The organism is Nodosilinea sp. LEGE 07298 (assembly GCF_015207265.1).
Taxonomy (GTDB): domain Bacteria; phylum Cyanobacteriota; class Cyanobacteriia; order Phormidesmidales; family Phormidesmidaceae; genus Nodosilinea.
Map to the genome: position 1 here is coordinate 1 of NZ_JADEXE010000013.1, position 50,602 is coordinate 50,602.

At 54.7% G+C, this 50,602-nt stretch carries 61 protein-coding genes; 34 read left to right on the forward strand and 27 right to left on the reverse strand.

The window, feature by feature from the left end; all coding sequences use genetic code 11:
• The coding region (locus tag IQ273_RS03185; protein ID WP_194021732.1) for a threonine/serine dehydratase at positions 1-700 on the reverse strand (700 nt) is incomplete at its 3' end.
• A gap of 158 nt (positions 701-858) precedes the next feature.
• On the opposite strand from IQ273_RS03185, the gene IQ273_RS03190 reads away from it, so the two are divergent.
• Positions 859-2,034 (forward strand): extracellular solute-binding protein, encoded by a 1,176-nt coding sequence (locus tag IQ273_RS03190; protein ID WP_194021733.1) that lies wholly within the window; start codon positions 859-861, stop codon positions 2,032-2,034.
• Between the two features lie 78 nt (positions 2,035-2,112).
• Here the strand turns inward: IQ273_RS03190 and IQ273_RS03195 are convergent, their stop codons facing one another.
• The 3 genes from IQ273_RS03195 to IQ273_RS03205 form a co-directional block, all read right to left on the reverse strand.
• A complete protein-coding gene (locus IQ273_RS03195) occupies positions 2,113-2,988 on the reverse strand; it encodes a hypothetical protein (RefSeq protein WP_194021734.1) in 876 nt (291 codons plus the stop codon).
• Positions 2,989-3,010: 22 nt separating this feature from the next.
• Entirely contained in the window at positions 3,011-5,644 is a 2,634-nt protein-coding gene (locus IQ273_RS03200; protein ID WP_194021735.1) for a TIGR03960 family B12-binding radical SAM protein, read from the reverse strand.
• Between the two features lie 82 nt (positions 5,645-5,726).
• Positions 5,727-6,056: an STAS domain-containing protein gene (locus tag IQ273_RS03205; RefSeq protein ID WP_228052265.1), complete on the reverse strand. Its 330-nt coding sequence runs from the start codon at positions 6,054-6,056 to the stop codon at positions 5,727-5,729.
• A 315-nt stretch (positions 6,057-6,371) separates the two neighbouring features.
• Between IQ273_RS03205 and IQ273_RS03210 the strand changes: the two genes are divergently transcribed.
• Entirely contained in the window at positions 6,372-6,605 is a 234-nt protein-coding gene (locus IQ273_RS03210; protein WP_194021736.1) for a hypothetical protein, read from the forward strand.
• Positions 6,606-6,782: 177 nt separating this feature from the next.
• Here IQ273_RS03210 and IQ273_RS03215 read toward each other — a convergent pair whose 3' ends face one another.
• Entirely contained in the window at positions 6,783-7,172 is a 390-nt protein-coding gene (locus IQ273_RS03215; protein WP_194021737.1) for a hypothetical protein, read from the reverse strand.
• Between the two features lie 569 nt (positions 7,173-7,741).
• Here IQ273_RS03215 and clpS point away from each other — a divergent pair.
• Positions 7,742-8,029: an ATP-dependent Clp protease adapter ClpS gene (gene clpS, locus IQ273_RS03220; RefSeq protein ID WP_194021738.1), complete on the forward strand. Its 288-nt coding sequence runs from the start codon at positions 7,742-7,744 to the stop codon at positions 8,027-8,029.
• On the forward strand, positions 8,022-8,879 hold the full coding sequence (locus IQ273_RS03225) for a CPBP family intramembrane glutamic endopeptidase (protein ID WP_194021739.1): 858 nt from the start codon (positions 8,022-8,024) through the stop codon (positions 8,877-8,879). The genes clpS and IQ273_RS03225 overlap by 8 nt, the downstream gene beginning before the upstream one ends.
• On the opposite strand, the gene ppk1 is transcribed toward IQ273_RS03225, so the two are convergent.
• From ppk1 to IQ273_RS03240, 3 genes are all read right to left on the reverse strand, one after another.
• The gene (ppk1, locus tag IQ273_RS03230) at positions 8,820-11,036 is read right to left on the reverse strand and encodes a polyphosphate kinase 1 (protein WP_194021740.1); all 2,217 of its coding nucleotides are present in this window, start codon (positions 11,034-11,036) and stop codon (positions 8,820-8,822) included. The genes IQ273_RS03225 and ppk1 overlap by 60 nt on opposite strands.
• A 4-nt stretch (positions 11,037-11,040) precedes the next feature.
• Entirely contained in the window at positions 11,041-11,277 is a 237-nt protein-coding gene (locus tag IQ273_RS03235) for a hypothetical protein (RefSeq protein ID WP_194021741.1), read from the reverse strand.
• A 179-nt stretch (positions 11,278-11,456) separates the two neighbouring features.
• Complete coding sequence (locus IQ273_RS03240) at positions 11,457-13,130, reverse strand: mechanosensitive ion channel (RefSeq protein ID WP_194021742.1); 1,674 nt, start codon at positions 13,128-13,130, stop codon at positions 11,457-11,459.
• A gap of 236 nt (positions 13,131-13,366) precedes the next feature.
• On the opposite strand from IQ273_RS03240, the gene IQ273_RS03245 reads away from it, so the two are divergent.
• Positions 13,367-13,822 carry an SRPBCC family protein gene (locus IQ273_RS03245; protein ID WP_194021743.1) on the forward strand — a complete coding sequence of 152 codons (456 nt, stop codon included), beginning with the start codon at positions 13,367-13,369 and terminating at the stop codon, positions 13,820-13,822.
• Between the two features lie 172 nt (positions 13,823-13,994).
• Here IQ273_RS03245 and IQ273_RS03250 read toward each other — a convergent pair whose 3' ends face one another.
• Positions 13,995-14,444, reverse strand: a complete 450-nt coding sequence (locus IQ273_RS03250) for an RNA-binding protein (RefSeq protein WP_194021744.1) — start codon at positions 14,442-14,444, stop codon at positions 13,995-13,997.
• A 708-nt stretch (positions 14,445-15,152) separates the two neighbouring features.
• Entirely contained in the window at positions 15,153-17,651 is a 2,499-nt protein-coding gene (locus IQ273_RS03255; RefSeq protein ID WP_194021745.1) for a hypothetical protein, read from the reverse strand.
• A gap of 185 nt (positions 17,652-17,836) precedes the next feature.
• On the opposite strand from IQ273_RS03255, the gene IQ273_RS03260 reads away from it, so the two are divergent.
• Positions 17,837-18,583, forward strand: coding sequence for a sulfite exporter TauE/SafE family protein (locus IQ273_RS03260; protein WP_194021746.1), 747 nt, complete (start codon positions 17,837-17,839; stop codon positions 18,581-18,583).
• 63 nt (positions 18,584-18,646) lie between these two features.
• On the opposite strand, the gene IQ273_RS03265 is transcribed toward IQ273_RS03260, so the two are convergent.
• The 15 genes from IQ273_RS03265 to ndhN form a co-directional block, all read right to left on the reverse strand.
• Entirely contained in the window at positions 18,647-19,924 is a 1,278-nt protein-coding gene (locus IQ273_RS03265; protein WP_194021747.1) for a DNA repair exonuclease, read from the reverse strand.
• A 67-nt stretch (positions 19,925-19,991) separates the two neighbouring features.
• Complete coding sequence (prfA, locus tag IQ273_RS03270; RefSeq protein WP_194021748.1) at positions 19,992-21,095, reverse strand: peptide chain release factor 1; 1,104 nt, start codon at positions 21,093-21,095, stop codon at positions 19,992-19,994.
• A 60-nt stretch (positions 21,096-21,155) separates the two neighbouring features.
• Entirely contained in the window at positions 21,156-21,407 is a 252-nt protein-coding gene (gene rpmE, locus IQ273_RS03275; RefSeq protein WP_194021749.1) for a 50S ribosomal protein L31, read from the reverse strand.
• Positions 21,408-21,533: 126 nt separating this feature from the next.
• Complete coding sequence (gene rpsI, locus IQ273_RS03280) at positions 21,534-21,947, reverse strand: 30S ribosomal protein S9 (RefSeq protein WP_194021750.1); 414 nt, start codon at positions 21,945-21,947, stop codon at positions 21,534-21,536.
• Positions 21,947-22,405, reverse strand: a complete 459-nt coding sequence (gene rplM / locus IQ273_RS03285) for a 50S ribosomal protein L13 (protein ID WP_194021751.1) — start codon at positions 22,403-22,405, stop codon at positions 21,947-21,949. Before rplM ends, rpsI begins: the two co-directional genes overlap by 1 nt.
• Positions 22,406-22,476: 71 nt before the next feature.
• Positions 22,477-23,349, reverse strand: coding sequence for a tRNA pseudouridine(38-40) synthase TruA (gene truA / locus IQ273_RS03290; protein ID WP_194021752.1), 873 nt, complete (start codon positions 23,347-23,349; stop codon positions 22,477-22,479).
• Between the two features lie 69 nt (positions 23,350-23,418).
• Entirely contained in the window at positions 23,419-23,769 is a 351-nt protein-coding gene (rplQ, locus tag IQ273_RS03295) for a 50S ribosomal protein L17 (RefSeq protein WP_194021753.1), read from the reverse strand.
• A 77-nt stretch (positions 23,770-23,846) separates the two neighbouring features.
• Positions 23,847-24,794: a DNA-directed RNA polymerase subunit alpha gene (locus IQ273_RS03300; protein WP_194021754.1), complete on the reverse strand. Its 948-nt coding sequence runs from the start codon at positions 24,792-24,794 to the stop codon at positions 23,847-23,849.
• Positions 24,795-24,856: 62 nt separating this feature from the next.
• On the reverse strand, positions 24,857-25,249 hold the full coding sequence (gene rpsK / locus IQ273_RS03305; RefSeq protein ID WP_194021755.1) for a 30S ribosomal protein S11: 393 nt from the start codon (positions 25,247-25,249) through the stop codon (positions 24,857-24,859).
• Positions 25,250-25,426: 177 nt separating this feature from the next.
• Positions 25,427-25,810, reverse strand: coding sequence for a 30S ribosomal protein S13 (gene rpsM / locus IQ273_RS03310; RefSeq protein ID WP_194021756.1), 384 nt, complete (start codon positions 25,808-25,810; stop codon positions 25,427-25,429).
• 193 nt (positions 25,811-26,003) lie between these two features.
• Positions 26,004-26,117 carry a 50S ribosomal protein L36 gene (rpmJ, locus tag IQ273_RS03315; protein ID WP_071527191.1) on the reverse strand — a complete coding sequence of 38 codons (114 nt, stop codon included), beginning with the start codon at positions 26,115-26,117 and terminating at the stop codon, positions 26,004-26,006.
• A 168-nt stretch (positions 26,118-26,285) separates the two neighbouring features.
• Positions 26,286-26,687, reverse strand: coding sequence for a photosystem II protein Psb27 (gene psb27 / locus IQ273_RS03320; RefSeq protein ID WP_194021757.1), 402 nt, complete (start codon positions 26,685-26,687; stop codon positions 26,286-26,288).
• Positions 26,688-26,839: 152 nt separating this feature from the next.
• Positions 26,840-28,741 (reverse strand): R3H domain-containing nucleic acid-binding protein, encoded by a 1,902-nt coding sequence (locus IQ273_RS03325; protein WP_228052267.1) that lies wholly within the window; start codon positions 28,739-28,741, stop codon positions 26,840-26,842.
• Positions 28,734-30,056, reverse strand: coding sequence for a circadian clock protein LdpA (ldpA, locus tag IQ273_RS03330; protein WP_194021758.1), 1,323 nt, complete (start codon positions 30,054-30,056; stop codon positions 28,734-28,736). The genes IQ273_RS03325 and ldpA overlap by 8 nt, the downstream gene beginning before the upstream one ends.
• 101 nt (positions 30,057-30,157) lie before the next feature.
• Positions 30,158-30,625: an NAD(P)H-quinone oxidoreductase subunit N gene (gene ndhN / locus IQ273_RS03335; RefSeq protein WP_194021759.1), complete on the reverse strand. Its 468-nt coding sequence runs from the start codon at positions 30,623-30,625 to the stop codon at positions 30,158-30,160.
• Between the two features lie 473 nt (positions 30,626-31,098).
• Here ndhN and rplC point away from each other — a divergent pair, with 473 nt between their 5' ends.
• The 21 genes from rplC to infA all read left to right on the forward strand — a co-directional run bounded on the left by rplC (position 31,099) and on the right by infA (position 42,368).
• The gene (gene rplC, locus IQ273_RS03340) at positions 31,099-31,734 is read left to right on the forward strand and encodes a 50S ribosomal protein L3 (protein ID WP_194021760.1); all 636 of its coding nucleotides are present in this window, start codon (positions 31,099-31,101) and stop codon (positions 31,732-31,734) included.
• Positions 31,735-31,802: 68 nt separating this feature from the next.
• Complete coding sequence (gene rplD, locus IQ273_RS03345; protein WP_194021761.1) at positions 31,803-32,435, forward strand: 50S ribosomal protein L4; 633 nt, start codon at positions 31,803-31,805, stop codon at positions 32,433-32,435.
• Entirely contained in the window at positions 32,428-32,733 is a 306-nt protein-coding gene (locus IQ273_RS03350) for a 50S ribosomal protein L23 (RefSeq protein WP_194021762.1), read from the forward strand. The genes rplD and IQ273_RS03350 overlap by 8 nt, the downstream gene beginning before the upstream one ends.
• A gap of 63 nt (positions 32,734-32,796) precedes the next feature.
• Positions 32,797-33,660, forward strand: coding sequence for a 50S ribosomal protein L2 (gene rplB, locus IQ273_RS03355; RefSeq protein ID WP_194021763.1), 864 nt, complete (start codon positions 32,797-32,799; stop codon positions 33,658-33,660).
• Between the two features lie 65 nt (positions 33,661-33,725).
• Entirely contained in the window at positions 33,726-34,004 is a 279-nt protein-coding gene (gene rpsS, locus IQ273_RS03360; protein ID WP_194021764.1) for a 30S ribosomal protein S19, read from the forward strand.
• Positions 34,005-34,028: 24 nt separating this feature from the next.
• The gene (gene rplV, locus IQ273_RS03365) at positions 34,029-34,385 is read left to right on the forward strand and encodes a 50S ribosomal protein L22 (RefSeq protein WP_194021765.1); all 357 of its coding nucleotides are present in this window, start codon (positions 34,029-34,031) and stop codon (positions 34,383-34,385) included.
• A gap of 61 nt (positions 34,386-34,446) precedes the next feature.
• Positions 34,447-35,178, forward strand: coding sequence for a 30S ribosomal protein S3 (rpsC, locus tag IQ273_RS03370; protein ID WP_194021766.1), 732 nt, complete (start codon positions 34,447-34,449; stop codon positions 35,176-35,178).
• A 57-nt stretch (positions 35,179-35,235) separates the two neighbouring features.
• Positions 35,236-35,655, forward strand: a complete 420-nt coding sequence (gene rplP, locus IQ273_RS03375; protein WP_017297640.1) for a 50S ribosomal protein L16 — start codon at positions 35,236-35,238, stop codon at positions 35,653-35,655.
• 3 nt (positions 35,656-35,658) lie between these two features.
• On the forward strand, positions 35,659-35,931 hold the full coding sequence (gene rpmC, locus IQ273_RS03380; protein ID WP_194021767.1) for a 50S ribosomal protein L29: 273 nt from the start codon (positions 35,659-35,661) through the stop codon (positions 35,929-35,931).
• Between the two features lie 16 nt (positions 35,932-35,947).
• Complete coding sequence (gene rpsQ / locus IQ273_RS03385; protein WP_017297638.1) at positions 35,948-36,199, forward strand: 30S ribosomal protein S17; 252 nt, start codon at positions 35,948-35,950, stop codon at positions 36,197-36,199.
• A gap of 9 nt (positions 36,200-36,208) precedes the next feature.
• On the forward strand, positions 36,209-36,574 hold the full coding sequence (gene rplN, locus IQ273_RS03390; protein ID WP_017297637.1) for a 50S ribosomal protein L14: 366 nt from the start codon (positions 36,209-36,211) through the stop codon (positions 36,572-36,574).
• Positions 36,574-36,921, forward strand: a complete 348-nt coding sequence (rplX, locus tag IQ273_RS03395) for a 50S ribosomal protein L24 (RefSeq protein ID WP_228052270.1) — start codon at positions 36,574-36,576, stop codon at positions 36,919-36,921. Before rplN ends, rplX begins: the two co-directional genes overlap by 1 nt.
• Before the next feature lie 63 nt (positions 36,922-36,984).
• On the forward strand, positions 36,985-37,530 hold the full coding sequence (rplE, locus tag IQ273_RS03400; RefSeq protein ID WP_194021768.1) for a 50S ribosomal protein L5: 546 nt from the start codon (positions 36,985-36,987) through the stop codon (positions 37,528-37,530).
• Between the two features lie 26 nt (positions 37,531-37,556).
• Positions 37,557-37,958, forward strand: a complete 402-nt coding sequence (gene rpsH / locus IQ273_RS03405; protein ID WP_193965740.1) for a 30S ribosomal protein S8 — start codon at positions 37,557-37,559, stop codon at positions 37,956-37,958.
• A gap of 100 nt (positions 37,959-38,058) precedes the next feature.
• Positions 38,059-38,598: a 50S ribosomal protein L6 gene (gene rplF, locus IQ273_RS03410; RefSeq protein WP_194021769.1), complete on the forward strand. Its 540-nt coding sequence runs from the start codon at positions 38,059-38,061 to the stop codon at positions 38,596-38,598.
• Positions 38,599-38,601: 3 nt separating this feature from the next.
• Entirely contained in the window at positions 38,602-38,961 is a 360-nt protein-coding gene (gene rplR, locus IQ273_RS03415; RefSeq protein WP_194021770.1) for a 50S ribosomal protein L18, read from the forward strand.
• A 69-nt stretch (positions 38,962-39,030) separates the two neighbouring features.
• A complete protein-coding gene (gene rpsE, locus IQ273_RS03420; protein ID WP_194021771.1) occupies positions 39,031-39,552 on the forward strand; it encodes a 30S ribosomal protein S5 in 522 nt (173 codons plus the stop codon).
• A gap of 112 nt (positions 39,553-39,664) precedes the next feature.
• Positions 39,665-40,111, forward strand: a complete 447-nt coding sequence (rplO, locus tag IQ273_RS03425; RefSeq protein ID WP_194021772.1) for a 50S ribosomal protein L15 — start codon at positions 39,665-39,667, stop codon at positions 40,109-40,111.
• Between the two features lie 108 nt (positions 40,112-40,219).
• Complete coding sequence (gene secY, locus IQ273_RS03430) at positions 40,220-41,533, forward strand: preprotein translocase subunit SecY (protein WP_194021773.1); 1,314 nt, start codon at positions 40,220-40,222, stop codon at positions 41,531-41,533.
• Positions 41,533-42,087 carry an adenylate kinase gene (locus tag IQ273_RS03435; RefSeq protein WP_194021774.1) on the forward strand — a complete coding sequence of 185 codons (555 nt, stop codon included), beginning with the start codon at positions 41,533-41,535 and terminating at the stop codon, positions 42,085-42,087. The genes secY and IQ273_RS03435 overlap by 1 nt, the downstream gene beginning before the upstream one ends.
• A 56-nt stretch (positions 42,088-42,143) precedes the next feature.
• Positions 42,144-42,368, forward strand: a complete 225-nt coding sequence (infA, locus tag IQ273_RS03440; RefSeq protein ID WP_017297627.1) for a translation initiation factor IF-1 — start codon at positions 42,144-42,146, stop codon at positions 42,366-42,368.
• Between the two features lie 6 nt (positions 42,369-42,374).
• On the opposite strand, the gene IQ273_RS03445 is transcribed toward infA, so the two are convergent.
• Together IQ273_RS03445 and IQ273_RS03450 are read right to left on the reverse strand one after the other, a co-directional pair.
• Positions 42,375-43,382, reverse strand: a complete 1,008-nt coding sequence (locus IQ273_RS03445) for a DUF1611 domain-containing protein (RefSeq protein WP_194021775.1) — start codon at positions 43,380-43,382, stop codon at positions 42,375-42,377.
• Positions 43,383-43,415: 33 nt separating this feature from the next.
• The gene (locus IQ273_RS03450) at positions 43,416-44,453 is read right to left on the reverse strand and encodes a dipeptide epimerase (protein WP_194021776.1); all 1,038 of its coding nucleotides are present in this window, start codon (positions 44,451-44,453) and stop codon (positions 43,416-43,418) included.
• Between the two features lie 214 nt (positions 44,454-44,667).
• Here IQ273_RS03450 and IQ273_RS03455 point away from each other — a divergent pair, with 214 nt between their 5' ends.
• From IQ273_RS03455 to IQ273_RS03485, 7 genes are all read left to right on the forward strand, one after another.
• The gene (locus tag IQ273_RS03455) at positions 44,668-45,321 is read left to right on the forward strand and encodes a CHRD domain-containing protein (protein ID WP_194021777.1); all 654 of its coding nucleotides are present in this window, start codon (positions 44,668-44,670) and stop codon (positions 45,319-45,321) included.
• 160 nt (positions 45,322-45,481) lie between these two features.
• A complete protein-coding gene (locus IQ273_RS03460) occupies positions 45,482-46,063 on the forward strand; it encodes a sigma-70 family RNA polymerase sigma factor (protein WP_194021785.1) in 582 nt (193 codons plus the stop codon).
• Between the two features lie 4 nt (positions 46,064-46,067).
• Positions 46,068-46,862, forward strand: a complete 795-nt coding sequence (locus IQ273_RS03465; protein WP_194021778.1) for an anti-sigma factor — start codon at positions 46,068-46,070, stop codon at positions 46,860-46,862.
• Positions 46,863-46,946: 84 nt separating this feature from the next.
• Positions 46,947-48,386: an aminotransferase class V-fold PLP-dependent enzyme gene (locus IQ273_RS03470; RefSeq protein ID WP_194021779.1), complete on the forward strand. Its 1,440-nt coding sequence runs from the start codon at positions 46,947-46,949 to the stop codon at positions 48,384-48,386.
• 574 nt (positions 48,387-48,960) lie between these two features.
• Entirely contained in the window at positions 48,961-49,620 is a 660-nt protein-coding gene (locus tag IQ273_RS03475) for a DUF3386 domain-containing protein (protein ID WP_194021786.1), read from the forward strand.
• Positions 49,621-49,750: 130 nt separating this feature from the next.
• Positions 49,751-50,284: an RNA methyltransferase gene (locus IQ273_RS03480; protein WP_194021780.1), complete on the forward strand. Its 534-nt coding sequence runs from the start codon at positions 49,751-49,753 to the stop codon at positions 50,282-50,284.
• A 31-nt stretch (positions 50,285-50,315) separates the two neighbouring features.
• On the forward strand, positions 50,316-50,600 hold the full coding sequence (locus IQ273_RS03485) for a 2TM domain-containing protein (protein WP_194021781.1): 285 nt from the start codon (positions 50,316-50,318) through the stop codon (positions 50,598-50,600).
• The last annotated feature ends 2 nt before the right edge of the window (positions 50,601-50,602 follow it).

Consider the following 50,602-nt stretch of genomic DNA (forward strand, 5'->3'; position numbering starts at 1 on the left):
GGGTGGGGGTGGCCTCTAGCTCAACAATCTGACCGGCCTCAACGCTGCTTTTAAGCGTTGGTGCGCCCACAGGCTCAATGCCGACAATGCGAATCTCGGGCTTAAGCGCCTTCGCCGCCAGGCTGACGCCGCCAATTAAGCCGCCACCGCCGATCGCAACTAGCAGCGTATCGACCTGGGGTAGGTCGGCCAAAATCTCCAGGGCCAGGGTGCCCTGCCCAGCCATCACGCGCGGGTCGTTGAAGGGGTGAATGTAGGTCAGCCCCTGGGTATTAGCGACGGCCATGGCGGCGCGGTTGGCGTCATCCCAGTCGTTGCCCTCAAACACTACCTCTGCTCCCCACTGGCGTAACCGTTCCGCTTTGGCGGCGGGCACGTTGCGGCCCAGGTAAATGGTGGCGGGCACCTGGGCCAGCCAGCCAGCATAGGCCACAGCCAGCCCGTGGTTGCCTCCCGAAGCGGTGATAATCCCCTTTTGTAGTTCGTCGTTGGAGAGGCTTTTAAGGGTGTTCACGGCACCTCTAGCTTTGAAGGAGCCGGTTACCTGCAGGCAGTCGAGCTTGAGCCAAAGGTCGGGGCAGCCAGGGATGGGCTGCTTGAGGGCGATCGCGGGTACCAGAGGCGTATGCCGGATATAGGGCGCAATGCGATCGCGAGCTGCCTTAACATCATTTAGGGTGGGGGGCAGGGTAGGGGGCACAGAATTACGTTGATAGTTGGCTGGCTAAATAATCTGCTGGCTGTGGAGAAAAAAGTACACCAGCCGAGCCAGGCTGAGGCCAATAAACGACACCAAAATAATGGTTATAGAGACACTGACAATATCTCGAACAGCTTTCATGGACGTCCTAAAGCGCTATGGTTGATCAGTATTCTCCCCCGGAGAGGGAAGCTGAGGGGCAAATGCTCATGAATCGTCGCAGCTTTTTAGCGGGTGCAGGTGGGTTAACCCTCACAACGCTGCTAGCCGGGTGCCAGCGATCGTCAGGCTCTAGCCTCAGGTTAGCCATGCTGACCAATTCGGTACCGGCTCAGTTGCTCAGTGCCTTTCAGCAGCTGCCAGAGCGGGGCAGCAACATCGCCGTTAACCCTAAAGAATCGCTGGTAGAGCTGTATGGCTTGCTGCAGCAGTGGCACCGCCAAGCCGAGGATACGCTATCACAGGCCGACTGGGTAAGCCTGGCCGACTACTGGCTGGCCCCCGCCATTCGCCAGGAGCTTGTGCAGCCGCTGGAGGTATCAGCCCTCACCCACTGGGATGACTTGGCGGCGGTGTGGCCCGAGCTGGTGCGTCGCAATGCCGAAGGAATGCTCAGCCCCGACGGCAGCATTTGGGCCGTGCCCTACCGCTGGAGCCACCTGGTGGTGCTCTACGATCGCGATCGCCTACCCAGCCCCAGCGCTTCGCTTACCACCTGGGCCGACTTGCTGCGCCCCGAACTCAGGCGGCGGGTGGTGCTGCCCAACCATCCTCGCCTAGTGCTGGGTCTGGCTCAAAAGGCCTTGGGTGCTTCAGCCAACACCGAAGACCCAGCGACTGTAGAAGGCTTAGAACCCTTTCTGGCCGATTTGCAAAATCAGGTGCGCCTCTACGACTCTGACCACTACCTCGAAATGCTGCTGATTGGCGATGCCACCGCCGTTGTAGCCTGGTCAGATGATGTGCTACCCCTGCTGAAGCAGTATCGCCATTTGGCGGTGGCCGTACCACCCGAGGGCACGCTGCTCAGCGCCCAGCTTTGGGTTCGCCCCCAGGCGATCGCGCCCGCCGCTTCAGACCAAGCCATCTCTACCGCCCTCAACTGGCTCGACTTTTGCCTAGATACCGACTTTGCCCTACAGCTGGCCATCTTTGGGCAGGGCACCTCGATTCGGCTGTGGGAAACTGAGCGATCGCAGCTACCCGAGCCGCTGCAAACGCCGTCCACCATTGCCTTAGCCCCCAGTGTGGCCGACCAAAGCGAGTTTTTGCTGCCCCTCAGTACCGCCGCCGAAGATCGCTACAGCCGTTTGTGGCAAAGCCTGCGCAGTTGAGCGCCCCCTGGGTCTTTCGTAGGGGCAAACGGTCGTTTGCCCTCACCTAAATTCATGCCTCAGTGCAGCAACGCCGCGCTAGTTGGTACTCGACGATGACGTTACCCCAGCGCTTTGCAGACTAGCCTCAGCCGCTGCGGCCTGAGCCGCCTGCTGGCGACGCTCACTCTCGGCCAGCAAATTGCGCTGGAGCAGCACAATCAACCCTGCGTCCAGGTTAGCTGAGCAGGTTCGAACATTGTCTTCTGCGGCTAAGTCTTCTGCGGCTAGTGGTTCGGCCAAAGGGTCGCCAGGCTGGTTGATAAAGTCACAGGCGTAGAGGCCCATCATGCGGTAATTGCGAGAATTACCCTGGAAAAACCGCAGGTTGTAGCCAAAGTCGCGGGCGGCGGTACCAAACTGGTTGATGACGGCGTAGCGCTCGTTGTAGGTTAGCACCGACCAGATCTGAGCATTGACCATCACATCGACCACCGTCGTGCCCGAATCTTTCACCTGGTACGAAATCCACGAGTCGACCAGGCGACGACCGCCCAGGTGCGAGGTCAGCGAGTCGCGGTTCCACCAAAAGCTGGGCAGGGTCATGGTGTCGGCAGAGGCCCGGCGACTATCGCTCGATAGCGACTCATCCACAATGCGATCGGTAAAGCTATCGCCATTGGGCAGCGTGGCGGTCGGAAACACCAAAAGCTCACAGAAGGTTTGCTGAATCTGGGCCGATCGCTCAGGCCAGTAGGGCGTTAGCATCTCGCTGGGGCAGTCTGTCTGAGCCTCAGCCGGGCGCGGTGCGGTGATTAGCAGACCTGCGCCTGCGATCGCCAGCAAAACCCGTCGCCCCAACCAAACTCGCTGCCTCCAGCGAGCAGATTGAGTGCAACCCTGCTCCTGCTCTGGTGCCAGATCTTGGCCTGAGAACTGCGCCGCCGCTGGTGAATGGCCTGTTTCTCTGTCCATGATCCGCCCTCTCAGGGTTGCTCTAACTAAACATTAACCGGCTGCGATGCACGTGCTGTAGGCCTACGGTCTGGCCTGCCACCTGTTCTACTAGGGTGACGACTTGCTCCGGGCGCAGCAGGTTCCCGTCGTTGCGACAGTTACCGACAACCCTCAGCCAAACGCCGTATTCTCCCTGAACATATTCTAGCCCTGGCGGCAGAGGTTGATCGGCTGTCACCAAGGCCAGCTCGTGCAGACGCTCCCGCAGGTTTATGACCTGGGTTTTGCCCGACTTTGTTTTCTTCTCCCACAAACACTCTTCCAGGGCCATCACCGCCTCAACCCACTGTTGCCATGGGGCTGGAGCGTCATGCTCTGGAGTGAGCCGTAGGTAGTATTCGGCTCGGTCTAGGCGCTTGGTGGCCGAGGGTTCATCGAGGGGCACCTCCGCAATGTCGTACAGAGGAATTTCTGGCGGTAGCTGGGCGGCTAGCTGCTGCAAAAAGTCAGCGGGGGCGATCGCGCGGGTCAGTTCAAAATCGATCACTTCGCCGCTGCTGGTGGCCCCCAGGGGTAATGCATTGGCAGGCGACAGCCGAGGTCCGGGGTGAAAGCCGCCGGTAAAGGCAATGGGCAACCCGGCTCGCCGCAGGGCGCGATCGAACAGGCGCACCAGGTCTAGGTGGCCCAGCAGCGCCATAGATCCGAGCTTGCCTAGGGTGACCCGCAGGCGCTGCACCCGCTCAGATTTGGGCTGACCATGGCCCGCAAAGGCTGGAATGGGCAGCGGCGGCACCACAATGTTGTGGCCAAAGTCGGGGCCGCACACGCCGCAGTGGCTACAGCCCTCAAAGGAGCAATCGGGTACGGTGGCCGCTTCTAGAGCACGGTGCAGATCTTCCTTCAGCCAGGTTTTGTCGATCCCCGTATCGAGGTGATCCCAGGGCAGGGGGGCATCTAGGCTGCTAGCCCCCTCGGCGGTGTCCATTACGTTCCACTCGCCCTGGTCGACCTGGCGATATTTCAAGGTCAATCCGGCTTCGTCAATGGCCTGGGTCCAGGCTTTAAAGGCGGTTTCTAAGCTTTCCCACCAGCTATCCATACCGGCCCCCAGTTCCCAGGCGCGACGCACTACCGGGCCTAGGCGGCGATCGCCCCGCCCGACAAAGTCTTCCATCGCTGAAATCCGCACGTCGGTAAAGTTGACCTTGGCCCAGCGCATGGCCCTAAACTCCTCCCGCAGCAGCCGCTGCTTGCGCAAAAACTCCTCCGTCGATACCGAGTGCCACTGAAACGGCGTGTGGGGCTTGGGGGTGAAGTTGGAAATGGTGATATTAAAGGACAAAGGCCGCCGCCCCTGAACGGTGCAGGCCTGGCGCAGCCAGCGCACAGTTTCGGCAATGCCCAGTACGTCGACGTCGGTTTCGCCCGGCAGGCCAATCATGAAGTAGAGTTTGACCCGGCTCCAGCCCTGCTCATGGGCGGTCTTGATGCCGCGCAGCAGCTCTTCGTTGGTCAGACCCTTATTAATGATGTCGCGCATGCGCTGGGTGCCCGCCTCAGGGGCAAAGGTTAACCCGGTGAGGCGGGTGCCGCCGATGATATTGGCGATGTTTTCGTCAAAGCGATCGACCCGCTGGCTAGGCAGCGACAGCGAAATGTTTTCGTTTTTGAGCCGGTTTTTGACCTCTACCCCCACCGCTGGCAGGGCCAGATAGTCAGAACAGCTCAGCGACAGCAGCGAAAACTCGTCATAGCCGGTTTTGCGCATGCCTGTCTCGATCGCATCGACCACCGCTTCAGGCTCCACATCGCGGGCCGGACGGGTGAGCATGCCCGGCTGGCAAAAGCGGCAGCCTCTTGTACAGCCCCGGCGAATTTCGACCGTCAGGCGATCGTGAACGGTTTCGATGTAGGGTACCAGGCCCATGGCGTAGGCGGGGATCGGTGTGGCCACCCGTCGCAGCACCCGCGCGGGCACATCGGGCCGGTTGGGGTGAACCGAGCCGTCGGCAGCCATGGTGTAAAACTGGGGCACATACACCCCCGGCACCTGAGCCAGATCGAGCAGCAGGTCTTTGCGGCTGAGGCCAGCGGCTTTTCCCTCCTCAATCACCAGGGCAATTTCGGGCAGCAGTTCTTCACCATCGCCCAGGGCAACAAAGTCAAAAAAATCGGCGTAGGGTTCGGGGTTGGAGGTGGCGGTTTGACCACCGGCAAAAATGAGCGGCCAGGAGCCTGCTTCTACAGCAAAGCCCCCGGCCTGGTTGCGCTCCTCCCAGGTCAGCGGAATACCCGCCAGGGAGAGCATTTCAAGGATGTTGGTAGCCCCTAGCTCGTAGCTGAGGCTAAAGCCTAAGATATCGAAGTCAGTCAGCGATCGCTGCGACTCGACGGCAAACAGCGGTGTTTCGGTTTCCTTTAGCTTAGTGGCCAGGTCGGCAGCGGGCAGGTAGGCGCGATCGCACAGCTGTCTGGGCTGGGCATTTAAGATGCTGTAGAGAATGATGTGGCCTAGGTTAGATGCCCCAACTTCGTAGACCTCCGGGTAAGTTAGCACCCAGCGCACTGCAGCCTGATTCCAGGGCTTATGAACAGCACCTAGCTCATTGCCCAGGTAGCGACCTGGCCGAGAAATATCCGCTGTAACTAATGTATTAACTGATACAGACACAACCTAGTTGCCCCAACATTTGCAAGCATGATTTTCACTCACACTATAGCGGGCTGAGGGCAGACTCTGTCAGAGTCGCGGCTTAGGCTGCCGCAGGCAGAGCCTGGGGGAGCTCATCCACCATTTCAAAGGCGCGATCGAGCTGGGTAAGCTCAAACACGATGCGAATGGTGGGTGGCACTGAGCACAGGCACAGGCGCTTTTGTAGCTGCCGGGCGTGCTTAAGTGCCGAGACTAAAGAGATTAGCCCGGCGCTGTCGAGAGACTCTACCTGGCTCATGTCCACAAAAAGTCCGCTGGTTGAGTCAGACTGGATTTTTTGCATCAGAGATGCGTGGAAAACATGGGCATTGGAGGCATTGAGAGAGCCCTGAGCTTGAAAGATAGCCATTTCCTTAGTCATCGTATGCATACTAGGTACACTCCAGATTATGGATAATGTTAAAAACTATTAAAGCCGTCAAGCTACCTTATGAAGGTAATCGGAAACACTTTAACTGGGATACTTTTGTCGGTTTGTTGGCCGAAACTTGATATAGATTCAGACCTTGTTAATTAAATACCTACGTGAATCTACTGAACATATCTCCAACGATTGAATTATTTTGTGACTTGGATCACGAATCTTTGTGGTAGGTTTCACACCTTTTAGAAGGCAGGGTCACTGGCTGTTCCAGACCCAGGGGCGACAATAAGTAACAACTACATCGCGCTCAGGTAATGGTTCATGGCCCCCACGTTTTCCATTCGTCGACTGGTAGAGCAAGCCCTTCACAGTGGGCTACTGACTCCTGATATTGAGCAAGGCATCAACTCTGAACTATCTCGCCTTGGATATTTACCCATTGGCGATTCCGAAGCTCTCGAACTCCTGATGTATGAGATGGACGAAGGCCGCATTCGTCTGGTTCCAGGACTGGGTATCTACGGCGAGCCGATACAGCAGCCGGTATCTACCTAATTCAGCTAAATCCTGAAGCGTCAACGATACGAAGATTGGCCCAACTTCCAGCATTGTCAGGCTACCCCTGAGGTTTCTAGTGGGTATCTCGGGCATCTTTGTAAAAGCTTCATCAAATCCGTCCGGATTTTTACGGCTTCCTAGGCGCAGCGGTTTTGGCTCTAGTTCTGTCTGGCCCTAGTCTAGGGAGCTAGCTGTACTGTGGCGATCAGCCCACAGCGATCGCAAAAATTCACTGATACCTACAGATTCTGCGCGCGAATCTGGTGCTGAGCTAGGGGCTGCAGCCTTGGCAGACAGCGTTGCCAGTAGAGGAATAACATCGGTATCTAAGGCGGGCTGTAGCTGGTCTAGCGGCCAGAGCATGTCTGGCACAGTGGGCTTGTTGAAATCAGGGGCTGTGGTGTCAAGAGCTGTGCCCAAGGGGGTGATCTCAGCTTCGCTGGCCAGGGCTAGAGGTCTTATCCAGCCCCTACACTGAGGTGCTAGCACCTGAATCACCTCGGCGTAGAGGCGAGTTTGGCGGCACTCTAAAAATACGATTTGGCCTGCAACCAGGGATGTCATGGGTTGATAGTGGGCTGATGTAGTGCTTTGGGTCCAAGGGTCGCAGCGGTAGGTCAAGGCGATCGCTGTGGTGTTTGCTGATCTGTTATCTTCTGCTGTCTACTGATCTATGGTATCTATTGCAATAACCTGACAGCACTGGCGAGATTACCTGAAGTCGCCAGTCTTTGGGCGGGTATCTAGATGGGCGAAAGACGGGCAAACCGAAAATGCGGGAATTGACGGAGGTTACAGTGGCCTCACACCCAAATTTAGATTTAGCCGGTTCATCCCTAGGATTATGCCAAAGCCATCGTGAAGTTTTATGATGATGGAGGGGTAAGCCAAAAGAGAGCTGCTTTCAAAGTGCCTCTTCAGGCCGCCGCCTTAGGCCGCCCTAAAAGGGCATGACTGGTCCTAGGGCTGTTCTAGGTTAGGAACTAGTCTAGGGCTGGCTAACAAGAGTCTTACAGAAGAGATGGCCCAATGCGCTGCTTTTAGGGCTGTCGCCTGCAGGCGTGGTCTCTCTACTTGCCCTTGAACTAGGCCCCTTGAACTAGGCCCCTTGAATTAGGCAAAGAGGTGTTGCTGTGTCAGTTGAAACCATCGAGCGGACAACAACGTCCACGATTAAAAAACCTGCTCCCCGTTACCGGGTGCTGCTCCACAACGACGAATTCAACTCGATGGAATACGTAGTGGAATCGTTAATCAAGGTGGTACCCAGTCTGACCATGCCCCAGGCGGTCGATATTATGATGCAGGCCCATACCGCTGGAGTGGCCCTGGTGATTACCTGCGCCATGGAGCACGCCGAGTTTTATAGCGAAGGGCTGTGCAATCTCGGTCTAAGCAGCACCATCGAACCGGATGAATAAGCTGCCTTGGCCTAAGCTGGCTAAGTTTCCGCCCCTGGGACGGGTGCTGATTTTTTTGCTAATCGTGGTGGCTCTTTGGCTGCCCCTGGCGCTGCCGCTATACTGGCTAGCGGGGCAGGGCACCCTGCCTGGCGGCGACTTATTCCCGACCGCCTTGCTATACATTATTTTTTTGGTGGTGCTACCCCGTTGGGAGCGACAGGTCCGAGGTGAGACTCACCCCTGGACCCAGGTTGGGTTTGCCGGTCGTCGAGAACTAGCTCAAGGAATGGCGACGGGAGCCGCAATTGGGGCATTTAGCATTGCGGTGCTGGCGATGGTGCAGGTGCTTTTGGGCTGGGCCGATTTAGACCCTAGTGGGGTGAGAGGGCTAAACCTGCTTCAAGTTGGCTTGGTAGGGGCATTGGCGGCTACTGCCGTGGGCTGGTCAGAGGAAGTGCTGTTTCGCGGCTGGCTGCTGCGTGAGCTAGAGCAGGGCTGGTCACCTGCGGTGGCTTTGGGGGCAACCAGCCTGATTTTTGCGATCGCCCACTTCATTAAACCCCTCGACGCCATTTTGGCGCTGCTGCCTCAGTTTGTGGGGCTGCTGCTGCTGGGCCTAGTGTTAGGGTGGGCTCGACGAATTCCGGTTGGCCCTGGCAAAACTGGTTTGGGCCACCCGGTGGGGCTGCACGCCGGGCTGGTATGGGGCTACTACCTGCTAGAGGTGGGTAACCTGCTGCAGCCTACCGGCACTGTACCCGCCTGGGTTATCGGCTTAGACGGTAACCCCCTAGCCGGACTGCTGGGGCTAACGCTGCTTGCGGGACTTGGCGCTGCGATGTTTCACTGGAGCCGTCGGCGCAGCTAAGGCACTGCTGGCCTGGGCCATGAGCTGGACTTGGGTACTACGCGCTACCTCCCCATCCCCTGGGCGGCGTTGGTGATAGCTGCCATCGGCGGCCATATCCCAAGCTTGGCGGTTGTCTTCTAGGCAAAGGTTTAAAATAGCTTTGAGTTCTGCTCTCAGAGCGGGTTCGGCAATGGGTACCATGACCTCTACTCGGCGATCGAGGTTGCGGGGCATCAAGTCAGCACTGCCCAGCAGAAATGTTTCTTGGCCACCGTGTTGAAAATAAAGCACCCGAGAGTGTTCTAAAAACTGCCCTACGATACTTATGACTCGAATGTTATCGCTAACGCCCGGTATCCCTGGTCGCAGGCAGCAGATACCTCGGACAATTAAATCGATCGCAACCCCTGCCTGGGACGCTTGGTAGAGCAGCGTAATTAGAGCGGGATCGACCAACGAGTTCATTTTGGCAATAATGCGCCCGCCTTTTCCTTTTGTTTGAAAGGCCATCTCTTGCTTGATTAAGTCCACGAGCCGCTGGCGCAGGGTGAGCGGGGCCACCAGCAGCTGGCGGTAAACCTGCTGACGCGAGTAGCCAGTCAGGTAGTTAAACAAATCAGAAATATCGGCTCCAATGTCGTCCTGGGCGCTGAGCAGGCCTAGATCAGTGTAGAGTCGAGCGGTTTTGGGATTGTAGTTGCCGGTGCCTACGTGATAGTAGCGTCGAATCTGCTGGCCCTCACGACGCACCACTAGGGTTACCTTGCAGTGGGTTTTAAGCCCCACTAGTCCGTAGACCACATGCACTCCCGATTGCTCCAGCTTGCGGGCCCAGTTGATGTTGTTTTCTTCATCGAAACGGGCTTTGATTTCAACTAGAACAGTCACCTGCTTACCGTTTTCAGCCGCAGAAATCAGGGAGCTGACGATTGGCGAATCGCCCGAGGTTCGGTACAGCGTCATTTTAATTGCCAATACCTGGGGGTCGTGGGCCGCCTGAGTAATAAACCGCTGCACAGTAGCTGAAAAGGAATGATACGGATGGTGCACCAGCTGATCTTGCCGCCGCAGCAGCGAGAACAGATCTTCGGCGGTTTCTAGGGCCGTATCGTCAGCATCTACTCTAGGTGGACTGAGGTTTTCGATGGCCGGTGGGACTGTGGCTGTCCAAACAGGGGCTTTGAGGTCGGGCAGGGGCAGAGCCATAAAGGTCATTAGATCGCCCAGGCCAATCAATCCATCAATATCGTAGACGTCGGTTTCGGCCAGCGCGAGTTCTTCCATCAGCATGGCTCGCACCGGGCCGGGTGTATCTCGCTGAATCTCCATCCGTACCGCTGACCCGCCACGGCGGCGTTTGCGCAGCTCCTGCTCGATGGCCAGCATGAGGTCGTCGGCTTCGTCTTCTTCGACGGCTAGATCGGCGTTACGAGTAATTCGAAAGCCGTAGTGCTCCTGCACCACCATGCCAGGAAACAGCGTTGTCAGGTTGGCGGCAATTACCTGCTCTAGGGGCACTCCCAGCCATCGACAGGGACTATCCTTCAAATTTTCGGCTTCAGGATTGGGTATCGGAATAAACCGAGGGAGCACCCGGGGTACCTTGACCCGAGCAAAATGTGTTTGCTGGGTACGGGGGTCTTGTACCACCACCGCTAGATTCAGGCTGAGGTTGGAAATGTAGGGAAACGGGTGACCCGGATCGACGGCCAGAGGGGTCAGAACCGGAAAAATTTGCTCGTCGAAATAGTCACGGCAGTAAATCTGCTGAGCCTCTGTAAGGTCGGTGTGGTCAAGCAGCCAAATGCCCTGATCGGCCATTTGCTGCCTTAAATCATGGGTAAATGATTGGTGCTGCTCTTCGACCATAGGGCGCAGAGTGGCGCTAATAGCGCTGAGATGATCGCCGGGAGATAGTCCATCGGGCGATCGCTTGGTAACCTGAGCTTCAAGCTGCTGCTTGAGGGCCGCCACCCGCACCATAAAATACTCATCTAAGTTAGTGCTAAAAATAGCCAAAAACTTCAGCGCTTCGAGTAGTGGGGTGCGCTCGTCAAGGGCTTCATGGAGCACGCGCCGATTAAATTCAAGCCAGCTGATCTCGCGGCTGATGTAGTAATGGGGATCACTGAGATCGAGGGCGGCTTTACCGCTGTGACGTTCCGCCGTGGCCATAGCGTTAAGACTCCCCCGAAAATGACTCCTCGGCTCCAAATACAGCCTCCTCCTGCCCCTGCCACCATTCGCCTAAGTTCATTAGCGCCTGGTGGAGCGCGGCAAGCTCGGTGGCATAGGTTTCGGGGTCAAGCTGAGGCCGCTGCTCTTGCAGGAGCTGAAGCCGCCACTGAAGTAACAGCCAGGGTTTAGAAAGCCCGTCGGTAGCTTCGATATAGCCCGCCCAGTCCTTGCTGTCCATAGGTGCCTCTTTTGCTAGATTTCGGTGGCCCCTGCGGCTAGTCTGCGCCTAGCGTTGGCCATGACTAACGCCGAACATTGCCTTAAGAACCCTATTGTTAAGGCTGAGTTAACCATACTAACGCGAGTCAGGCCGGAGACACAGTCCCCGGCCTGACTTGAATGAGTTAAAGGTTACAGCTACCGGCGCTGCTTGAAAGAGACCAACCACTCCCGTAGCTCAGTAGCGGCGACCTCACGCCCGCCCAGCCCAAAGGCGATCGCGATCGCCACTGCGATCGCTCCCAGCAGTAGACCAAAGGCAAGGTTAACAATATCTGGGGCAACCCCCATCTGCTGCAAAGCCATCGCTCCAACAAAGATCAAAATGGCAATGCGAGCCGCCTGGGCCAGTACTTTGGCCTGCCCGGAACCCATTGAATTGACCAAACGAAAGGCCAGGTTGGCCAGGTACAGGCCGATGGCAAACACCACTATGCCACTTAGCACCCGCGCCCCAATGAGCAAAATGGCTTGCACAATGTTGGTCAGACCGGGGAAATTCAAAATTTCGGTAGCCGTTACCACGCCAAACAGCACGATCGCGACCAGGGTGAGAATGCCCACCAGTTCGGAGGGAGTTCTGCCTGGGGTCTGCACTGATGCGATCGGGCGGCCTTCAGCATCGAGGCCGGGCTGTACGGTTGTGGTTCCGGTGCCCAGGTTTAATTCTGGCAGTCCGAGAATGCCCATAATATTGTCAAAGCCTGCCCCTTGCAGCAAGCTGGTGACCAGGTCGGCCACAAAGCGCCCTACAAAGTAGGCTGCAGCGATGACTACCCCAGCCATAATGATCTGGGGAATGGCGGTCAACACCCGCTCTAGCATTAGGACGGCAGGGGCCGAAATGGCTTCAATATCGAGTTCGTTGAGGGCGGCCACTACCGCTGGTATCAGCACCAGCACGTAGGCTACGGTACCCGCCAGGCTCGATAGCGACATGCCTCCAGACGTTGTTGAGCCGGTGGTTCGAAGCCCCACACGATGGCCCAACTGGTCAGCCCCGGCGGCCAGCAGCAAGTTAGTCACCACTCCTCGCACAATGCGGGCAATGATCCAGCCAATGGCCAGCACAATCGCCGCTGTAATAATCCGCGGAATCGCCTGTAGGAAGGAATTAATTAACCCCTCCACCGGAGCTAGCAGACCCGGCAGCTGTAGGGCACCTAAAATCAGCGGAATGAACAGCAGCAAAATGAACCAGTACAGCACATTGCCGATGGTTTCGTTCAGAACGATCGGGCTGCTGCCTCGCTCTACACCGGTTTGTTCGGCTAGGCGATCGTCTAGGTTAAACCGCCCTAGGCCATTGACGACAAGCGATCGCACCAGGGTTGCCGTTAGCCAGGCCACGCCCAGCAACAGCAATGCTCCGCCGATACGGGGTAGGTAAAGGAAGATCTGGTCTAAAAAGTTGTTTAGCGGTGTCGATACCCCAGCCAGATTAAGGACATTTAATGCCGCTATGATGGCGAATAGGAAAATAATCCAGTACACCGCCGTCGAGACCCACTTCTCAACCTGTACCGGGCTGTCAGCCGGGCGACCCATGGCCCAGTTGGCCAAGCGATCGTCCAGACTGGTACTGCGCAGAAGTTTGCGTACGACCAGAGCCACCAGGGTTGCCAAGAGCCAGCCCAGCAGCAGCACCGCGATCGCCCCAAGCAAGCTGGGTAAGAACTGCCCCAATTGTGCAGAAGCTTCCTCCATAAAGCGACTAGGAGAAGTTACCGGATTCGCCAGGGGCAGAGTCGATTCCGGCTCAGCTCCAGGCTGTGACACCTGGAGCAACGTCAATGAGAAAAAATCAATCATGATCCTTGTAGTTGAGAGCGTGTTGAAAAGAGCATCGTGCGTGGGGGCAGCTTGCGCGATCTCGACAATGGGCTATTAACTACAGGAAACAAACCGCCCCCGCAACCCTAGTTGAGTAAGCCGGCCACCGCATCGGTCTAGAGGCATAAGACTGCCAAGGTTCGGTACGATAGCTGTCGCCAGGGAAATGTTCCCAATACCGCCGCCCGGGCTGATTCTCTCAGGAGACCGTCAGGATGTCTACCCGTCAAGTGTTCGAACATAGTATTTCTGTCCGTGCTAGCGTCACTGACGTCGAGCAATGCCTGACTTCGCTCGATCTGATGCACCGCTGGCTCAACCCTGCCCTGCGCTGTAAACCCATCGGAGACTGGAGTACCGATGTGGGTGCCCAGAGCCGCTTTATGATTCAGCTGCCCTTCAGGCAACCTACTCTCATTAGTACGGTGGTTGAGCGAGCCCCAGGACTGATTGTATGGTCGTTTCAGGGCTTTTTTGACGGCCAAGATCGGTGGGAATGCTGCCCCGATGCCGTAGGTACGCGCCTTTTGAATCGCTTTGAGTTTGAAATTCCTAACCCAGTGGTGCAGGCCGGATTTAACTGGTTTGCTGCCGGTTGGACAAATCGCGACATGGCCGCTCAGCTGCATCGCCTTAAACAGGTAGCCGAAACGCTTGAAAATCGCTGCTAATGGACGTCAGGGTTATGCCGTATCCAAATCCTATTTAACTGCTCCCAATCTCTCAAGGCTGCTGCTGCATAGCTCTGATTCCCTGTTACAGAGGCCAAGCGAATATGTCAACGCAAAAGCCGCAGAGCTTTATAGATCTGCGGCTCAGCCGAGTTCTTAATGTTAAGGCTGTCTAGCTAGAGGTAGTCTGGGCGGCTAACATCTGCTTAAGTTTTTCTAGCTCTCCTGCCCAGCGAGGATCAGGTTGAACAGCACCACTGCTGGTGGCCGCTGCCGCCGTGGAAGTCTTCCGAACGCCGCCACCCTTACTAGATCGCTTTCCGCTGGCTTCTTCGCTTCTAGGGCGCGAGTCTGTTTCGCCCTCAGGCTTGGTGCGAGGCAACGCTTTCTCAATCTTGATAGGCATGTCAGCCAGTGTCTGGCCGTTCAGCTTTTCGACGATTTCGTCGGCTTTTTCATCAGTTTTTACGGTAACAAAACCAAACCCACGACATTTGCCGGTTTTTTTGTCGGCAATCAGCTTTACAGAAACTAAGTCGGCGTTAAATTCAGTAAAAACGCTTTCAAACTCCTGCCGCTCTAAGTCTTTGGAAAGATTGCCAACATAAAGGCGAATTGACATTTGAGATACCTCTGGTGTTCTAAAACTAAAGGCAAATGAATCGAGATCGATAACCTTGCCGAATAAAGCTTGGGTTTTAGGCCAACCGCTACCTGCCTACAATGCCGCTAACCTAACCAACCACTCTAAGAATTGCAGACTCTGACCTAAAGATGCCTACAGGCCGCATCAAAATGTCAACCCTAAACCTTCTGGTAGTTTAACAAATTTTGCCTCTGGAACTTGCCTAGCTTCAGCGGTAGCCTCTGAGATGACTGAATACTAGAGGAGGAACAATACGCTATCGGTATCACCCCCACCCTGTTGAGGAGTTTTATGACAGTTCACCTAAGAATTACAAAAGCTGTCTAACTCAATCATCTCCCTGAAGAGAGACACTTTCAACATTTTGGGTAAAGCGGAGACTCTAGTCTACAGAAAGTCTCGCTTACAGCAGGTCAGAGTCTTACCGACCAACTGCACCACTCATCACCGTAACACGGGAGCTGAACCCTTGCCGGACTAAACTGCTGATTTCAAACTCAGTCCCTAAGTAAAAACCAGCCGACGAGGGCTGGTTTATTTGCTGTGTTGAGAGTAGGAGAACCCAATACCTAACAACCCCCTGAAGCCAACTCATCGAGTGGGCAGGGGACCCAGGCATGTGTTTCTGTAAACTAATGTAACATCAGCAGGGTTTTACGGCAATATATCTTTACGTTATGCGGGTCAGCCGCCTCTGAAAATGGTCAAAATGCCGATCAGGCTGCTGATTAGACTAATTAGGGTAGCCCAAGCGGGTCCGTAGGTAGAGAAGCTATGGCGCTGATCGAGCTTGACCTGGTTAATGTCTACCCAGAGCATGCCGCCACCGTAGCGACTCCAGCCGGTAACAGTGACCCTACGGCCTACCCAGTTGAGTGGATGGGTTTGAGGCTGAAGTAGGCCTTGTAGGCTCCCCAATGGGACAGGGTTGATCAGTTTTACCAGTCCCGATGAATCATCCAGGTAGAGTTCCTGGCAGCCCCAGTTGCCTGCTCCGGTCAGACCGCGTAGTTTGCCCTGTAGGCTGACCGGTTGTCCCTGCACTGGCACTGGTGAAGATCGCTGCAGCAGAGTCGCGACCGTTTCCCCTGAAGGATTGCTGGCTGGTTGGTTGCTAGGCTCGGGAAAAAGCGCATTAATGCGCAGCAGTAGGCCCAGCCCCAACCCTAGCCACAGCCCTCCGATTAGAATGCTGGGGTCTTGGTAGAGCCAGCTTAGGCGCTGCCAACCGAGCCGATTGACAACGCCTCCTACAAACCACAAGCCCATAGCCAAGCCGCCCCCAGCTACTAGGCCCATTAGGGGGCCTTTTTGCAACAGCAGCAGAGGGAGTGACACTGTCGCCGTAGAACGAGGTGCTGGCTGAGCCGCTTCGGGTTTGAGTGTGAGGCTGGGTTGGCCTCGGAGTAGTGCCTGCTGGTTAAGCCAGAGCAGCCGTTCGCCCAGCGGTTGGTGGGAAGCATTCACCCGCAGCCACTGGCGGTAGGGGTTGAGCCCATCTACGGCTAAAAGAGTACTGAGCACAGCGGCGCGATCGCCCCCTGGAGTCGCCAGTAGACTACCGGGAGCAATCGCCTGGCGGCTGCTGACGGGCATCAACACCTCCAGGCTGGTATGGAGCGGGTGGAGGGTGCCGTGCCGTTGCAGGTGGGTTGCGATCGCAGTCGTTGCCTCTACCAGTACCTCAATCATTTGGTCGGGATGCTGGGTTAGGGCTACGACGCGGCGATCGCCCCAGCGGCAGCACAGTCGCGATAGCCACATTACGGCCTGTCGCAGCAGCCAAAACAGGCCATAGAGAAGGGTGGCTCCGCTGCCTAGCAGGCCTTGAATTAGAGGTTGAGTTAGGGTGTCTGCCCTTTGGGCCAGGCCACGATACCCAGTATGCAGCAGCAGCAGCGGCAGCCCGACGGCTGACAGCACGGGCAGACTGCCATTCACCATCCGAGCCAGTTCGTAGCTGTAGAACGTTGTTAAAGCCTGGTTTGAAGCTTGCTCTAATAGCCCTTGGCTAATCACAATGCGGGTATAGCGCGGCAGCCAGCCGTAGCTGAAGCATAGCGGGGCCGAGTCGGCAATCAACCGTAGCTCTGGTATCTGCCACCCCTGCTGACGGCACACTTGGCGCAATAAACGCAATGTACCGGGGCTATGGGTTTGCAGCTGGCGAATGGATAGTGGGCGCTGGCGGTACCAGGTCGCCAGTACCAGATCTATGAGCCACGGGCTAGCCAGCGCTAGCAGTACTAACCCGATAACAACCCAAGCGGTGTAAGTCTGATAGGCTCCAGGTAGTCCCAACTGAACTGGCCAGCGGACCCCGCGCAGGAGCCTATCTGCGGTTCTCCAGGTGAAATGAAAGGCCCAATTGGTTATCCAAACTAGGGCGATCGCAGTTAACCCTTGCCCCAGCCACAGCGCCAGGGGACGATTCGGTAAAGGCACCTGACGCTGTGGCGTCTGCTGGGGCCGAGCCTGCGGCGCGACTGGCTCCGGTACCGAGGACTTATCTAGAGGGGTTGGGGAAGATGGGGAAGCTGAAGGAGTCACTCCGGCTGGCGTTGCCTTAGTATTTTTACTCTCTGGGGCAGGTTGCTGGTTGAGCTGTTGGTAGTGAAACAGCGATCGCGACTCAGTCTCTGGAGCATCCTGAGCCAAAACATCAGCGGTCTCCTGGACTGTAGTTGTCTGGATAACGTTTTGATCGGGGCCAGTAGGGGGAATCGATTGAGAACCGGGTGCTGGAGTCTGCCGAGGTAAGTTTTTTGAATTTTCTAGGGGAACAAAGCCACTCAAATCTGCTCTGGTGGCGGTTTGTGGCTCCACGTTTGGGACACTAGCGATCGCGGCCTGTTCAGAAAACTGGCTCAGAACCTGATTGGCCCACGTTTGAGCCTGGGGCGAAGGGCTATTAAGTAGTTTGAGACAAAGACGTTTGACCTGATTGCCCTGGCCTAGGCGCTGGTATATTCGCACCCGGCCCATTAGGGCTTTGATGTGGTAAGTCGATGTTGGGGGAAGCTGCTCTAAGCGCTGAAACCGCGCCAGGGCCTGCTCATAGTCCTGGGCTTTAAAGGCAGCTATGGCCTGTTGGTAGAAGGCATCCACCGGTAGGTGAGCGGAATGACTAGAGCCAGAGGCTTGAAAATTTGGGTCAGAATTGGGGTCTATGGGCTGCGCCATACGCCGCTGTTAAAAGTAAAAAAACAGGAGTAGAAACGTTCAAGCATAACCAACTATTCCCAATCTGTTTCTGTGCGCTTGCGCTTAGATATTGAATAATTGGGTCGCTTAGAGCGAAACACGCTCACTAAGGATCATTGTTGCCGCCTAGACTAAGATCTTAGTCACAATGTTGCTCCTATCCTATGATCGCCTTGAGCCTATTTGTGGCTAGTTTTTTGGCCTGGTTTCTCAGCATGCTGGCGGGGGGCGGCAGCCCGTTTATTTTAATCCCAATTATTTCGCTGCTGCTGGGCACGCAGGCCGTAGCACCCATTATTACCACTGGGCTGTTGATTGGTAATGCGCATCGAGGATGGGTGTTTAGAGACCAAGTTGATTGGAACGTGACCGTCTGGTATGTGCCGGGTGCCACTATTGGGGCGATCTTAGGCTCCTATGGGCTGACTCGAATCCATCCAGAGGGTCTGCAACTGCTGTTGGGAGTAGGGCTGCTGGTCGTGGTGGTCAACTATCTACTGCCTGGCCAAGAAAATGATTTTACGATCAAGGCCTGGTACTTTTTGCCGTTGTCTTTGGTCAACGCCATTGGCTCTGCGCTGATTGGCAGCACTGGCCCAGTCATGAACCCGCTGTATTTCAACTACGGTCTAGAAAAAGAGGCCATGGTTGCCACCAAAGCTTTTAATAAGGCCGTGCTACATCTCGTTAAGCTGATGGCCTATGCTGTTTTCGGCAACCTGAGTGGGGAGTACTTAGCCTACGGTTTGGTAATTGGTTTAGGAGCCATACCGGCAAACTGGCTGGGCAAGCAGGTATTAGCAAAAATGTCGGCCCAGCAGTTTCGACAGCTAGTGTTTGCCTTTGTCGCCGTTAGTGGCGTGGCTATGATCTGGCAACAGCGGCATTTTCTAACCGTTTGGTTTATGTAATCTTGAGCTTCGTGGTCCTAAGTATGGTGCAGGGTGCCCCAGAGCTTATGCTTGGGATGCCGCTTAAGTCTGTGGGGCGGCGACAGTTTCATCCAAGCCTAGCAGGGTTTCTACTAAACCGTAAAGGTCAATTTCATCAGCTCCGGCAAGCTGACGATCTTTGAGGTCAGTGAGGCCTCTGGCCAGCTCTGGGGCACGAGTTTTGTAATCACGATGGGCTGTGAGCATGTCTTCAAAAATGGATTGCTCAATTTCAACTCGATTTTGGCCTTCGCTCAAAGGTGTTTGGTAGCCCATCTCTTCTACGTCATATCTAATCAGCACTAACAGTGCGTTGCTGGCCGCTTTAATTGCCTCCTGAAGGCGGCGAGTGTCTAGCTCCAGACGGTCGAATCCTACCTGACCGGTTATTTTTAATTCTAGAATAGGGGCTGTGTCACTCCGATCCTGAGCGGCAGCCGCGATCGCCTTATCCATCGCCATCTGAGTTAGCTCATCCAGGCTCTCCTGCCCTTTCGCTACTAACTCCAGCCGCACAACAGGGCGCTGAAAATAGTCGGTTTGCAGCTGTGCGTCAACGCCCTGAGGTGACAGATTTACCAGGTAAGCGCCTCGCTGAAAACGGCTTTCTTCCACGTTGTTGGCTTCCAGCGAACCGGGGTTAAATACCCAGCCTTCAGCAGTGTAATTTTTATGGATGTGGCCCAGAGCCAAGTAGTCTACCCCGGCATCTTTCAACGGCAGCAGCTCGGCATAGCGTAATGCCCCGGCGTAGCGAGCAATTTGCCCCTCCAAACCGTGGTGAAATAGTAGAACTGTGTGGTCTGGACCAGTCGGGAGTTCTTGAATTGCCCCTGCTAGTAGCTCAATGGCGCGAGGGGCGGTGGCTCCGTACCAATTTGAGCCGACAACGCGCACTCCACAAGGTAAGTCGATATAACCCCCCGAGCGAGTTGTTTCGTCCCAGGGAGACAGACGATTCTCTGCATCGGCCCCGTCATTGGGTTCGAGCAGCTTGAGCAAATCCCATTCAGAAAGGTACTTGAGCCAACTGGTGCGGGTACCGTAGGGGCGATTGTCGTGGTTGCCCTCGATCGCCAGTACCGGAATGTCGGCATCTTTCAGCGCTTGGAGGCAGACCTGGGCCTGATTAAGGGTAGCGGGTCTGATGTTGCGGTGCTCGAACAGATCGCCTGCAATCGCCACAAAGTCAACCTTCTCCTCAATGGCGTAGCGCTCCAGTACCGTTCGCAGGGCGCGAAAAAAGTCTTTAGTGCGTTCTGGCGTATCGTAGCGGTCAAACCCAAGGTGAATATCGGCAATGTGGAGAAATTTAGCCATACGCTTTCCTTGGGGAAATATCCAAAGACCGGCTTTGTAGGCCAGTGCCACCTACCTAGGCTAACACCTACACCGGAGAAGACGACTCGGCGGCCAGTTCTTCTAGGCGTTCCTGCTGGTCGCGACTAACGCAGGACTGAACTAAATCGTCAATATCCCCCTCAAGCACGGGGGTGAGGGTAAAGTTTTGGTTGAGGCGATGGTCTGTAACGCGGTTGTCTTTGTAGTTGTAAGTTCGAATTTTTTCTGACCGCGACCCGCTGCCTACCTGCGACTTCCGCATTGAAGACACGGCTTCCTGCTGCTCTCGCATTTTCATGTCAAAGAGCTTGGCGCGCAGAATTTGCATCGCTCGCTCGCGATTCTTTAGCTGCGAGCGCTCTTCAGTACAAAACACCCGAATACCCGTAGGTTTGTGAAATAGGTCTACCGCCGTTTCCACCTTGTTGACGTTTTGGCCGCCGGCCCCGCCCGATCGCGCCGTCGTTAGCTCAATATCTTTAGGATCAATTTGCACCGCTACCTCGTCCACCTCAGGCATAATAGCCACGGTAGCGGTAGAGGTGTGAACGCGCCCACCCGCCTCGGTTACAGGAACCCGCTGTACGCGGTGAACCCCCGCCTCAAATTTGAGTTGACTGTAGACGCGATCGCCTGCAATTTCCAAGATGGCTTCCTTAAAACCACCCATATCCGCCGCTGACTCGCTCAGCAGCTTCACCTTCCAGCCTTGGGTTTCAGCATAGCGAGAGTAGAGCCGCACCAAATCCCCAGCCCAAATGCTGGCCTCATCGCCACCAGTACCAGCGCGAATCTCCAGCATGATGTTCTTGTCATCATTGGGATCACGAGGCAACAGCAACACCTTGAGGCGAGCTTCTAACTCCGCCAGCTTTTCGGCCAGTGTTTCTACCTCTAAACCAGCCATATCCTTCATTTCAGGATCGCTGCTGGCTTCCTTGTAGATTTCCCTTGCTCCGGCTAATTCCTCACCGGTAGATTTCCACTCGGCATAGGTCGTAACCGTTTCCTCCAAAGAGGACCGTGACATGGCAATACGCTGAAACTCATCGGGATCCTTAGCAACATCAGGGTCTGCCAGTCTCCGCGTTAGCTCGTGGAATGTCTGCTCCACAGAGTTGAGTTTTTCAATTAAGTAAGCCTCAGCCATGGTGTCCTCTTATCTGCCGTCTAGCCAGAATATTGACTCTAAGTGCTACAGCAGAGCGGGCTAAGCGTTGTCGGCAGCTGTATCGTCGGTGGCAGTAGCTGACGCATCAGTCATACCGTACTTACGCATAAAGCGCTCAACACGGCCCTCGGTGTCAATGATTTTTTGGGTTCCGGTGTAGAAGGGATGATTCCCAGACCATACATCCACATGCAGTTCAGGCTTGGTAGAGCCCACGGTCATAATTTCTTTGCCGTCACAAAATACCTTGGCTTCGGGATACCAGGTGGGGTGAATTTCAGACTTTGCCATGACAATGAGTTAAAAAACATCAACAGACGAAAAAAGGATGGAGCAAAAAGCTCTGAAAAATCCAAGATCTAATTTCAATGTAGATCAAAGTTCTTTACAGAGCAGTCTGAACCACAGGTAACCAATCTAGCGCTTCGAGAACTGAGGAGCTTTGCGGGCTTTCTTTAAGCCGTACTTACGGCGCTCCTTGGCTCGGGGGTCACGGGTAAGATAGCCCTCAACCTTCAGCGGTTTACGATTTTCAGGATCTAGCTCACAAAGTGCTCGAGCCACACCGAGACGAATGGCATCAGCCTGGCCGGTTAGACCGCCGCCCTTGACATTAACCAGAATGTCATAGGAATTTTCCAGGCCTAGCACCTCTAGAGGAGCCTTAGTGGCATTTAGGTAAGCTGGGTTGAACTGCAAATAGTCATCGCCAGGGCGCTTGTTGATGGTCAGCTGGCCGTTACCAGGTATTAAACGCACTCGGGCAATAGATGTCTTACGACGACCGGTACCCCAGTACACAGCCTGTTGAGATTGATCAGTGGCCTGCATTATTTCGCTTCTCCGGGAATGGTATTGACAACATGGATCTCAGGACCTTGGGCCTGGTGGGGATGCTCTGGTCCGGCATACACCTTGAGCTTAGTGAACTGCTTGCGGCCCAGGGAATTTTTTGGCAGCATACCCTTCACAGCCTGCTCGATAATGCGCGCAGGAATGCGAGCCTGAAGCTTATCAAAGGTCTCTACTTTCATGCCGCCGGGACGACCGGAGTGGCGTCGATAGAGTTTGGTGCTGGCCTTGCGACCGGTAACCACAACTTTCTCAGCATTAACGACAATAACGAAATCACCCGTATCCATGTGAGGCGTGAAGGTGGGTTTGTTTTTGCCGCGCAAAATGGTGGCAATTTCAGTGGCCAGCCGTCCCAGGCGCTGGCCCTCGGCGTCAATTACGTGCCACTGCTTTTGTACAGAATCGTGGGGGGGAATGTAGGTCTTAGTAGTCATAGCGCTTGAGCTGCCTTTCTTGGATGAACCACACTAACGAAACAAACAATCTAGATAAACCTATACCTGCTTTAGGCCACCGCTGACCCCCAGAAAAAGTGGGGTTGGGTGTCAAACCATACTTCCGGGGCAAAAGGAGTATGGTCATAGCCGACCCGGAGCAGGCACAATCCCTGAGGTGGGGCGGCATATTTGACGCGGTGCCGTTGGCGCTGCTGCCAAAGCTTGCCAAACTCGGCTGGAGATAACTCTCCACTCCCTACCTTCACTATCAGGCCCATGATCAACCGCACCATGCCGTACAAAAAGCCCTTAGCCTGAAGCTCAACGGTCAGGAAAGTATCCTGACGGCGACATTCAGCAGCTTGAAGGTCAACCCAGGAATGACTTTTGCCCGATCGCGCCCGATGGAACGCAGTCATATCGTGGTGGCCAACCATGGCATCCAACGCCGTTTGAATTTTGCCCTGATCCAAATATTGGCGGTAGTAATGCCACACAAAAGGGCGCACAAACAGGTTGGGCCGCTGCCCAGTGTATAAGGTGTAGCGATAGCGCCGCCAGCAGGCCGAAAACTGGGCATGCCATGTATCGGGTACCGTCGCTGACGCCCGAATCAGGACATCGTCAGGCAGACGGGCATTGAGTACGTCGGCCCAGCGGTATGCTGGAATAAAATCTGGTGCATCGAAGTGAGCCACCTGGGCTGCTGCATGGACACCAGTGTCAGTACGCCCTGCGCCGCTGAGGCGAACGTCATAGCCTAACACCGAGCGAATCGCGGCCTCAATCTCGCCCTGTACAGTACGGGCATTGGGCTGCCACTGCCAGCCGTGTAAATGAGTGCCCACGTACTGCACCACCAAAGCAACCCGCTGAGTTGCCTGGACAAGCTCGGCGGACGGTCTCTCCAGACTGCGCTGTATAGGTGATGACTTCTCCATGGGATACGGACAGATACGAACAGTGGACTAACGAACAGTGGAGCTGACCTAAGCGAATCTTAGGAATGCTTAGGTCAGCTCAATGATGGCCATTTCAGAATTGTCGCCACGACGACGAACGGTTTTGACCACACGGGTGTATCCACCTTTGCGATCGCCGTAGCGTTCATCGGCTTGACTAAACAGGGCGTGCACGAGCTGTTTGTCGTAAATGTAGCCCAGAGCTTGTCTCCGGGCCGAAAGCGAGCCATCCTTGGCTAGAGTAATCATGCGGTCGGCTTCTTCACGCACCGCTTTAGCTCGGGTTTTGGTAGTTGTAATTCGACCGTGACGGATTAACTCCGTGGTCAGGGAGCGGAGCAGAGCTTTACGCTGGTCTGCAGGCTTCCCGAGTTGATGAACGCGACAACGGTGGCGCATGGTACTAAACTCAGATGAACAACAAAACTAAAAGCAACACAGGGAAAACTTAGCGGGCGCAGGGGTTAACCCTGAACTCAAGCCGTTTTCGAAGCTTTTTCCAGCGGTAGGGTAATACCCAACCGCTCTTGAAGAGCCTCGATAACCTCTTCGGCAGACTTTTGCCCGAAGTTCTTGATCTCCAGCAGGTCTTCCTGGCTGAAGTCCAGTAAATCTGCTACCGAGTTAATTTGAGCGCGCTTCAAACAGTTGTAGGCTCGCACCGAAAGCCGTAGCTCTTCAATGGGAATCTGGTTGTTCGGGTCTTCTTCCTTAACCTCTTCGTCAAACTTGGGTTCAAGAGTGACGTCTTTTAGAGGAACAAAGAGACTGACCAGAATATCGGCGGCCTGGCTCATCGCCTGCTGGGGCGTTATGCTGCCGTTGGTCCAAATATCCATGATCAGCTGGTCACGCTGCATAGAACCAGAAACAACTACCTCCTCAACGGTGTAGTTGACCTTTTTGACTGGCATAAAGACCGAGTCAATCTGAATGAAGTCAAGCGCAGTAGCATCATCCTTGCTGCGCACCACAGCCCGATAGCCCTGTCCGCGCTCTATTCTGAACTCCATCTCCAGGGTATGGCTATCGGCAACGGTCGCCACATACTGCTCAGGATTGACCACTTCTACTTCGGAAGGTAGCTCGAAGTGCCCAGCGGTTACTCGGGCTGGCCCCTGGACAAGAAGGCGACCAATTTGAGGCTGACTAGAGTAGCTCCGTAAAGCAATCTCCTTCATGTTGAGGAGAATGTCTAAGACGTCCTCGCGCACGCCAACAATAGTGGAGAACTCGTGGGTAGCGCCAGCAATTCTGACGGCTGTAATCGCAATACCCTCAAGGTTAGAGAGCAATACCCGGCGTAGGGCATTGCCTACTGTGGTTCCCTGGCTGCGCTCCAGGGGTTCAATTACGAAACGACCGTACTGACTCTGGTCGCTTTCAACGACAGACTCTACGCAATCAACATGAAACTGTGCCAAAATCCTGCCTCCCTTAAACCTCGCAATACCCTGTCCATCGATGGACCCATAATTCTCAATATTTAGACTCGACGGCGCTTAGGTGGTCGGCAACCATTGTGGGGAATAGGAGTAACGTCTCGGATTAGAGTGATTTCTAAACCTGCTCCCTGTAGAGCACGAATGGCAGTTTCGCGTCCGGCTCCAGGTCCACTCACCATAACTTCAATCTGGCGCATGCCCTGATCCATAGCTCGCCGTGCAGCACCATCTGCCGCTGTCTGGGCTGCAAAAGGTGTACCCTTTTTGGCTCCCTTGAACCCACTAGATCCTGCCGATGCCCAGGAAATCGCTTCCCCTGACTGGTCAGTGATAGTCACGATGGTGTTATTGAAGGTTGAACGAATGTGGGCTACCCCACTGGGAACGTTCCTTTTACTCTTGCGAGGTCCGGTCTTTCGGGTTGGTTTGGCCATAGCGTTGTCACTAAATTCAATTCGAGAAAACTTAAGATCTAGATCGCGTAACTATCGGTGAGCAAATAAAAATAGCAAACACCGGTAAACAGTCGGAAAAACTCGCTACAAGGGTCAGCGAGCTTTAATACCTCAGCCCCTCCAATAATATGGGGGGTTCAAGAAGTAGGACTAACTCTACTTCCGTGGTGCTTTTTTCTTGCCGGCGACAGTGCGACGAGTACCACCCCGCCGGGTCCGAGAATTAGTACGGGTGCGCTGACCACGGACAGGGAGCCCTGCTCGATGCCGTCGACCTCGATAGGAGCCAATATCCATGAGCCGCTTGATATTCATGTTCTCAAGCCGCCGTAGATCACCTTCTACCTGGTAGTCGCTTTCGACAGAATCTCGCAGCTTAGCCACGTCGGCATCAGTCAGGTCTTTGACTCGCACATCAGGACTAACCCCAGTTTTAGCCAGGATTTCCTTGGAACGGGTAAGGCCAATACCGTAGATATAAGTCAAGCCAATTTCAACTCGTTTATCACGTGGTAAATCCACGCCTGCTATCCGTGCCACCTTAACTATCTCCCCCAATACTTGGTTCTAACCAAACAACCCAGTAGCGGCTAACCCAGTAATGTTAGTTGGGCTGCTGTCCAGACTTAGAAAGCCCGATTCAACTACTAAAAAACCTACCTTAGCCAACTTGCTCCATCATCAACTAGTGCGTTAACAGCTCTTTTCACTGAAAAAAGCTGCAACGCCAAAGCTACCCTTGCCGTTGCTTATGCTTAGGGTTTGAGCAAATCACCATAACCCGACCGCGGCGGCGGATTACACGGCACTTATCACACATCTTGCGCACAGACGCACGGACTTTCATGTCCAACTCGCACTTCACTACAGAATTGCTATGCTAGCAAACTGACGCCAACTCGTCAATTGCAAATTTTGCCTTATGCGGTGGGGACGGCTGTTTCGCTACAGCGGTGTAGGCAAAAAGAAACCGCCTTCAGGCGGTTTCAGTCATCTGGTCGATTTGTTGAGATGTCTAGGCTCCCCGGTTAAGGGCGGATTCTACTTGTTTGAGTTCTTGCTCAACTCGGGTTTTGAGCTTCTCGGGCAGAGGACGGTTAGGATAGCTGCTGTAATGCCCTGCGATCGCGTTTAATGCTGTCCGCATAGTGGTGAACGAGCTGAGGTTAGCGACTGAGGAATCTCGGCGATAGCGAGAGGCAAAGTCACTTATGACAGCTTTGGCCTCGGCTTGGGCATCGAGTTTCGCCGGGTCGTCGTCAGGCAGCGAGATTGAGTTTCTAAGGCTGTCTACCAGCATCAGCGTATCCTGGCGGTAATCGCCAGTGAGCATGCCGCTGGTGCCTGCACTGCACCCTGTCAAACCAACGATGGCCACCAGTACCAGGGCCAAAAGACGAGCAATTAAGGATTTCATAGGCTTCTTTGAAAAAGTTCAGGCCGAACGACAGGCCCCGAAGAATAGGCACTGAGTCCTGCGCTAAGGCTGCGCTGGTGTCATTTCGGTGCTCTTATTCTATAGCGCCCTGTGGCCATAGTATTTCGCGTTTTGGTTTAGAACGCTCTGTCCTAGGCTGGATAAATGCGCAGCCGTCGGTTGGGTTCTTCGCCACAGCTGAGAGATTTAAGCCGGTAGTGCTCGGCCAACTCATGCTGCATTTTGCGAATACGGGCCGATCGCGGCAGTAGCTCCACCGGCTGCCCCTGGGGAATCACAATCTGCTCTACCGCTAGGCGAGCTTCTTCCAAAGCTTCTAGCTCATCGTCGCCGCCGCTGTGGCTAAATAGCTCTAGATCTACGGCGGCGGGGTTGTCGTCCATATCCAGTAAACGCTGTAGAGCGCGGGTAATCTGGGGAATGCTGTTGGACTTGACTAAATGAACCGGAATTTGTCGCCCCTGGGCCATGTGCTTGAGCTTGGCCTGGGCTTTGGCGTGCGATCGCAGCGCCAGTACCGCATCAGCGTTATCTAAGTCTTTGGTGACTACCACGGGCATATGCAGCGTTTGAATCACTCGCTCTAGCTGGTGACGGCTGAGACCGTAGGGGTAGAGGCGCATGGCGTCTTCCCCGTTGGGGCCAACGATGGCATCGTCGGCCATATCCAGCAGGTGAGCAAACATGGGGTCTGTGGTCGGCTCAGGGTTGAACGCCTGGCCTAGAGGGCGAATGTTGCTGCCGTTGCCCAGGGTGCGTTGGGCCACAGCAGAGCTAGCCGTAGGCGGCACCATTTGTCCAGCAGCTCGCCAACCCATGCCCGTGCGGGATGGCTTCGCCACCTCGCGCCCTGAACCGGGCAGCTCATGGGTGATCACCACCTTCTGGTTTTCATCCACAGTACGAATTTGTAGTCCTGGCTGTCGCCCTCGCAACAGGTTGTCGATAGTGACGGTGACATCGTCGTGGACGGCCCAGCGCTGACGCTCGAGCATTTCTACCGCAATGTCAAAGGTGGGTGGCGCTTTGCGCTCCAGTACGCTTTTTTGACTGCCTCGGCGGCGGGCTTCCTCATCCCCCAGGGTGACCGACTGAATACCGCCAATTAGGTCTGAAAGAGTTGGGTTTTTAATCAAGTTTTCAAGCCGATTGCCGTGGGCGGTACCGACTAGCTGCACCCCTCGCTCAGCTATCGTGCGAGCGGCCAGAGCCTCCAGTTCAGTGCCAATTTCGTCGATGACAATGACCTCAGGCATATGGTTTTCCACCGCTTCAATCATCACCCGATGCTGTTCTTCAGGATGTGCCACCTGCATACGTCGAGCGCGGCCGATGGCCGGATGAGGAATATCGCCATCCCCGGCAATTTCGTTGGATGTATCGATGATGACCACCCGCTTTTGCAGGTCATCGGCGAGCACGCGGGCAATTTCGCGCAGGGCGGTAGTCTTGCCAACACCAGGACGGCCCAGCATGAGAATGGATCGGCCTGTTTCAACCAGGTCACGAATCATGCCAATGGTGCCAAAAATGGCCCGACCCACGCGGCAGGTGAGGCCAATCACTTCGCCAGAACGGTTGCGAATGGCGCTAATCCGGTGCAGAGTCTTCTCAATACCAGCCCGGTTATCACCACCAAAAGTGCCAACGCGCTTGATGCAGTGATCCAGGTCAACGTGGGTAACGGGCTCCTCAGACAGGTACTCTACGCTGTCGTAGAACCGAGCCTCGGGCAGGCGACCCAAATCGAGGATCACCTCAATCAAACTCTGGCGCTGGGGGTGTTGGGTCAGCTGCAGGCGAATCGCAGGTGGCAAAATGCTCAGGAGCTGATCGAGGTCATCAATAGGAGGGGCTTGGGCAGGGACAGACTGTTGAGGGGCTGTTCCTTCAGGTTCGGTGGGTAAAAAATCCACGGCGAGATTATGAGTAGTAGCAGAAATGTCGTTAACGGGGCTGTTAGCAGGGGCACCGTTGCCCAAGTCATTGCATGTTTCGTTGTTTACGCGGTCACTGTCGCTATAGCTAACCATACCGTGCTGGTAAAAAATGTCTATCCGTCTTGAGCTGGTTCACTAGTTGGCAAGCTAGTGCCAATCCCTGACCTAGGGCACTAGCATCGAGTCGCTGCCAAGGGGCAACGAGGGCTGCGTCAGACTTAGGGCTGATCCACTGACCATTGGAAGACTGGTTTAGAGAAGCGTTTTCTAACCAGGGCTGAAGTTCGTGATCAATGGCATCGAGCAGCGGTAGCACCTGCGATCGCCCGTAGCTACCGTAGGCAATACCTGAAATCGTGTTGCGGACTAAAACTGAATCATGGTTGGCCATCCCACCACTCTGGGGAGATGCCAAGCCGTTAGGGTGAAGATCGTTTGGGTAAGAAGCAGAAGGCGCGTTGTTTATCAAGCCAAGATCGAGCAGCTTACTTACAGTGTAGCCATTGGTGCCGCCAGCGGGTTGCACGTAGCCTGGCAACTCAGCCTGTAGAATCTTTTGGGCCAGGCGTATGGCGGCGTGGGTTGTGCCTTTACCCAGGTCACCGCTCATGGGGCGACCGTCGGTTTGCCAAATTAACGGCACTTCTAGGGGAGCCATCAAGTTGTAAAGGTCTTGCAGGTAAGGCACCACCTGATCGTGGTCAGGACAGCTGATGGAAATTAGCTTGAGATAGGGTTGCCAAGGCCGAAGCCGTCGCCAGAGCTGCTCAAATTGGGCTAAGTGCCCTGTCTGGGTATGAATTTCAACCGCATCGATTTGGGCCAGTTGTTCACTGGAAAACGCCTCTGGTCTAGCCAGGTAAGATCGCGCTTTGATGTTATCGATCGGGCAGATAGCAATGCAGCGACCGCATCCATAGCAGAGCTCTGGTTTAACCCCGCCCTGACGGGTCGTCTGGAACTGAATTGCGGCGGTGGGGCAAAGAGTTTCGCAGGGGCGATCGCACTCTGGTGGGCAATGGGCCGCATCGAAGTGAGCTTTGCGAAAGTGAGGGTCTTCGCTGTCGTTGAGGCTGACCATGAGCCAGGGCAAGCTGGGCAATAAAGAGTTATGCCCCTCCTTAGGAGATGCTTTGCGATCGCCCAAATACCCAGCTAGCCACACCGCATCCTCCATCCCCTGGCGGGCGGCGGTCACAACGGCCCCATCGGCAGCTACGTCAACACAGTCAACCCCCGCCAATGCGTAGAGCATAACCAAGCGCCGTACCGTCGGCATATCTTGGTAGCTGGCACCGCAGATTAGCTTTATCCACTCCCCTGCCTGTAGCGATTGGTAGGGAGATGACGACAGGTTTTCTGTAGCATACCTCCCGGCAGCAGTCCCAGGGTCGGTTTCAGTATCCATGCAGGTGGCGAGTCTTGACGGGGGCAACCAGCTCTTCCAAAGCAGTTTAGATCTAGCAAACAGTTTAGATCTAGCAGGCTGGCTTGAGGGCTAGAACGAGCCTAGATCAAGTTGGCTAGCGGTTCCCAGCTAAAGTAGCGATCGCCACCCACCTCAACCACTACCTTAGACCGAGGCTCAATGGTGGGCAGATTCACCAGGTAAGTTAATTCTTGGTGCGACAGAATGTGCCCCTCAATCAGCCATAGCACCATGCCCTTAGCCTTGGGATCCATTGATTTCAGACGATAGGTCAACACCGGCGGAATGAAATGGACATACCCTACCGCCGCACCGCTACCCAAGGTCTTTTTCCCTAGGTGGGCAGGGCGCACACCATGAACAGCCGTCAGGTACGACGATATATCCCCCAGTCCTCGGGCCGTCAGCTTCATTGTTTCGTAGCCTGTGGTCTTCAGGCGACGCTCGTACCGGCCTTCAAAACCACCTTCTAAGGGCATACGTACGGCGATCGCGCCGTTGCTTTCCAAAGCCTTAATGAAGGGTTTACCCGTTGTCAGCAGCGCCATAGTTGCCCTCGGCCAAGTAATACAGTTGCTATTGTACTGTGTTCAAGGCGAGAGTAAAGCTAGGTAGGACGTTTCGTCGCTTGATGTGTCCGCTGCTCACGGGACTTGCTGTGCCCGTGTGTGGAGTCCAAAAAAAGTTTTTTGGAAAAAGGTGTAGACATATCCAAGTTAGGAATGTAACATAGTAAATCGCCGACAAAAAGGATACTGAGTGGCTCAACAAGCTATTCAAGTCCTGGCATTCAGCTGTTCTGATGCCGCGCCACCACTGGTGTTTGCGGTTTTGAGAGTCTACTTAGATTCAGAATCAGCTAGTTTTCTTTTGAATCGAACCGATTGGTATCGGTAGCGCTCACCCCGGTGGGTTTCTCCAGTGTGGCGTGTTCAAAAGTTGATGTCGTTGTAGATGCGCAAAGCTCTCGACTTTAGAGAGTCCTGCGCATTTCGTAGTGTGTTAATAGGGAGACAGGGCTGTGGCAGTCGGTATTCTCGGCAAAAAACTGGGTATGACCCAGATATTCGATGAGGCAGGTAATGCCATCCCCGTAACGGTGGTACAGGCTGGTCCTTGCGTCGTTACCCAAGTTAAGACCTTAGATACCGATGGCTATGCAGCCATTCAACTCGGTTTTGATGAGGTCGCTGAGAAGGCGTTGAATAGACCCGAATTGGGTCACTTGGCTCGTTCCAGTAGCGCTCCTTTGCGTCACCTGAAAGAGTATCGGGTAGAGGTCGCTGATGGCTTTGAACTCGGGCAGGCCGTAACGGCTGAGACCTTCACTGCCGGTCAAATGGTAGATGTTACCGGCAAGAGCATGGGTCGCGGTTTTGCTGGCTATCAAAAGCGTCACAATTTTCGCCGTGGTCCTATGTCGCACGGTTCTAAGAATCACCGACAGCCCGGTTCTACCGGTGCTGGTACTACTCCCGGTCGGGTTTACCCCGGCAAGCGCATGGCTGGCCAGATGGGCAATGCCAAGGTAACCATCCGTAAGCTGGAAGTGGTACGGGTAGACGGCGATCGCAACCTGCTGCTTATCAAAGGTGCTATTCCCGGTAAACCCGGTGGGTTGCTGAGCATTGCTCCAGCTCAATGGGTCAAAGCTTAGGCCTTAGCAGACGGCAGGCGGTTCGGGCCTTTAGGCATTCAAAGCGTTTTAAGGGATAGGTTCAGATAATGGTTGAGTGCGTTGTAAAAAACTGGGAGGGCGAAGAGGCGGGTACGGCATCCCTAGATCTTCAGGTTGCCAAAGAAGAGTCTGCCTCTCACATCGTCCATCGCGCCTTAGTGCGACAGATGAATAATGCCCGACAGGGTACAGCTTCCACCAAAACCCGCGCTGAGGTTAGGGGTGGCGGCCGAAAGCCTTGGCGGCAAAAAGGAACGGGACGGGCTCGTGCTGGGTCTAACCGCTCTCCTCTATGGCGCGGTGGCGGCGTAATTTTTGGCCCCAAACCTCGTGATTACAGCGTCAAGATGAACCGTAAGGAGCGGCGGCTTGCCCTGCGCACTGCTCTCCAAGGCCGAATAGATGATTTGGTCGTAGTCGAAGGGTTTGAAGACAAGTTCTCCCGGCCCAAAACTAGCGAGTTGCTCAACGCGATCGCTCGCTGGGGTCTCGATCCCAATGCCAAAATTCTGCTGGTTATTGCCGAACGGCAAGAGTTTGTCTATCTGTCGGCTCGCAACATTGAGAATGTAAAGCTAATTACCGCCGTCAATCTCAATGTCCATGATCTGCTTAACGCTGATCATCTCGTGATTACATCCCCAGCCCTTGAGGCTATCCAGGAGGTTTACAGTGATTAATGCCGCAAATACCCCGTCTCTGGCTGATCTAATCCGTCGGCCCCTGGTAACCGAAAAAGCCACTCTCTTGCTGGAGAATAATCAGTACGTCTTCGAAGTTGACCCTCGTGCCAACAAGCTGCAGATTAAAGCGGCGATCGAAGAGTTGTTCGATGTCAAGGTGGTTGCGGTCAATACCTACAACCCTCCTAAGAAAAAGCGTCGAATGGGTCGCTTCGTGGGTAACCGCCCTCATTACAAGCGTTCTGTGGTCACCCTGGCCGTTGGAGACTCCATTCCTCTCTTCCCAGATCTGTAACAAAAACAAATTTCAGAGTCAGATTTCTCAGCCGTTTTTGCCGTGTAGCCAGCAAGTATTTCCATGGGCATCCGATCTTACAGACCTTATACCCCAGGCACGCGCGAGCGAACCGTTTCCGAGTTCGCCGAAATTACTCGTAGCGAGCCAGAAAAGTCGTTAACTCACTCCAAACATCGTCCTAAGGGGCGCAACAACCGGGGCGTAATTACCTGCCGTCACCGGGGTGGTGGGCACAAGCGACTTTATCGGATCGTTGATTTTCGCCGCGATAAGCTTGGAGTAGCGGCTAAGGTTGCCACCATTGAGTACGATCCCAACCGAAATGCGCGTATTTCGCTGCTCCACTACGAAGATGGCGAGAAGCGCTACATTCTTTGTCCAGCTGGGCTAACCGTAGGCAGCACTGTAATCTCGGGGCCAGATTCTCCCTTAGAGGTTGGTAACGCTCTACCTCTATATAAAATTCCCTTAGGAACGACGGTACATAACGTCGAGATGCAGGCTGGAAAGGGCGGACAGATGGTTCGCTCGGCCGGAGCCGGAGCCCAGGTGGTCGCTAAAGAAGGTGATTATGTCACCCTTAAGCTGCCCTCCACTGAGGTGCGGATGGTGCGTCGGGAATGCTATGCCACCATTGGCCAGGTGGGTAACGCTGATGTTCGCAACGTCAGTTTGGGTAAGGCAGGCCGCAAGCGCTGGATGGGGCGTCGTCCCGAAGTGCGCGGTAGCGTCATGAACCCAGTCGATCACCCCCATGGTGGTGGTGAGGGGCGAGCCCCAATTGGTCGCTCTGGCCCAGTTACTCCCTGGGGTAAACCGGCTCTAGGTTACAAAACCCGCAAGAAAAACAAAGATAGCGATAAGTACGTGGTACGTCGCCGTCGTCGTGTGTCCAAGCGGGGCCGTGGCGGTCGTAACGCCTAGGGGTTGCCTCTAAGTACTCCGTCTCGGTTGGCTATTTTTTGAAGTGTTATTGGGGCTGAAGGATCATGTCTCGCTCATTGAAAAAAGGTCCCTTTGTGGCCGATCACCTGCTTTCAAAAATTGAAGTCCTTAACACTAAGGGTGACAAGCAGGTAATTAAAACCTGGTCGCGGGCATCGACAATTTTGCCCCAGATGATTGGTCACACTATTGCGGTGCATAACGGTCGTCAGCATGTGCCGGTCTACGTTACTGAACAGATGGTGGGTCATAAACTGGGCGAATTTGCTCCCACGCGAACCTTTCGCGGCCACGCTAAGACCGATAAAAAAGCTCGTCGTTAGGTATTAGGTAAAGGAACTGGAAAAATGGCTGTAGATACCTCGGAGCAGGTTAAAGCGGTGGCCCGCTACGTGCGCATGTCACCCCGTAAGGTGCGCAGAGTGCTCGACCAAATTCGCGGCAAGAGCTATCGGGATGCGCTCATTATTCTGGAGTTCATGCCTTACAAAGCTTGTGAACCCATTATCAAAGTGCTGCGTTCGGCGGTAGCCAATGCTGAGCACAATAATGGACTTGATCCAACTGGTTTGGTGGTGAGCGAAGCATTTGCCGATGCTGGCCCAGCTCTAAAGCGTTTCCGACCTCGGGCGCAGGGACGAGCATATCAAATTCGCAAACCGACTTGCCACATCACCATTGCCGTAGCCCCGGCTGCTGACTAATGGGTTTTCGCTAGCTAGATCAACATCACCTTTCAAGCACCAATTTCCAGAGGGTTAGTTCGTGGGACACAAGATTCATCCAACCGGGTTTCGCCTTGGTGTAGTTCAAGAGCACCGCTCTCGCTGGTTTGCCGAGGGGACTCGCTATCCTGATTTGCTCCAGGAAGACTACCGCATTCGCGAGTATGTTCAGAAAACCTTGAACAATGCTGGCATTGCCGATATTCGTATCGAGCGCAAGGCTGACCAGATTGATCTTGAAGTGCGCACAGCTCGCCCTGGTGTCGTCGTAGGCCGCGGTGGCGCTGGTATCGAAGCCCTGCGCGTGGGAGTACAAAAACTGCTCAAAGATCCCAGCCGCCAGATTCGCGTCAATGTCGTTGAGGTAAATAGGGTCGATGCTGATGCCGCCCTAGTCGCCGAGTACATCATTCAGCAGCTAGAGCGACGGGTTTCGTTCCGTCGGGTAGTACGCCAGGCGATTCAGCGGGCCCAGCGAGCTGGGGTTGAGGGTATCAAGATTCAGGTGAGTGGTCGCCTAAACGGCGCTGAAATTGCTCGTACTGAGTGGACTCGCGAGGGTCGGGTGCCTCTTCATACCCTGCGGGCTGATGTTGACTATGCCTACACCACAGCTCAAACGACCTACGGTATTTTGGGCGTCAAGGTATGGATTTTTAAGGGCGAGATTATTCCTGGACAGGAAGATGCTCCCGCAGTTCCCAATGCTCAACCCCGACGACGACAGCCCCGACGACGTCCTCAGTTTGAGGACCGCTCTAACGAAGATTAGAGCTTGCCCCGCGTTTCTTTGATTAATTTTGACCTGTGATTTCACGAGTGCCGATCCATGCTTAGTCCAAAACGAACTAAATTTCGCAAGCAGCACCGCGGGCGTATGCGCGGAATGGCTCAGCGGGGCAGCGACATCAACTTTGGCGATTTTGCCCTCCAGGCAACTGAGCCCTGCTGGTTGACTTCTCGTCAAATTGAAGCAGCTCGTCGAGCGATGACTCGCTACGTACGACGGGGTGGCAAAATCTGGATTCGAGTTTTTCCCGATAAACCTGTGACTATGCGTCCAGCAGAAACCCGGATGGGTTCGGGTAAAGGTAATCCAGAGTATTGGGTTGCTGTGGTAAAGCCCGGTCGCATTGTCTTCGAAATTGCTGGCGTGCCCGAAGCGACTGCCCGCGAAGCTATGCGGCTTGCTGCCTTTAAGCTGCCGTTCAAGACCAAGTTTATCGCGCGCGACAGCAAGGAGGCATAGGTAATGGCACTGTCAAAAATTAAAGAAGCTCGGAGTCTCAGTGATGAAGAGTTGTTGACTGCGATCGCCGAAAGCAAACGCGAGCTGTTTCAACTGCGCTTTCAGAAGGCTACTCGACAGCTCGACAAGCAAAATCACCAGTTTAAGCATGTTCGTCACCGCCTATCTCAGCTGATGACGGTTCAGCGGGAACGCCAGCTAGCCGCCCTAGAAGAAGAGGTAGCGGCCCATGCCAATGCAGTAGCAGCGGCTACAACAGAATCGGTATCAGTGTAGGGAATAGGTGAAGCAGATGGCGGTTAAAGAACGAGTGGGGATGGTAGTCAGCAACAAGATGGATAAAACCGTCGTGGTTGCTGTGGAGAGCCGAACGTCCCATCCTAAGTACGGCAAGATTGTGGTGCGAACCAAGCGCTATAAGGCTCACGACGAGGAGAATACGTGCCAGGAAGGCGATCAGGTGCGAATTCTTGAAACTCGTCCCCTGAGCCGGACCAAGCGCTGGGTGGTGGCTGACATTGTTAATCGCGCAGCAGACGCGTAGGGGGAGATTGTGATTCAGCAAGAATCGTACTTGAACGTAGCAGATAACAGCGGTGCTCGAAAGCTCATGTGCATTCGCGTACTGGGCGGTAATCGTCGCTACGCCGGAGTGGGCGACGTAATTATCGCTGTTGTCAAAGATGCGCTACCCAACATGGGTGTGAAGAAGTCAGATGTTGTGCGAGCTGTAGTGGTACGCACCAGAAAAGGATTGCGCCGCAGTAGTGGCATGAGCATTCGTTTTGACGACAATGCAGCGGTGATTATCAACCAGGACGGCAATCCTAAGGGAACCCGTGTGTTTGGGCCGGTTGCCCGCGAACTGCGCGACAAGAACTTTACCAAGATTGTGTCGCTGGCACCGGAGGTTCTCTAATGGCAACAACATCTAAAACGCCTGTGCGGCATAAAATCCACGTACGCAAGGGCGACACGGTTCAGGTGATCGCCGGACGCGATCGCGGCAAGGTAGGTGAAGTGCTCACCGTTATTCCCAAGACTAGTCAGGTTGTCGTTGAGGGAGTCAACATTCGCACTAAGCATGTCAAGCCTCAGCAAGAAGGAGAATCCGGGCAAATTGTCACCCAAGAGGCTCCTATCCACAGCTCCAACGTCATGCTGTACTCCGAGAAAGAAAAAGTAGCTAGCCGGGTTGCTTATACCTTCACCGAAGACGGTCGTAAGGTGCGGATGCTGAAAAAGACCGGAGAAATCATCGACTAGGCCCAGTAGTTGTCTCTAGAAATATAGTCCTGACCAAGCCCAGGAAAGCAGAAGAAACGACCCATGACCGACCAGCTCAAGACCATATATAAAGACACAGTGGTACCTAAACTGATGGAGCAGTTTAAGTACGAAAACATCCACCAGGTACCCAAAGTTACCAAAGTGACGGTTAACCGGGGTCTTGGGGAAGCTTCCCAGAATGCCAAGGCGCTGGAATCATCCCTGAGCGAACTAGCCCTGATCACTGGTCAACGCCCGGTAGTGACTCGTGCCAAGAAGGCGATCGCAGGTTTCAAAATTCGCCAGGGTATGCCTGTGGGGATCATGGTGACCCTGCGCTCCGATCGCATGTACGCTTTTCTAAATCGCCTTATTAACCTTACCCTGCCCCGTATTCGCGACTTTCGTGGCATTAGTCCCAAGAGCTTCGACGGGCGCGGCAACTATACCCTGGGTCTGCGGGAGCAGTTAATCTTTCCTGAAATTGACTACGACAGCATCGATCAAATTCGCGGTATGGATATCACTATCGTGACTACCGCCAGCACCGATGAAGAAGGCCGAGCGCTACTCAAGGAATTGGGTATGCCGTTCCGTGACAACTAACACAGGTTTATACGCGTACTAGAACTATGGCTGCTAACGACACAATTGCGGATATGTTGACTCGCATCAGGAATGCGAATCTAGCGCGGCACCAAACCGTGGGCATTCCTTCTACCCGGATGACCCGGAGTATTGCCAAGGTACTGAAGGAGGAAGGCTTTATTACTGACTACTCTGAGACCACCGTCGAAGAACGGCCTCAGATCGTGGTCGCCCTCAAGTACAAGGGCAAAACTCGTCAGCCCATCATTCGTAATCTCACCCGCGTTAGTAAGCCCGGTCTGCGCGTGTACTCCAACCGGAAGGAACTGCCTCGGGTGCTGGGCGGTATTGGCATTGCCATCGTTTCTACCTCAAGCGGCATCATGACCGATCGCGATGCTCGTCGTCAGGGTATTGGTGGTGAAGTGCTTTGCTATGTCTGGTAGTCAGGTCGGTCAGGTAGGGTTCGTGGCGAACCTGTGCTACTCCCCTACCGCTGGTTATTAAGGGCGTTATCGAGTGCTAAGGATTTAGGAGTTTTGCATCATGTCACGTATTGGCAAACGGCCAATTCCAGTCCCGGCTAAGGTGTCAATCACGATTGACGGTCAGGATGTTCAAGTCAAAGGGCCCAAGGGTGAACTGTCTCGCACCTTGCCCAGTGGCGTTGTAGTGGTTCAAGAGGGCGATACCATATTGGTGAATCGCAAGGACGATTCTCGGCTAGCCCGTGAGCGACATGGTCTTTGTCGCACTCTGGTTGCCAACATGGTTGAAGGGGTTTCCAACGGTTACCAAAAGCGCTTAGAAATTCAGGGTATTGGCTATCGGGCTCAGGTACAGGGCCGTAACCTTAACCTCAGTCTGGGGTATAGCCACCCTGTTGTTTTTGAGCCGCCTGCGGGCATTGAATTTGTCGTAGAAAATAACACCAATGTGGTTATCAGCGGCATTGATAAAGAGTTAGTCGGTAATATCGCCGCCAGCATTCGGGCAAGCCGTCCACCTGAGCCCTATAAGGGTAAAGGTGTACGCTATGCCGGTGAGCAGGTCAGACGTAAGGCTGGTAAGTCAGGGAAGAAGTAAGCCATGAAAGCAAGTCGTAAAGAATTAACCCGTCGCCGTCACGACCGCATTCGTCGCCGCGTGTTTGGTACCCCTGAACGGCCCCGTCTGGCCGTATTTCGTTCAAATCAGCATATCTATGCTCAGATCATTGACGATACAAGCCATCACACTCTGGTGGCCGCATCGACTGTTGAGCCTGATGTTTTGAAGGATGAAACGGGCGCGACCCAGGATTCTGCTGCGGTAGTCGGTAAGTTGGTGGCCGAGCGAGCGTTGAAGGCTGGCATAACTCAGGTTGTTTTTGACCGGGGCGGTAAGCTTTACCACGGTCGAGTGGCAGCTCTAGCCGATGCGGCTCGGGAAGCTGGCTTGAGCCTTTAGGACTCAAACTGTTGGTTGCGAATCGAAAACACCTAATTCTGCTTGATGTAAATAAGGCTGGGGAAAGGCATGGCAAACCGTCGCAAAGAAGCGCGTACTAAAGAGAAAAAAACTGACTGGCAGGAGCGCGTTGTTCAAATCCGTCGCGTAACTAAGGTCGTGAAGGGGGGTAAAAAGCTGAGCTTTCGGGCCATTGTCGTTGTTGGTAACGAGAAAGGCCAAGTTGGCGTTGGCGTTGGCAAAGCTGGGGATGTGATCGGTGCCGTGAAGAAGGGCGTGGCCGATGGCAAAAAACACCTAGTAGATGTGCCTTTAACTCGCTCCTACTCAATTCCTCACCCCTCTAGTGGTATCGGCGGCGGCGCAAAGGTCTTTATGCGCCCTGCGGCCCCTGGTACTGGGGTGATTGCCGGTGGCGCTGTCCGCACCGTGCTGGAACTGGCTGGTGTTCGTAATGTACTGGCCAAGCAGCTGGGGTCTAACAACCCTCTAAATAATGCCCGGGCCGCTGCAGATGCCCTGGCCTCCCTGCGCACCTTCGCTGACGTAGCTGAAGAGCGGGATATTCCGGTTGAAAATCTGTACGTTTAAACTAAATCAAGTTCAGCTCGAGATCTGTAGTTTTTCCTAAGGCAAGACTCCACTTCTGGATTTGGATAAGGTTTAATTCCTTTCGGTATCGCTGTTTCTATTTTCCTCAGCCATGAGAATCAACGACGCACAACCACAAGCAGGCTCTAAGCACCGCCGTCGCCGCGTTGGTCGCGGTATTTCGGCAGGGCAGGGTGCTAGCTGCGGCTTCGGCATGCGGGGTCAAAAATCGCGATCGGGTCGCGGTACTCGACCCGGCTTTGAGGGGGGGCAAATGCCTCTCTATCGCCGCATTCCCAAGCTCAAGCATTTCCCTCTGGTAAACCAAAAGGTTTATACCATCATTAACGTCAAGGGCTTGGCCGATCTGGCTACGGGTACTGACGTATCTCTTGAGTCGCTGTTAGAATCTGGCATTTTAACCACTAACGATGGCCCTTTGAAGGTGCTGGGTGATGGTGATTTAGGTGTAGCTCTAAACGTCAGGGCTGCAGCATTTACCCAGTCGGCTAAAGAAAAAATTGAGCAAGCTGGCGGCACCTGCGAAGTGGTCGCATAGCGAGATGGTTCTCCTATCCCTTAGACTGGGGTGGGGATAGTATCTATAGAATCTATAGGTGCCAATTGCCGTCAATGTATTGCTAATGTAGGGCTGAGGTATTGTTGCATGGTCGTAAGTCGGGGTAAAAATCCCAGCGCGCAGGAAACATTTATGCAGATGGCTCAGGCTGCCGGTCTGCGCAGCCGTCTGCTGGTGACCCTGGGTCTGCTGGTGTTGGTCAGACTGGGGATTTTTATTCCCGTACCAGGCATTGATCGTCAGGCCTTTGCCGCGTCGATTCAATCGGGTAGTCTGGCAGGCTTTGTGGGCTTTTTAGATATCTTTGTGGGCGGCGGTTTGTCAGCCCTGGGTATTTTTGCTCTGGGTATTTTGCCCTTCATCAATGCTTCCATTATTATGCAGCTGCTGACAGCAGCTCTACCCCAGCTAGAAGACCTACAGAAGAACGAGGGCGAGGCCGGGCGACGCAAAATTTCCCAAATTACTCGCTACGTCGCTTTGGGCTGGGCAATTTTGCAAAGTACGTTACTGTCCTCCTTTTTGCTGTACCAGTTTGCGGAAGTTCCTGGACCGCTCTTTGTTGCTCAAACGGTGATTGCCTTAACTGCAGGCTCGATGTTTGTGATGTGGGTGGGTGAGTTGATCACCGAGCGAGGTATTGGTAACGGCGCTTCGCTGCTGATTTTCTTGAATATCGTGTCTACCTTGCCTCGTTCCCTAGGGCAAACCATTGAGCTTGCTCAAAGTGGCGATCGCGGCCTAGTCGGCGGCGTCATTATTTTGATGCTGGCCTTTTTGGCCATGATTGTCGGCATTGTCTTTGTTCAAGAGGGCACTCGCCGCATCCCAATTGTTTCTGCTCGTCGCCAGGTGGGCCGCAAGCTGTATCTAGAACAGAGCAACTATCTGCCCCTGCGCCTTAACCAGGGTGGTGTGATGCCGATTATCTTTGCCTCAGCGGTACTGGTGTTGCCCATCTCGCTGACCCAATACGTAGCCAACCCGGCTTTTGGTCAGTTTGTAAATAACTACCTAAACCCGACCTCCTGGTTCTACGTCTCGCTGTACCTGGTGCTCATTCTCTTCTTTAGCTACTTTTACTCGTCGTTGGTGATGAACCCCGATGATGTCTCCCGCAACCTGAAGAAGATGGGGGCCAGCATTCCTGGTATTCGTCCTGGTAAGGCCACTACTGAGTACATCAGCCGTATCCTGAACCGATTGACTTTCCTGGGTGCAATTTTCTTGGGGATGGTGGCGGTTGTTCCTAGTGCTGTTGAGAGCCTGACTCGAGTGCCGACCTTTCGTGGTTTTGGGGCAACTTCCTTGCTGATTTTGGTGGGTGTTGCCATTGACACCGCTAAACAGATCCAAACCTACGTGATTTCCCAGCGCTACGAAGGAATGGTGAAACAGTAGTGACGCGACTTATTTTTCTTGGCCCTCCAGGGGCAGGCAAAGGGACTCAAGCTCAGCTGCTGGCTAAGGATTGTGATGTGCCCCATATTTCCACTGGGGATATTCTACGGTCGGCGGTGGCAGCAGGCAGTGAGTTAGGCCAAAAAGCTGATCACTATATGGCCGCCGGTGAACTGGTGCCCGACGAGCTGATTCTCGACTTAATTGAGGAGCGCTTGGGTCATGAAGATACGCAAAAGGGTTGGCTTTTAGATGGGTTCCCTCGCAATGTGCCCCAGGCGGAGTTTTTGCAAAAGCTGCTAGATCAGATCGATCAACCCGTTGACTTTGTGATTAATCTGGATGTTGAGGATGATGTCATTGTGGCTCGGCTGTTGCAGCGAGGCCGTAAGGATGACGAAGAGTCGGTGATTTTGAATCGGCTTGAGGTGTACCGTCAGCAAACAGAGCCGCTGATTGAGTTTTACCGCAGCCGTCAACAGCTAGTATCGGTGGACGGGAATCAGACCATGGAAGCAGTGTATGCCGATCTTAAGCGCCTGGTAATGGACTAGCGGCTGGGGTTATGCTATAGGTCAATCTGTTAGTTTGTATTTAGGGAGAAGTCAGCTTGTCTAAGCAAGACCTAATTGAAATGGAGGGCACCATTACCGAATCGTTGCCGAACGCGATGTTCCGGGTCGATTTGGACAATGGTTTTAACGTTCTAGCCCACATTTCGGGAAAGATTCGTCGTAACTACATTAAGATCTTGCCCGGCGATCGCGTCAAGGTAGAACTCACCCCCTACGACTTGACCAAGGGGCGCATCACCTATCGCCTCCGCAAGAAGTAGCTTGGCCTAGCTCAAAATTGGTGCTAATAGCTTCTCAGCCCCTGTACGGAAGATATCTGCACAGGGTAGTTCTGTTTGAGCTTCTATGTCCTGCACAGCGGCCTCGGCGGCGGCGGCGGTAAGGTGGCCAGTATTGAGAGCGATCGCCACGACCTTGGCGGGGTAAAACGCCCCTGCTGCCGTGGTTACCTGTTCATATAGCGCCACGACACTAGGCAGGTCAGGAATTTTTACTTCTGGGAAGTTGTGAATATGACTTTGCCCGGCCCGATGTACCAGCACCAAATGGGTCGGCTGGGTGCCCCGTAGCAGGGGCAGCGTAGCGGTCGAAGCTGGATTGAGCAACGACCCCTGTCCTTCTACGAAGATGAAATCGTGATTGGGGCCGTAGCGCATAACTTGTTGTTCGATTGCGCCCGAAGCATAGTCAACCCTAATGGCATCTAAGGGCACGCCGTCATCCCCAAGCATGAGGTTAGTTTGCCCGGTGGCGATGACTTTTGAGCGCAGCCCACGATGGAGACAGGCCCGGTGCAGTTCTAAGGTGGCAGACATTTTGCCGACAGACATATCGGTGCCTACAGTCAAAATTCGCCTGCAGGCCAACTGCCTAGCCTGGCCACTACCTACAGTCAGGCCCTCGGGTTCTTTTCGCACATCCCAAATCCACTGGTAGGGTCTGAGCCAGGGCTGAAGTGCAGGAAGGTCTGCCATGGGCGTATGCAGCCCGTTGACGATGCTCAAGCCGGCTTTAACGGCCTGCTCTATCTCTTGGAACCAGGCGTCGGGCAGCTTGCCGCCGGAGGGGGCAATGCCAATGGTGAGAACGTCTGGAGTGAAAGTGAGCGCCTCGGTCAGTGACTCAACCACGGGAATGGGTTTGTCGATGCCGGTGAGATCGACCAGCGATCGCCCTGCCGCCTGATAATCAATTACCGCTACGATCGGCGACTGGCTGAAGCGCAACAGGGCCAAACCCGTTTTGCCCATCGTGCTCTGGGTGCCCTCGTGCATAAGCAGGGCGATGCGGCTATCGGGCTTGAGATACTAGTTGAGTCCAAGTCCAGGGTGGTTGGGGGGCAGCAGGCGGCCATTAGCTAGCGTGAGACCCGTAAACGGATCGTCGCGCAGGTTGAGGTGGCTGTCGAGGTCGAGGTAGCGGGCTAGGGGTGAGACCTGGGCCATCGCACCATTGGCAAGGCTGCTGTCGGAATAGCAGCCAAACATAACCTGTAGACCGCAGGCTTGGGCGGTGTGAATCATCCTCAGCACTTCGCTGAGCCCACCTGCTTTCATTAGCTTAATGTTAATGCCATCCACCAAATTCGCTAGGTGAGGAATATCTGAGCTGTTGAAACAGCTTTCATCCACAAAGACCGGGATTGGCGAGTGCTGTTTGAGATTTGCTAAATCAGCGTTTTGGCTCACGGGCAGGGGTTGTTCGAGATGGGTGACTTGGCGATCGCTCAGCCATTCAGCCATTACCTTGGCACTGTCCAAAGTCCAGCCGCCGTTGGCATCAACGCTAAGGCTAACGCTGGCCGGGATATGGTCGTAGATAGCTTGAAACATCGCTTGATCGGCCTCCAGTCCGTTGGGGCTACCCAGCTTTACCTTAAGGGCGCGGGCAGAGGTTTGCTGTAGCCAATCCTGCGATCGCTGCTGAGCGGCTGCAGGCGATGAAATGCCTACCGTCACCGAGGTGGGCTGAATTCGCTCAACATCTAGCCCTAGCAGCCGCCAGACCGGTTGCCCCGTGGCCTTACCACACCAGTCCCACAGCGCCACATCTAGGGCAGCGCGACTGGCGGAGTGAATGGAGAGTTCGGTCACAACGGCTTCGATCGCCTGGCGATCAAAGGGATGAAACCCTTCTAACGCCGTTTGCAAGCGAGCTATATCGGCTTGCAAAATCTCTAGGGTTTGCTGGTGAGTGCCGATAGAAAACGGGGCAGCTTCTCCCCAACCCTCAATACCCTCAGCGCTAAGCCTGAGCCAGAGGTTGGTGGATTGAGCCGTGGTGCCGCGACTGATGGTGAGCGGTACACGCTTATGGACGGTAAAGGGTTGGCAGGAAAGCTTCATCGGCGCAGCCAGGGCTAAGGGGGTATTTCACATATAACGCTTTTAGCCTGCTTCTGAAAGATTTCACGGACGTTCGGGTAAATGCCCTGCCTGTCTCCACGCGATACTTTCACCGTTTGTGTTGAGTTATCTGCATCCAAATCAGAACGGTTGACGTACTAGCTGTGAGTCTCTACCTGCAGGGACATCAATTAATCTGTTGGATGGAAGCACTATGTTTAATGAACGAAAAAACCTGCGGAATAGCATCATCGTCTTGGTGACTTGCCTATTTGTGGTTCTCTTATATTCGCCAATGGTAGGTCGGGTGTTGGCCCAATCGCCGCTGGCGGCATCAAGGGTTGCGATGACTGCACCCGCCTTGGGCAATCGCTTTGCCGTCGGTGAACAAATTGACGCTAACCTGGCGGCGGCAACGGCTCCTTTGCTGGCTCAAGGAACTGCTAATCGCCCTATCGTCACCTATGTAGCTATGCTTAGCAGCCAGAACGTTGTGCCCAACTCGCCAATGACTAATGCCCGAGGGGTCGTTGGTGCAGCGTTGGCGGGCGATCGCCTGGTGGTACGAGGCAGCTTTCGGGAGCTGACCAGCGCTATGAGAAATTATGGTACCGATCCGGTTGATCCCCCTAACGCTAACATTACCTCTGCGTTCCACGTCCACCGGGGTAGCCCCAGCGAAAACGGGCCGTTCCAGTACGCGCTGGAGGTGATGATGGATGACACCGGGCGGGGTGGCAGCGCTATGGGCGACTATACTCTCACCCCCGAGCAGCTTCAGGCGCTGCAAAACGGCATGTTGTACGTCGATCTGCACACTACCCGCAATCGGGGTGGTGAACTGCGCGGTATTCTGATGCCCGCTTAGACTGCGCGCCCGTTATCCCATCGGGTGGCGGCAGTTATTGCAGCTGCTCGATAGGATAGCAATAGACACAAATCATGGCATTGTATAGAGAATGACTGTGGTATATCTTCGCCTCAGGGTAACTGAGATGGCGAGGCTAGTGTCTGAGCCTTCGGCGGATATGGACTTTGAACAACGGATCTCGACAGACGCCGGAACGCTGAGTGATGGAGACCTCTGGTTGGCCCTAAAGGCAGGGCAGACCGGTGCTTTAGGCTCGCTGTACGATCGCCATAGCGGTTTGGTTTACGGCATAGCGCTTAAGGTGCTTGGTCAGACCCAAGAGGCAGAAGATCTAACCCAAGATATCTTCGTCAAACTGGCTCGGTCTACGGCCTACGACCCGCAGCGTGGCTCATTTCGTACGTATCTAGCTATTTTGACGCGATCGCGGGCTATAGACCGGCTGCGATCGCGTCAATCGGCCCGCAATTCTGTGGCTCGCCTCCAGGCCGGTGATCAGCCCCAAACACCTACCCCGGCCGATGCCTTAATCCAAGGCGAACGCTCTGAGGAGGTTAGATCGGCATTGGCCCAGCTTTCGGCTAACCAGCAGCAAATTCTGCGGCTGGCCTACTATGAAGGTTTGTCGCAAGCCACCATCGCTGAGCAGCTTGATACTCCCTTGGGCACTGTTAAGACTCACTCTCGCCGGGGCCTGCTCAAGCTCCGGCAAATTCTCCAGGATCGTTGGGGTAACTAGTACTATGACCGGGTCTATCTCACCCGAACAGCTGCAAAACCTGCTGGCAGGCTACGTTCTCTACGACCTTAGTCCTGAAGAATCGGCGACCCTGGCTCGCCTAGTAGCGGCTGACCCTAGCCTGCAGCAAGACATTGACCAGATGCAGCAGGCCCTAGAGGTCGCCTACGATGGCGATCCGATTTCTCCTCCGGTTCACCTTAGGCAGGCCGTGCTGGGGGTGGCTGGCACCACAGACAGAGTTGCAACCCAGCCAGCGCTGGCGGCAGGCGCTGATCGATCTACGTCTGTGCCAGTGGTGCGATCGCGGCGCTGGCGGCTAACCTTAGGGGCCGCAGCCGCTGCACTAATTGCGGGGCTAAGCCTTAATAATCTGATGCTGTGGCGCACACTGCAGTTAGAACGAGCACAGCGACCCAGTGGCGAAACTATTACGGTTGCCCTTGGCTCCCCTGATTCGCTCGATGATGCCGCACCTGGACAGGCCCAGGTGGTGATCAATCCTGGTACTCTGGCAGGTTCGCTAACAGCAGAAAATTTACCCCCGCTGGAGCCGGGTAGTGTGTATGTGCTGTGGACGGTGCTAGACCCCAACGCCCCGGCCACCGTAGACCAAAAGAACGCCATCCTGACTACGGTATTTACCGTGGATGAGCAGGGCAACGTGACGCAACCGATTGATTTACCGGCAATATATCGTCGCGATCGCAGTCTGGTGCGGGCGGTCGCTATCACCCAAGAACGGGCCGATGCGCCCCAGGAACATCTATCGTCACCCATCTTGATTCAGCCTCTTTAGAGAGTGGTTTGGGCTAGAACAGCGGCATTAGCAAGGTCGCATTAGCGAGATAATTAAGCTATGTTCCCCCGCTAGAGGTGCCCGTTGGCTTTTCTTGCTCTGCCCGCTAATGCCTTTGTTGACCCCCAAGGCCATAATCGAGCGGCCATTGAGGCGGTGTTTCAGCAGGTGGCGGCGCAAATTCTCGACTACCTGGTTGGGGCGAGCGACTATGTACCGCTGCCAACGGTTCAAGACATTCCCTTTCAGGGTATTCCTGAACAGCCGACGGCGATCGCGCCCCTACTCGATGCTTTGGGCAATCTGATGGCCCAGTCGATGAACCCGTCCCACCCCGGCTACATGGGTCACATGGACCCGCTGCCCAGCACCGCCTCTATTGTCGGTGACTGGGTGGCGGCGGCGCTAAACAACAATATGCTGAGCGTTGAAATGTCTCCGGCCCTGTCGCGGCTAGAGCCTTTGCTGCTAAAGGAGATCGCTCAGCTCTTTGGCCTGGGCGAAAGGGCCGGGGGGCTGTTGACCAGCGGCGGTACCCTGGCTAATTTGCAAGCTCTGACGGTGGCTCGCAATGTCCAACTCGGCAGTTTGTACGAGGGGCTAGCCGGTGGGCCGCCGCCAGTGATCTTTGCCTCAGAGCTGGCCCACACGTCCATTCAAAAGGCGGGCATGCTGCTAGGGCTAGGGTTGAATGGGGTCGTACCAATAGCGACCAACGCTCGTGGCCAGATGGATATTGGCACTTTGGAAGCAAAAATTCAGGGTGCGATCGCCCAGGGGCAGAAGCCTTTTGCGGTAGTGGCGACGGCGGGTACTACGGTGACGGGCAATATTGACCCGCTGCCAAAAATTGCTCGCATCGCCCAGGCCTATGGCCTTTGGTTTCACGTGGATGCCGCCTACGGGGGCGCGATCGCGTTCTCTTCCACCCACCGCCACCGGCTGGCGGGCATTGAGCAAGCCGATTCAGTCACCTTTAACCCGCAAAAATGGCTGTACGTCACCAAGACCTGCGCCTCGGTGCTGTTTCGCGATCTGGGTTTGCTGCACAGCCACTTTCGGGTCTCGGCCCCCTATATGAATACCGAAGCCGACTGGGCTAACTTGGGTGAACTTTCAGTGCAGGGTACCCGGCATACCGACGTGCTGAAACTGTGGCTGACCTTGGCCCATCTGGGCAAGACGGGCTGCGCCGAACTAATCGACGCCAGTTATGTCCTCACGGAGCATTTTGTGGCCCTGGTGCGCCAGCGCCCCTACCTGGAGTTGGCCAGCGACCCAGACATGAATCTGATCTGCTTTCGGGGCTGCCCATCAGCGCTACCATCTGAGCAGTGGGACAGCTGGAACGCTGGCCTACAGCAGCATTTGCTGAACCAGCAACAGACGTTTTTGTCGCTGCCGGTTTTTCGAGGGCAGCGGTGGCTGAAGGCAGTGCTGCTCAACCCGTTTACCACAGCAACCCAGTTAAGCAATCTGTTTTTGGCGATAGATGAATATGCGGAGCAGGAGGGAAGTCCGTAGCGGCCTTGGGAGCAATGTCTGACGAGCGATCGCATGATTACCCCGCTTGCAGACACCATAAGTTATCCACAGCCGCCCAAAAACTGTGGATAACGTTCTGTTTTTATAAGCTAAACGCATTGCTGAGGTTAAAAACCCTGATGAGATAAGGGTTTAGGCGCGACAAGCAAAAATATCGCTAAAAATCAGCCTGTGGAAAATGCCAGCTAAACTTAAACCAGTGAGGGCTAATGTGCCAACGAAATTCCCAGCTGCATCAGCCTCACGAAGGTTTCGCCTAAATACCTGTTCGGGGTTGCACTGCGATTGGCCCAGCGGGCTGCGATCACGCCCTCAAACGGAATGTTTTTGAGATGGAATACTCTAAGCAAAGCCACAGATTCTTTACAATAAGAAAGCATCCTCCGTCAGACTGTAAGCCAAAATACATTTTAATCAGCTCTAACGCTTGATTTCGATTGGCTTCGTTTGCCCCAGGCGCAGACGGTGGAAGGTTAGAATCGGTATGCTAAAGAAGCCCCAGTGCAACAGTCCCATGCTGTTGCCCACCGATATTCACCGGGAGATTTTTTCGATGGTTGGAACTCAACTTGCCGCACGGGACTTTTTTCGAACGGCCTATGAAAACCGCTACACCTGGGATGCCGCCTTTCCCGGCTATACCGCCGACGTTACGTTTACCCACAATGGCCAAAGCCATACTGGCCAGGTCAAGGTCAGCGCTGACCTTAAGCTTGAAGTGACGGGCATTGCCGATGAAACGGCTCAAAAGGCTGTGCATGGTCAGCTGTTTGAGGTCTCTATTCACCGGGTTCGACGCGGATTTGAAGACACCCATGGCAACAACACCTTTAGCTATGGCGAAACCCTGGCCGATGGATCGGTCGAAATTCTCATGGGTGGCAAGGCCGAAGGCGATCGCTACCAGTTGAAGAATCAGGAAGTAACGATGGTGCACCGCCACATCCACGGTGTTGTCGTCACCATTCATACCTACAGCAGCCACAATACCGGGGCAGGCTACTTATCGCATCGTTACGATTCGGTCTACCACGACCCCAAAACCGGCGAGCAAAAGGGCGGCCTCAGCGATTTTGAGGACGAGTATACCGAGGTGGGTGGCTACTATATTCTCTCTCGCCGTGTCATTGAAACTACGATTGAGAATGGCACTGAAATGCAGGAGGACTCCCAGGAGTTTGTATTCTCTAACATTGCTTTGCTAGAGGCTTAAGCATCAGCTTGCGTGGGCAGGAGGAGATCCTTTACCCGCTCTGCCTGTCTAGGTGGGGCGGGTCTTGCACGGGGTTTACCATCCGCTATCTCGGTATCTGTGCGCGTTCTTTGTGCATTGTTTTTTGCCCATGGCGCTAGTCCGTACCCAGTATCCCACCTTGCCCCGCCACGCTCTGATGGTTTGCGCCACCCTGGTGGAAAATCCGACCAATCTGGGCATGCTCTGCCGCACTACCGAAGCCTTTCGGTTGGAAACCCTGGTGCTGAGCAATTTAAAACTAACCCAAGCACGCAAGTTTCGTCAGGGAGCGGTGTCCACCCATCAGTGGCAGCCGTTGATAGGGTGCTCCCCAGAGCATCTGCCCCAGTGGTTAGGCCAGCAGCGGCAGCGAGGCTATACCCCCATTGCCCTCGATCTGCAGCCTGAAGCTGTGCCCTTAACCGAGATGAGGTTTCCAGAGCGGGTGGTGCTCGTGCTGGGGCGCGAACTGACCGGTATTCCCCCATCCGTGGCGGCGGCTTGCGACCAGGTGGTGATGATTCCCCAGTACGGGATGGTGCAGTCGCTGAATGTGCAGACGGCGGCGGCCCTGGCCATATACGCCTATATCGGCCAGTGGGGCATGGTTGCGTCGTCTTTAGCCCACACACCTTTAGAATGAAGGATGTAGCTTTGATTGTGATATTTGGCCTATGCCGCCCCGTTGGCCCCGTAAACCCACCCGAGAAGACCCTGCCTACCGCAAGTTAGAAGACCGCATTAACTTCGCGGTGCATGTAGCGGCGTTTACCGCCGTAAATTCTGGGTTGTGGTTTTTTCACACCCTAGATTCCGATTGGGTGCCCTGGGTCGCCAAAGTAACGCTAACCTGGTTGCCCGTGCTGGTAGGCAACGCCGTTTACATCTTTGCGATCGCAGATTATTCCCCTTTGCCTCTTTCTCCCACCGTCAACCCTGACCCCAACGGAGAGTCTTAATT

Bases quoted from the DNA above. Each gene is read 5' to 3' on its own strand.
- IQ273_RS03190 (WP_194021733.1), top strand. From the start codon at position 859: ATGGTTGATCAGTATTCTCCCCCGGAGAGGGAAGCTGAGGGGCAAATG.
- IQ273_RS03195 (WP_194021734.1), bottom strand. From the start codon at position 2,988: ATGGACAGAGAAACAGGCCATTCACCAGCGGCGGCGCAGTTCTCAGGC.
- IQ273_RS03205 (WP_228052265.1), bottom strand. From the start codon at position 6,056: ATGCATACGATGACTAAGGAAATGGCTATCTTTCAAGCTCAGGGCTCT.
- IQ273_RS03210 (WP_194021736.1), top strand. From the start codon at position 6,372: ATGGCCCCCACGTTTTCCATTCGTCGACTGGTAGAGCAAGCCCTTCAC.
- IQ273_RS03215 (WP_194021737.1), bottom strand. From the start codon at position 7,172: ATGACATCCCTGGTTGCAGGCCAAATCGTATTTTTAGAGTGCCGCCAA.
- IQ273_RS03225 (WP_194021739.1), top strand. From the start codon at position 8,022: ATGAATAAGCTGCCTTGGCCTAAGCTGGCTAAGTTTCCGCCCCTGGGA.
- ppk1 (WP_194021740.1), bottom strand. From the start codon at position 11,036: ATGGCCACGGCGGAACGTCACAGCGGTAAAGCCGCCCTCGATCTCAGT.
- IQ273_RS03235 (WP_194021741.1), bottom strand. From the start codon at position 11,277: ATGGACAGCAAGGACTGGGCGGGCTATATCGAAGCTACCGACGGGCTT.
- IQ273_RS03240 (WP_194021742.1), bottom strand. From the start codon at position 13,130: ATGATTGATTTTTTCTCATTGACGTTGCTCCAGGTGTCACAGCCTGGA.
- IQ273_RS03245 (WP_194021743.1), top strand. From the start codon at position 13,367: ATGTCTACCCGTCAAGTGTTCGAACATAGTATTTCTGTCCGTGCTAGC.
- IQ273_RS03250 (WP_194021744.1), bottom strand. From the start codon at position 14,444: ATGTCAATTCGCCTTTATGTTGGCAATCTTTCCAAAGACTTAGAGCGG.
- IQ273_RS03255 (WP_194021745.1), bottom strand. From the start codon at position 17,651: ATGGCGCAGCCCATAGACCCCAATTCTGACCCAAATTTTCAAGCCTCT.
- IQ273_RS03260 (WP_194021746.1), top strand. From the start codon at position 17,837: ATGATCGCCTTGAGCCTATTTGTGGCTAGTTTTTTGGCCTGGTTTCTC.
- IQ273_RS03265 (WP_194021747.1), bottom strand. From the start codon at position 19,924: ATGGCTAAATTTCTCCACATTGCCGATATTCACCTTGGGTTTGACCGC.
- prfA (WP_194021748.1), bottom strand. From the start codon at position 21,095: ATGGCTGAGGCTTACTTAATTGAAAAACTCAACTCTGTGGAGCAGACA.
- rpmE (WP_194021749.1), bottom strand. From the start codon at position 21,407: ATGGCAAAGTCTGAAATTCACCCCACCTGGTATCCCGAAGCCAAGGTA.
- rpsI (WP_194021750.1), bottom strand. From the start codon at position 21,947: ATGCAGGCCACTGATCAATCTCAACAGGCTGTGTACTGGGGTACCGGT.
- rplM (WP_194021751.1), bottom strand. From the start codon at position 22,405: ATGACTACTAAGACCTACATTCCCCCCCACGATTCTGTACAAAAGCAG.
- truA (WP_194021752.1), bottom strand. From the start codon at position 23,349: ATGGAGAAGTCATCACCTATACAGCGCAGTCTGGAGAGACCGTCCGCC.
- rplQ (WP_194021753.1), bottom strand. From the start codon at position 23,769: ATGCGCCACCGTTGTCGCGTTCATCAACTCGGGAAGCCTGCAGACCAG.
- rpsK (WP_194021755.1), bottom strand. From the start codon at position 25,249: ATGGCCAAACCAACCCGAAAGACCGGACCTCGCAAGAGTAAAAGGAAC.
- rpmJ (WP_071527191.1), bottom strand. From the start codon at position 26,117: ATGAAAGTCCGTGCGTCTGTGCGCAAGATGTGTGATAAGTGCCGTGTA.
- psb27 (WP_194021757.1), bottom strand. From the start codon at position 26,687: ATGAAATCCTTAATTGCTCGTCTTTTGGCCCTGGTACTGGTGGCCATC.
- IQ273_RS03325 (WP_228052267.1), bottom strand. From the start codon at position 28,741: ATGGTTAGCTATAGCGACAGTGACCGCGTAAACAACGAAACATGCAAT.
- ldpA (WP_194021758.1), bottom strand. From the start codon at position 30,056: ATGGATACTGAAACCGACCCTGGGACTGCTGCCGGGAGGTATGCTACA.
- ndhN (WP_194021759.1), bottom strand. From the start codon at position 30,625: ATGGCGCTGCTGACAACGGGTAAACCCTTCATTAAGGCTTTGGAAAGC.
- rplD (WP_194021761.1), top strand. From the start codon at position 31,803: ATGGTTGAGTGCGTTGTAAAAAACTGGGAGGGCGAAGAGGCGGGTACG.
- rplB (WP_194021763.1), top strand. From the start codon at position 32,797: ATGGGCATCCGATCTTACAGACCTTATACCCCAGGCACGCGCGAGCGA.
- rpsS (WP_194021764.1), top strand. From the start codon at position 33,726: ATGTCTCGCTCATTGAAAAAAGGTCCCTTTGTGGCCGATCACCTGCTT.
- rplV (WP_194021765.1), top strand. From the start codon at position 34,029: ATGGCTGTAGATACCTCGGAGCAGGTTAAAGCGGTGGCCCGCTACGTG.
- rplP (WP_017297640.1), top strand. From the start codon at position 35,236: ATGCTTAGTCCAAAACGAACTAAATTTCGCAAGCAGCACCGCGGGCGT.
- rpmC (WP_194021767.1), top strand. From the start codon at position 35,659: ATGGCACTGTCAAAAATTAAAGAAGCTCGGAGTCTCAGTGATGAAGAG.
- rpsQ (WP_017297638.1), top strand. From the start codon at position 35,948: ATGGCGGTTAAAGAACGAGTGGGGATGGTAGTCAGCAACAAGATGGAT.
- rplX (WP_228052270.1), top strand. From the start codon at position 36,574: ATGGCAACAACATCTAAAACGCCTGTGCGGCATAAAATCCACGTACGC.
- rplE (WP_194021768.1), top strand. From the start codon at position 36,985: ATGACCGACCAGCTCAAGACCATATATAAAGACACAGTGGTACCTAAA.
- rpsH (WP_193965740.1), top strand. From the start codon at position 37,557: ATGGCTGCTAACGACACAATTGCGGATATGTTGACTCGCATCAGGAAT.
- rplF (WP_194021769.1), top strand. From the start codon at position 38,059: ATGTCACGTATTGGCAAACGGCCAATTCCAGTCCCGGCTAAGGTGTCA.
- rplR (WP_194021770.1), top strand. From the start codon at position 38,602: ATGAAAGCAAGTCGTAAAGAATTAACCCGTCGCCGTCACGACCGCATT.
- rpsE (WP_194021771.1), top strand. From the start codon at position 39,031: ATGGCAAACCGTCGCAAAGAAGCGCGTACTAAAGAGAAAAAAACTGAC.
- rplO (WP_194021772.1), top strand. From the start codon at position 39,665: ATGAGAATCAACGACGCACAACCACAAGCAGGCTCTAAGCACCGCCGT.
- secY (WP_194021773.1), top strand. From the start codon at position 40,220: ATGGTCGTAAGTCGGGGTAAAAATCCCAGCGCGCAGGAAACATTTATG.
- IQ273_RS03445 (WP_194021775.1), bottom strand. From the start codon at position 43,382: ATGCACGAGGGCACCCAGAGCACGATGGGCAAAACGGGTTTGGCCCTG.
- IQ273_RS03450 (WP_194021776.1), bottom strand. From the start codon at position 44,453: ATGAAGCTTTCCTGCCAACCCTTTACCGTCCATAAGCGTGTACCGCTC.
- IQ273_RS03455 (WP_194021777.1), top strand. From the start codon at position 44,668: ATGTTTAATGAACGAAAAAACCTGCGGAATAGCATCATCGTCTTGGTG.
- IQ273_RS03460 (WP_194021785.1), top strand. From the start codon at position 45,482: ATGGACTTTGAACAACGGATCTCGACAGACGCCGGAACGCTGAGTGAT.
- IQ273_RS03465 (WP_194021778.1), top strand. From the start codon at position 46,068: ATGACCGGGTCTATCTCACCCGAACAGCTGCAAAACCTGCTGGCAGGC.
- IQ273_RS03475 (WP_194021786.1), top strand. From the start codon at position 48,961: ATGGTTGGAACTCAACTTGCCGCACGGGACTTTTTTCGAACGGCCTAT.
- IQ273_RS03480 (WP_194021780.1), top strand. From the start codon at position 49,751: ATGGCGCTAGTCCGTACCCAGTATCCCACCTTGCCCCGCCACGCTCTG.
- IQ273_RS03485 (WP_194021781.1), top strand. From the start codon at position 50,316: ATGCCGCCCCGTTGGCCCCGTAAACCCACCCGAGAAGACCCTGCCTAC.